The sequence below is a fragment of the Burkholderia sp. PAMC 26561 genome (assembly GCF_001557535.2).
In the GTDB taxonomy this organism is placed as follows: Bacteria; Pseudomonadota; Gammaproteobacteria; order Burkholderiales; family Burkholderiaceae; genus Caballeronia.
Window position 1 is genome coordinate 1,545,881 of the sequence record NZ_CP014307.1, and the last position, 57,671, is coordinate 1,603,551.

Annotated in this window: 47 protein-coding genes and 1 pseudogene (2 of these 48 running past the window's edge); 12 read left to right on the forward strand and 36 right to left on the reverse strand. The window is 61.0% G+C overall.

The window, feature by feature from the left end; all coding sequences use genetic code 11:
- From waaF to AXG89_RS22660, 6 genes are all read right to left on the reverse strand, one after another.
- On the reverse strand, positions 1-416 hold the start of the coding sequence (waaF, locus tag AXG89_RS22635) for a lipopolysaccharide heptosyltransferase II (protein ID WP_062172494.1). Its footprint begins 754 nt before the window's first position; only the first 416 of its 1,170 coding nucleotides appear in the window; it begins with the start codon at positions 414-416; its stop codon lies off the left edge, out of view.
- A complete protein-coding gene (locus tag AXG89_RS22640) occupies positions 413-1,027 on the reverse strand; it encodes a D-glycero-alpha-D-manno-heptose-1,7-bisphosphate 7-phosphatase (protein WP_062172495.1) in 615 nt (204 codons plus the stop codon). The genes waaF and AXG89_RS22640 overlap by 4 nt, the downstream gene beginning before the upstream one ends.
- A complete protein-coding gene (locus AXG89_RS22645) occupies positions 1,024-2,304 on the reverse strand; it encodes a glycosyltransferase family 4 protein (protein WP_062172496.1) in 1,281 nt (426 codons plus the stop codon). The genes AXG89_RS22640 and AXG89_RS22645 overlap by 4 nt, the downstream gene beginning before the upstream one ends.
- Before the next feature lie 198 nt (positions 2,305-2,502).
- Complete coding sequence (locus AXG89_RS22650) at positions 2,503-3,432, reverse strand: glycosyltransferase family 2 protein (RefSeq protein WP_062172497.1); 930 nt, start codon at positions 3,430-3,432, stop codon at positions 2,503-2,505.
- Positions 3,429-4,121, reverse strand: a complete 693-nt coding sequence (locus AXG89_RS22655; RefSeq protein WP_062172498.1) for a PIG-L deacetylase family protein — start codon at positions 4,119-4,121, stop codon at positions 3,429-3,431. Before AXG89_RS22655 ends, AXG89_RS22650 begins: the two co-directional genes overlap by 4 nt.
- Positions 4,122-4,243: 122 nt before the next feature.
- Complete coding sequence (locus AXG89_RS22660) at positions 4,244-4,699, reverse strand: hypothetical protein (protein ID WP_062172499.1); 456 nt, start codon at positions 4,697-4,699, stop codon at positions 4,244-4,246.
- A 783-nt stretch (positions 4,700-5,482) separates the two neighbouring features.
- Between AXG89_RS22660 and AXG89_RS22665 the strand changes: the two genes are divergently transcribed.
- Positions 5,483-9,586, forward strand: a complete 4,104-nt coding sequence (locus AXG89_RS22665; RefSeq protein ID WP_069638407.1) for a CheR family methyltransferase — start codon at positions 5,483-5,485, stop codon at positions 9,584-9,586.
- Positions 9,587-9,594: 8 nt separating this feature from the next.
- Here the strand turns inward: AXG89_RS22665 and AXG89_RS22670 are convergent, their stop codons facing one another.
- From AXG89_RS22670 to AXG89_RS22730, 14 genes and pseudogenes are all read right to left on the reverse strand, one after another.
- Positions 9,595-10,866 (reverse strand): c-type cytochrome, encoded by a 1,272-nt coding sequence (locus tag AXG89_RS22670; RefSeq protein ID WP_236873438.1) that lies wholly within the window; start codon positions 10,864-10,866, stop codon positions 9,595-9,597.
- Between the two features lie 5 nt (positions 10,867-10,871).
- Positions 10,872-11,267 carry a hypothetical protein gene (locus tag AXG89_RS22675; RefSeq protein WP_143325614.1) on the reverse strand — a complete coding sequence of 132 codons (396 nt, stop codon included), beginning with the start codon at positions 11,265-11,267 and terminating at the stop codon, positions 10,872-10,874.
- Between the two features lie 10 nt (positions 11,268-11,277).
- The gene (locus AXG89_RS22680) at positions 11,278-11,889 is read right to left on the reverse strand and encodes a cytochrome c oxidase subunit 3 (protein WP_062172501.1); all 612 of its coding nucleotides are present in this window, start codon (positions 11,887-11,889) and stop codon (positions 11,278-11,280) included.
- Positions 11,882-13,855, reverse strand: a complete 1,974-nt coding sequence (ctaD, locus tag AXG89_RS22685) for a cytochrome c oxidase subunit I (RefSeq protein ID WP_062172502.1) — start codon at positions 13,853-13,855, stop codon at positions 11,882-11,884. Before ctaD ends, AXG89_RS22680 begins: the two co-directional genes overlap by 8 nt.
- 21 nt (positions 13,856-13,876) lie before the next feature.
- The gene (gene coxB / locus AXG89_RS22690) at positions 13,877-14,863 is read right to left on the reverse strand and encodes a cytochrome c oxidase subunit II (RefSeq protein ID WP_062172503.1); all 987 of its coding nucleotides are present in this window, start codon (positions 14,861-14,863) and stop codon (positions 13,877-13,879) included.
- A 104-nt stretch (positions 14,864-14,967) separates the two neighbouring features.
- On the reverse strand, positions 14,968-16,071 hold the full coding sequence (locus AXG89_RS22695) for an acetate/propionate family kinase (RefSeq protein WP_062172504.1): 1,104 nt from the start codon (positions 16,069-16,071) through the stop codon (positions 14,968-14,970).
- A gap of 4 nt (positions 16,072-16,075) precedes the next feature.
- Positions 16,076-18,463 (reverse strand): phosphoketolase family protein, encoded by a 2,388-nt coding sequence (locus tag AXG89_RS22700; RefSeq protein ID WP_062172658.1) that lies wholly within the window; start codon positions 18,461-18,463, stop codon positions 16,076-16,078.
- Positions 18,464-18,634: 171 nt separating this feature from the next.
- Entirely contained in the window at positions 18,635-19,132 is a 498-nt protein-coding gene (locus tag AXG89_RS22705) for a hypothetical protein (RefSeq protein WP_062172505.1), read from the reverse strand.
- The gene (locus tag AXG89_RS22710; protein ID WP_062172506.1) at positions 19,132-20,457 is read right to left on the reverse strand and encodes a PQQ-dependent sugar dehydrogenase; all 1,326 of its coding nucleotides are present in this window, start codon (positions 20,455-20,457) and stop codon (positions 19,132-19,134) included. Before AXG89_RS22710 ends, AXG89_RS22705 begins: the two co-directional genes overlap by 1 nt.
- Before the next feature lie 4 nt (positions 20,458-20,461).
- A complete protein-coding gene (locus tag AXG89_RS42275; RefSeq protein WP_162916102.1) occupies positions 20,462-20,629 on the reverse strand; it encodes a hypothetical protein in 168 nt (55 codons plus the stop codon).
- 81 nt (positions 20,630-20,710) lie between these two features.
- Positions 20,711-21,064, reverse strand: a pseudogene (locus tag AXG89_RS22715) (DUF3175 domain-containing protein).
- 12 nt (positions 21,065-21,076) lie between these two features.
- Complete coding sequence (locus AXG89_RS22720) at positions 21,077-21,694, reverse strand: UdgX family uracil-DNA binding protein (protein WP_062172659.1); 618 nt, start codon at positions 21,692-21,694, stop codon at positions 21,077-21,079.
- A gap of 7 nt (positions 21,695-21,701) precedes the next feature.
- Positions 21,702-23,243, reverse strand: coding sequence for an FAD-dependent oxidoreductase (locus AXG89_RS22725; RefSeq protein ID WP_062172507.1), 1,542 nt, complete (start codon positions 23,241-23,243; stop codon positions 21,702-21,704).
- An 83-nt stretch (positions 23,244-23,326) separates the two neighbouring features.
- Complete coding sequence (locus AXG89_RS22730; protein ID WP_062172508.1) at positions 23,327-24,247, reverse strand: LysR substrate-binding domain-containing protein; 921 nt, start codon at positions 24,245-24,247, stop codon at positions 23,327-23,329.
- Positions 24,248-24,356: 109 nt separating this feature from the next.
- On the opposite strand from AXG89_RS22730, the gene AXG89_RS22735 reads away from it, so the two are divergent.
- A complete protein-coding gene (locus AXG89_RS22735; RefSeq protein ID WP_062172509.1) occupies positions 24,357-25,613 on the forward strand; it encodes an MFS transporter in 1,257 nt (418 codons plus the stop codon).
- A gap of 20 nt (positions 25,614-25,633) precedes the next feature.
- Here AXG89_RS22735 and AXG89_RS22740 read toward each other — a convergent pair whose 3' ends face one another.
- Positions 25,634-26,599: a hypothetical protein gene (locus tag AXG89_RS22740; protein ID WP_075359226.1), complete on the reverse strand. Its 966-nt coding sequence runs from the start codon at positions 26,597-26,599 to the stop codon at positions 25,634-25,636.
- 296 nt (positions 26,600-26,895) lie between these two features.
- Between AXG89_RS22740 and AXG89_RS22745 the strand changes: the two genes are divergently transcribed.
- Positions 26,896-27,753, forward strand: a complete 858-nt coding sequence (locus AXG89_RS22745; RefSeq protein WP_062172511.1) for an NAD-dependent protein deacetylase — start codon at positions 26,896-26,898, stop codon at positions 27,751-27,753.
- Here AXG89_RS22745 and AXG89_RS22750 read toward each other — a convergent pair whose 3' ends face one another.
- Both AXG89_RS22750 and AXG89_RS43115 read right to left on the reverse strand, forming a co-directional pair.
- Positions 27,754-28,605 (reverse strand): PA4780 family RIO1-like protein kinase, encoded by an 852-nt coding sequence (locus AXG89_RS22750; RefSeq protein ID WP_062172512.1) that lies wholly within the window; start codon positions 28,603-28,605, stop codon positions 27,754-27,756.
- Positions 28,606-29,452: 847 nt separating this feature from the next.
- Complete coding sequence (locus AXG89_RS43115; RefSeq protein ID WP_236873439.1) at positions 29,453-29,791, reverse strand: hypothetical protein; 339 nt, start codon at positions 29,789-29,791, stop codon at positions 29,453-29,455.
- Between AXG89_RS43115 and AXG89_RS22755 the strand changes: the two genes are divergently transcribed.
- Entirely contained in the window at positions 29,790-31,457 is a 1,668-nt protein-coding gene (locus AXG89_RS22755; RefSeq protein ID WP_236873440.1) for a hypothetical protein, read from the forward strand. The two genes, AXG89_RS43115 and AXG89_RS22755, sit on opposite strands and share 2 nt — an antisense overlap.
- A 327-nt stretch (positions 31,458-31,784) precedes the next feature.
- Here the strand turns inward: AXG89_RS22755 and AXG89_RS22760 are convergent, their stop codons facing one another.
- Positions 31,785-33,890, reverse strand: coding sequence for a phosphocholine-specific phospholipase C (locus tag AXG89_RS22760; protein WP_062172514.1), 2,106 nt, complete (start codon positions 33,888-33,890; stop codon positions 31,785-31,787).
- Between the two features lie 57 nt (positions 33,891-33,947).
- Positions 33,948-34,235 carry a hypothetical protein gene (locus AXG89_RS42280; RefSeq protein ID WP_143325613.1) on the reverse strand — a complete coding sequence of 96 codons (288 nt, stop codon included), beginning with the start codon at positions 34,233-34,235 and terminating at the stop codon, positions 33,948-33,950.
- Positions 34,236-34,516: 281 nt separating this feature from the next.
- Between AXG89_RS42280 and AXG89_RS22765 the strand changes: the two genes are divergently transcribed.
- Entirely contained in the window at positions 34,517-35,623 is a 1,107-nt protein-coding gene (locus tag AXG89_RS22765; protein WP_062172515.1) for a catalase family protein, read from the forward strand.
- 54 nt (positions 35,624-35,677) lie between these two features.
- On the opposite strand, the gene AXG89_RS22770 is transcribed toward AXG89_RS22765, so the two are convergent.
- Positions 35,678-36,040 (reverse strand): glyoxalase superfamily protein, encoded by a 363-nt coding sequence (locus tag AXG89_RS22770; protein ID WP_062172660.1) that lies wholly within the window; start codon positions 36,038-36,040, stop codon positions 35,678-35,680.
- A 277-nt stretch (positions 36,041-36,317) separates the two neighbouring features.
- Between AXG89_RS22770 and AXG89_RS22775 the strand changes: the two genes are divergently transcribed.
- Positions 36,318-36,755, forward strand: coding sequence for a hypothetical protein (locus AXG89_RS22775; RefSeq protein WP_062002806.1), 438 nt, complete (start codon positions 36,318-36,320; stop codon positions 36,753-36,755).
- A 204-nt stretch (positions 36,756-36,959) separates the two neighbouring features.
- Positions 36,960-38,786, forward strand: a complete 1,827-nt coding sequence (locus AXG89_RS22780) for an FUSC family protein (RefSeq protein WP_062172516.1) — start codon at positions 36,960-36,962, stop codon at positions 38,784-38,786.
- Positions 38,787-38,793: 7 nt separating this feature from the next.
- Here AXG89_RS22780 and cyoD read toward each other — a convergent pair whose 3' ends face one another.
- From cyoD to cyoA, 4 genes are all read right to left on the reverse strand, one after another.
- A complete protein-coding gene (cyoD, locus tag AXG89_RS22785) occupies positions 38,794-39,126 on the reverse strand; it encodes a cytochrome o ubiquinol oxidase subunit IV (protein WP_062172517.1) in 333 nt (110 codons plus the stop codon).
- On the reverse strand, positions 39,127-39,744 hold the full coding sequence (gene cyoC, locus AXG89_RS22790; RefSeq protein ID WP_062172518.1) for a cytochrome o ubiquinol oxidase subunit III: 618 nt from the start codon (positions 39,742-39,744) through the stop codon (positions 39,127-39,129).
- Positions 39,744-41,675 (reverse strand): cytochrome o ubiquinol oxidase subunit I, encoded by a 1,932-nt coding sequence (gene cyoB, locus AXG89_RS22795; protein WP_062172661.1) that lies wholly within the window; start codon positions 41,673-41,675, stop codon positions 39,744-39,746. Before cyoB ends, cyoC begins: the two co-directional genes overlap by 1 nt.
- 63 nt (positions 41,676-41,738) lie before the next feature.
- Positions 41,739-42,626 carry a ubiquinol oxidase subunit II gene (cyoA, locus tag AXG89_RS22800; RefSeq protein ID WP_062172519.1) on the reverse strand — a complete coding sequence of 296 codons (888 nt, stop codon included), beginning with the start codon at positions 42,624-42,626 and terminating at the stop codon, positions 41,739-41,741.
- 553 nt (positions 42,627-43,179) lie between these two features.
- On the opposite strand from cyoA, the gene AXG89_RS22805 reads away from it, so the two are divergent.
- The gene (locus AXG89_RS22805; RefSeq protein WP_062172662.1) at positions 43,180-44,715 is read left to right on the forward strand and encodes a complex I subunit 4 family protein; all 1,536 of its coding nucleotides are present in this window, start codon (positions 43,180-43,182) and stop codon (positions 44,713-44,715) included.
- Positions 44,716-44,721: 6 nt separating this feature from the next.
- On the opposite strand, the gene AXG89_RS22810 is transcribed toward AXG89_RS22805, so the two are convergent.
- The 4 genes from AXG89_RS22810 to AXG89_RS22825 form a co-directional block, all read right to left on the reverse strand.
- Positions 44,722-45,639: an aldo/keto reductase gene (locus tag AXG89_RS22810; RefSeq protein ID WP_082771529.1), complete on the reverse strand. Its 918-nt coding sequence runs from the start codon at positions 45,637-45,639 to the stop codon at positions 44,722-44,724.
- A gap of 4 nt (positions 45,640-45,643) precedes the next feature.
- A complete protein-coding gene (locus AXG89_RS22815; RefSeq protein WP_062172520.1) occupies positions 45,644-48,565 on the reverse strand; it encodes a sensor domain-containing phosphodiesterase in 2,922 nt (973 codons plus the stop codon).
- A 243-nt stretch (positions 48,566-48,808) separates the two neighbouring features.
- Complete coding sequence (locus AXG89_RS22820; protein WP_062002812.1) at positions 48,809-50,044, reverse strand: MFS transporter; 1,236 nt, start codon at positions 50,042-50,044, stop codon at positions 48,809-48,811.
- 121 nt (positions 50,045-50,165) lie between these two features.
- Positions 50,166-51,170 (reverse strand): GlxA family transcriptional regulator, encoded by a 1,005-nt coding sequence (locus AXG89_RS22825; RefSeq protein ID WP_062172521.1) that lies wholly within the window; start codon positions 51,168-51,170, stop codon positions 50,166-50,168.
- 122 nt (positions 51,171-51,292) lie between these two features.
- On the opposite strand from AXG89_RS22825, the gene AXG89_RS22830 reads away from it, so the two are divergent.
- From AXG89_RS22830 to AXG89_RS22845, 4 genes are all read left to right on the forward strand, one after another.
- Positions 51,293-51,976, forward strand: a complete 684-nt coding sequence (locus AXG89_RS22830) for a DJ-1/PfpI family protein (RefSeq protein WP_062172522.1) — start codon at positions 51,293-51,295, stop codon at positions 51,974-51,976.
- Between the two features lie 69 nt (positions 51,977-52,045).
- Entirely contained in the window at positions 52,046-52,348 is a 303-nt protein-coding gene (locus AXG89_RS22835; protein WP_062172523.1) for a DUF4148 domain-containing protein, read from the forward strand.
- Positions 52,349-52,395: 47 nt separating this feature from the next.
- Positions 52,396-52,680 carry a DUF4148 domain-containing protein gene (locus tag AXG89_RS22840; RefSeq protein ID WP_062172524.1) on the forward strand — a complete coding sequence of 95 codons (285 nt, stop codon included), beginning with the start codon at positions 52,396-52,398 and terminating at the stop codon, positions 52,678-52,680.
- Positions 52,681-52,786: 106 nt separating this feature from the next.
- The gene (locus AXG89_RS22845; protein WP_062172525.1) at positions 52,787-53,854 is read left to right on the forward strand and encodes a hypothetical protein; all 1,068 of its coding nucleotides are present in this window, start codon (positions 52,787-52,789) and stop codon (positions 53,852-53,854) included.
- A gap of 15 nt (positions 53,855-53,869) precedes the next feature.
- Here AXG89_RS22845 and AXG89_RS22850 read toward each other — a convergent pair whose 3' ends face one another.
- Both AXG89_RS22850 and AXG89_RS22855 read right to left on the reverse strand, forming a co-directional pair.
- Complete coding sequence (locus AXG89_RS22850; RefSeq protein ID WP_062172526.1) at positions 53,870-55,804, reverse strand: zinc ribbon domain-containing protein; 1,935 nt, start codon at positions 55,802-55,804, stop codon at positions 53,870-53,872.
- Positions 55,805-56,161: 357 nt separating this feature from the next.
- Positions 56,162-57,671 carry the 3' portion of a TonB-dependent receptor plug domain-containing protein gene (locus AXG89_RS22855; protein ID WP_062172527.1) on the reverse strand. It continues 1,199 nt past the right edge of the window, so only the last 1,510 of its 2,709 coding nucleotides appear in the window; its start codon lies off the right edge, out of view; it ends in the stop codon at positions 56,162-56,164.

Sequence of the window (57,671 nt, forward strand, 5' to 3'; positions counted from 1 at the left end):
CCTGCAAGGTGACACAACATGGCGGCAGGCATCGGGTTCTGGCTATATACGGTGAAGATCACGGCGGCGTCGAAACCTTCCGCCTGAAGATGCGAGCGCATGTCGAGGTCGGTCGCGGCATTAACTGTACGGTTGTTCTTGACCCAGGGCGCTTCATACTCGATCACGTTGTCCACGTCATCGATATAACGTGCCGCCTGCGCTCCCGATCGCGACGCCAGCAGCGTGATGTGCCGTCCCGGCGCCGACGTCCGTAACGCATGCAAAGCGGGCGTGGTCATCAGCACGTCGCCGAGGTTGTCGAGGCGAATGCACAGGATGCGCTTGATATTGTCGCCCCAGGGTTGCGCGGACCGTGTAGCCGGCGCGCGCGCGTGCGACTCGATGACGATATTGACCACGGGTGCCTGCTTCATTGGACAAGCTCCGAGGTTTGCGTGGCTTTTTCGATTACACGCGCAGCTTCGTGGAGATCGGGCGCCAGGCACAAAGGTTCTCTGTACGGTCCGCGACGCCACACCGTCTCATTGCCGTTATCGATGAGAATGGTGCGGCACCCCGAACGGTTTCCTGCTTCCACGTCGTCGAGAATGTCACCGATGAACCAACTTGACGCAAGCGCGATGTGATGATCGTCCGACGCGTTGAGCAACATGCCTGGCAGCGGCTTGCGACAGTCACACGAGCGGTTGTAGGGCGCGACCATGCCCTCCGGATGATGAACGCACCAGTAGACGCCGGACAATGTCGCGCCGCATTCCGACACGAGTTCGTGCAAACGGTCTTCAACGGCGTCCAGCGCTTCGACAGGAAACTTGCCCAGCGCCACGCCGCTCTGATTGCTGATCACATAGAGCGGAACCTCGAGGCGCGAGAAAACCTGCAAGGCCTCACGCGCACCAGGCGCGAGCTGCATTAGTTCAGGTTTGACGTTGTACGGAACGTCGACAAGCAAAGTCCCGTCCTTGTCGAGAAAGACGGCCCTGTCCGGGACCCTCGGCGCGGGAGCTATTGGCTGTGACTTCATGCCGACGCGCCCCCGACGGCGCGCAGGGTTGCGACTTCTCCCTCGTTTGCAGTAATGCCTGAAACGCGCGCATAAACGCTTGCTAGCGCGTCCGCAACACCGTCCCATGTGAACATCTCGCGTGCGCGTGCGAGACCCGCCTCGCCCATCGTTCGTGCAAGATCAGGACTACTTTTTAACAAGATCAGGGCATTTGCCAGTGCAGCCGGATCCTTCGGTGGAACCAGCAATCCGGTCTGACCGTCGGCGACCGAGTAACGAATGCCGCCAACGTCGGCGCCAATCACAGGCGTACTGCACGCCATGGCCTCGAGCGGTGTGATCCCGAACGGTTCGTACCACGGTGTTGTCACAAATACATCTGCCGCATTGTAGTAGAGACGCAAACGGGAGCGCGAACGCCGTCCGAGAAAATGAACACGATCGGCCACGCCACATTCCTGTGCGATTCCTCGCAGGCGGCCTATCTCCGGCGTGGCGATCTCGTTCGCCTCATCGGAATTGCCTCCGACTACATAGAGATGCGCCGCGTCACTCTGTTTGCCATTGCACAGACCAATCGCGCGCACCACGTTGTCGATCCCCTTTCGCGGGACCATCCGTCCAAGCTGCAGCACGATAAAGCGGTCTTGCGGCCACCCCAATTCGGCGCGGGCTGATTCTTTATCAGACGGATGAAATTCGTCGCTGTCGAAACCGCATGGCACCAGGTCGATCCGCGCCGGGTCCGCACCGTAAAGCGACACGAGATCGGACGTATCCTGCGGGCATTCGGCTATCACCGAATCCGAACGACGTACCAGCGCGTCTTCTATGTCGAATCGATCATCGGGAAAACCGTCATCCGAGCCTTGATGCAGACGCCTCACGCGGCCAAGCGCATGGAAGGTCGTGACGAGCGGTACGCCCAAGGCTTCCTTCACGCGAAGGCCAACGAGGCCCGACATGAAGAAGTTTGCATGTACGGCGTCGTAGCGCGTGGGTTCGTTTCGGAAGAACTGGATCACGAATCGCGAGAACTCCTCCATGAATGGCAGCAGTTGCTCCTTGGGCAGTTGCCTTGCTGGCCCCGCCGGTACATTGATGACCCGCGCTCCCTCGAACTTCGAGATCAGCGGCAACAACGACCTGTCGCAGCGTGTGAAGACATCGACTTGATGTCCCTTTCGGGCAAGTTGACGCGCCACATTCGCCACGTAGATATTTTGTCCGCCACTGTCGACGCCGCCGGCAATAGCGAGCGGCGACGCATGTTCGCTGATGAGTGCGATCTTCACGATGGTGTCCCTGGAGAAGGTCTTGGCTTGGAGCAGGTCGCGCCCGCTGAAGCTTGGGCGGCTGGACCAGACACAGCATTCGTTGTGCCACTCGTGAAGCGAACGAAAGAAGCGTTGGTTCGTTGCGATACCTACGCATTTATTTTGCGTGCGTTTCCCCTGCGTTTCATTTAGGGTGCGCGTCGTGTGGTGACTGCTTCAGGACCGGGCGTATGTGCGTTCGGCGAGATGCACCGCACCGCGCATGCGTGCGACGTCGTCAGGAATCGCGCGACGCCGCGCGAGCGCCCACGGCAATGCCGCGAACAAAGAGAAAGCGTCGCGGGGAAAAGTGCCTTCGCGGCGAATGATCTTGATGGCAACGCGCGTGGTGTTCCACGCTTCGCGCCATGGCAGACGCATCCACGCAACCCACGCCGCATTGCGGGCAAGCAAGCGCCGGCGCAAGCTGCTGTCGCGTATCGGTGAGGGATGATGGTGAAGAACAAGTTCGTCTGCGTACACGATCGCGAAGCCACTCGCGAGCACATCGAGCGCCACCAGCTCTTCTTCCCCGCCAATGAACAGGCGCGGTTCGTAACCCCCTATCTGCCGATAGAGCAACGTGCGGAAGACGCAGGCTCCCGCCATATATCCGATCAACGAAGGACCGGGAAGGCCGGCTGCGTCGAGCGGGCTGCGCGCCATGAGTTGACACGTGTCGTCGGTTTCGCCGGCGTCATTCACGAGAATACGGGCATTGAGCACGCCTACCCGCGGCGCGCTGTCCAGCAGTTGTACCGCCCGTTGCAGCGATCCGGCGTGCCACCACGTGTCGTCGTCGCAAAATGCTACGTACTCCGTGGTGACGCTGCTCACGCCGACATTGCGCCCCGCTGCGCCGAGATTCGTCTGCGCAATGATGAGCGTCACATCGGGGAAGCATTCGGCAATCTGCTGCGGGGTGCCGTCGGTCGAGCCGTTGTCGACGACCACCACGCGCGGCTGCTCCGGCAGCGCGCAAAGCCTGCTGAGCGTTTCGAGCACCTGCGCGCAGCGGTTGTAGGTGAGCACCACCACCGATATCCTTGCCCTTGCTTCCGTTTCGGGTACGGGCTCGAAATCAATATTAGGCGCATCGCTTTTCATTTGGCTAGTTCGAGCTTCCAGCAGCGTTCGGTACAAAAGACATCGTCGTAGCCCTCCGGTCCGAATGCTTTGAGCTGACTTGCGTACGCTCTGACCGCCTCGCGTTTTAGCGCCTGGTCGTGCTGGTTCGCGCGCCAATGTCCGGGCTCAGGCGTCGCACTGATCCCTCGTGCGGCAAGATCCGCGAGACGCGCCTGCAGCAGGCCCGACATGCGGCGGTAGAGGGCGTCTTCGTAAGCGAAGCACTTGAGCGCAGGGTTTGCATTCCACACATCGATGCATGCGCGGTGCACGAGTTCGTGATCCGAATGAAACAGGCCCAGGGGAACAAGAAGGGTGCGAGCAGCATGAAGACGCACTGCTTCGCCAAGCTTGCTCGCGATTGATTCGACGGTTGGAGCCGTCCCGTAAGGAGCATATTGCGCATCGAGAAAGTCGCCGCGCTCAGCGAGCGCACCCAGGACTTCCAGCGCGAAATCGTCTTCGCATGCGCGTTCGCGCATCGCCTCTGCTGCGTTAGTAAAGCCGCAGTGCTGGTCCCAGTCAGTTGTCACGTCTTCAGCAGGGCATCCAGAGAAGACGGTATGGACCACCGACCCCGGATGCGCCGCGATGAAAGCACCACAACTGAATACGGCGTCGTCAAAATGCGGGGACACGACCAACGGGTGCGAGATATTTTCTGGCATGGCGTTTTCGGGCTGACATGGTCCGACCAAAAACGCAAAACGCGGACCTGATGCCGGGATGCTCTCCCACGACTTCAGGTCCGCGTTCGACAGGACGTATCCCGTAGCGAAGACGCCAAGGTTTATTCGGCTGGCGAGAACGCCCTCACGCGTGTGCGAATCTCTTCGAGTTCGCCGGTCGTGTACGGACGCTGTTCGGCGTCGATTGCTCGCTGATAAGCCGCGCCGTCCGGCAGACGGTTTAGCAGCGCACGGATTTCGCCGGTCATCGTATGGTCTGCCGGTTCGAAGGAGTACAGGCGGAGTTTTTTCTCGCCGCGTTCATACATGAACCAGGTGCATGTCGCGAACACAACCACGCCCACGATTTCCTGGAGACCGAGGATGAACGTAGCAGGAAGGTCCCAGGCCTCCAACATGACGATCGCAAGCAACCCTGCAATGGCGAGCGTACCCGTTGCGGCAAGGCTGTCGCGCATGTCTGCGACGAGCCGTTGTTCGCGTCGGTTTAGTTCGAGGCGGCTCGGCGCCACAAGATGGGTCTGTGGGGAATGGTCGAAAAGAGGGAGTGATGCCATGGTGCGGGTTCCATCGAGTGAATCGGAGTTTCAACCTGCTTCCAGTGAATTAACGGGCACCCGACGGAAAAGTTGACGCCAAAAATTGGGCGCGGATCAAAAAGAAAAGTGGGGTCATGCAGGTTTTTCCGACCGTCCATACAACTGCCGGATTCCATGCATCGGGGCAACGCGGTCGCCCGGCAGATCATGCATTGCGCGCTGCATTCGGTGTTTGTGCCGGCTGAACCCACATAGGAGTTAAAATTGTCGATGGATCTGAAAACGTACCAGCGGGACAGCCCGGGTGGACCAAGGCAGCTTGACCGGAGGAGCGCCCGACGTAGAACCGTCGGTGCAGGCGCCGCCATTTGACACCGGCGACGAACTCGACGCGGGGCAGCCGCCAGACCTGACGGACACGACGGCAACTTAGGTACGAATCACCTTTGGAATCATGTGCTTCTGTCCCTAAAAAATGCTGTTTGAATATAATGGCCACCGTCCTTGCCTGATCGGGCAATACGCTTCCGGATGCAAGAAGGTAGTAAAAGAACGAGCATCGGGGCGTTTTCCTCCCGTGGTATTCGCATTGATGTGCCTGCCAGGATCATCGTTGCCGCGCGCGCGTTCAAGCAAGCGAACCGGCACCTATCGACCATTGAAGCGTCATGAACCGAGGCCCACGGAGTGAGTGAGACACCAACATCAACGGCGCCGCCACCTGGCGATGACGCGAGCCGTGAGAACGCAACCGGGGACGGTCCGGGAGCTGCGCACCGGTCGAGTACACTAAGCTTTCCGGTGGTCGGCATAGGCGCGTCCGCAGGCGGCGTCCAGGCGCTGCTGCGCTTTTTCGAAAATGCGCCGGCGGATATGGGCATGGCGTTCGTCGTCGTGTTGCATCTGTCGGCCAAGCACGTCAGCAGCGCGGACAAGGTCTTGCAGAACGTGACCCGCATGCGGGTGTTGCAGGTCAGCGGGCCGACTCCCATCGAACCAAACCACGTGTACGTCATCGCGCCGGGCAAGAGCCTGACCATGACGGACGGGCACCTGGACGCGAGCGATGCCGAGTCTCATACGGGCCGGCCGGTCAGCATCGACAGGATGTTCCGCAGTCTCGCGGAGGCACATGGCCAGCATGTCATGTGCATTGTCATGTCGGGTACCGGCAGCGACGGCGCGGTTGGGATCGCCACCGTCAAGGAGCGCGGCGGCGTGACGCTCGCGCAAGAACCGAACGACGCCGAATACGGTGAGATGCCGCAGAACGCAATTCAGACGGATCAAGTCGATCTGATTCTGCCGGTCGTCGAAATGCCGCAACGACTGCTGGATATCTGGAACAACGCCAAACGTATCGCGTTGCCGGACATCGATGCACCCGCGTTGACTCTGAACGACCGGGCCGACCGGCGTGGCGAGGCAGAGGTTGCGCTGCAGGACATCCTGTCCACGCTGCGCTCGCGTACCGGCCACGACTTCCGCTTCTACAAGCGCGCGACCATGTTGCGCCGTATCGAGCGTCGCCTGCAGGTGAACGGCGTGCCGGACCTGATCAAGTATCGCAACCTGCTACGGGAAAATCCGCGGGAAACGGGCGCGTTGCTGAAGGACATGCTGATCGGCGTGACGAGTTTCTTCCGCGATCGTGAAGCCTTCGAGTCGGTCGAGCGCGATGTGCTGCCCGCGCTGTTTCATGGCAAGAACGACGGCGATCAGGTCAGGGCGTGGGTTGCAGGATGTTCGTCGGGAGAAGAAGCGTATTCGCTCGCCATGCTGCTGACGGAGCAGCGGGAGTTGCTGCGCTCCACCGCAAACATCCAGGTGTTCGCCACGGATATCGATGAAAGCGCGGTCGCCCGTGCGCGTGCCGGCGTGTATCCGGAATCGATCATGTCGGACGTGCCGCCGTCTTCGTTGCGGCAGTTCTTCGTCAAGACGGGCGCGCACTACGAGGTCGTGAAAAGCATTCGCGAGAAGATCCTGTTCGCCATGCACAACGTGCTGCGCGATCCGCCGTTCTCGCGGCTCGACATGGTCTCGTGCCGCAACTTGCTGATCTATCTCGATCGCAGCGTGCAGCATCAGGTGCTCGAGATGTTTCACTATGCGCTTTATCCCAACGGGTATCTGTTCCTGGGCAGCTCCGAGTCCGCCGATTCGGTCGAAGACCTGTTTACGGTCGTGGACAAGAAGAACCGCGTGTATCGCGCGAAGGCTGCCAAGTTGCCGAACCGGCCTGCGCTTACTACGCCGAGCATGTCGAACCAGGGACGCTACACGAACGTCGAAGAAGAGGGGTATGCGCTGATTCCAGGGCGCCGCAATTTCTCGTTCAGCGCGTTGCACCAGCGCGTGCTGGAGCAATACGCGCCACCCAGCGTGATCGTGAATCGCGATTCGAAGATCGTGCATATGTCCGACAACGCCGGCCGTTTCCTGCGTTACGTCGGCGGCGAGCCTTCGAGCAACCTGATTGCCGTGGTCCTGCCCGAGTTGCGGCTCGATCTGCGCACTGCGCTGTTTCAGGCCGTGCAAACCGGCAACAGCGTGGAAGCGCGACGCGTGAAGCTGCAGCGCGATGGTCATCCGTCGTTTGTGAACATGACCGTGCGTCCGTTTCACGATGCCGCCGCCGACGCCGACTTCATCCTCGTGCTGTTCGACGAGGTGCAGGAAGCGATGACCGAAAACGCGGTGGCAGCGGAGCACCACGCGGGTCACGACACGGTGATGCAGCAGCTCGAACAGGAACTGCACCTGAGCAAGGAGCAGTTGCAGACGACTATCGAACAGTACGAAACATCGACGGAAGAATTGAAGGCGTCGAATGAAGAGCTGCAGGCCATCAACGAAGAGCTGAGATCGGCCACGGAAGAACTCGAGACCAGCAAGGAAGAACTGCAGTCTGTCAACGAGGAACTCATCACGGTCAATGCAGAACTGCAGGCCAAGATCGAGGAAATCGGCAAGGCCAACGACGACCTGCAGAACCTGATCACGTCCACGGACATTGCAACGGTCTTCGTGGATCGCGCGATGTGCATCAAGCGCTACACTCCTAGCGCGACCACCGTGTTCAACCTGATCGGCGCCGATGTGGGACGCTCGCTCTTCGACATCACGCACAAGCTGAAGTATCCCGAACTCGCCGATGACGTCAGCGCGACATTCCAGTCGCTGCGTCTGATCGAACGCGAAGTGGCGACCAACGACGGCCGCTGGTTCCTCGCGCGTTTGCTTCCTTACCGGACGGCGGACGATCGTATCGACGGCGCGGTGGTGAGCCTCGTTGAAACCACTGCGCGGCGCCGCGCTGAAGCGAGTGTGCGCGCCGGCGAAGAACGCCTGCGGCTGGCAGCCCAGACGACCAACGACTTTGCGATCATCGTGCAGGACCCCGATGGCCGTATCGTGAGCTGGAACGCCGGGGCCGAGCGCGTGTTCGGTTATTCGGAGCATGAGGCGGTGGGGCAGAACATCGATGTGATCTACACCTCCCGAGACAATGAGGACGGTGTGGCTGGCCGTGAGCGTGACATCGCCCAGCACGACGGCCGCGCCGACGACGAACGCTGGCATCTCGCGAAGGGCGGGCGCAAGGTCTATTGCAGCGGTGTGGTGACGCCGTTGAACGACCCGAAATTCACCGGGTACGCGAAGATCGTGCGCGACCTGACCGATCGCAAGACGCAAGAAGATGTGCGCCAGACGCAGCTTGCGGAAGAGCGCGCGGTGCGGGCGCAGGCCGAGGCCGCGAACCGGCTGAAGGACGATTTCCTGGCTGTGCTGTCGCACGAGTTGAAGCATCCGCTCAACCTGATTCATGTGAAAGCGGAAATGTTGCCGCGCATTCCGGAAGCGCGTGGCGTGGCGGCCATCCAGCTCGCGGCGGACGCTATTCAGCGGGCGGTGCTGGGACAGGCGAAGATCATCGACGACTTGCTGGACTTGTCGCGCGTGCGCACCGGCAAGCTCGCGCTCAATCTCGCGATGAGCGACGTGGCGCAGATGCTCGCGACCATCGCGGACGCCATTGAGTCCGAAGCGGCGTTGCGCGGCATAACGCTGTCATTCGATGGACTTGGCGCGCCGCTCTGGACCAAGGTCGACCCCGTACGCTTTGATCAGATCGTGTGGAACCTGCTCTCCAACGCGCTGAAGTTTACGCCGCGCGGCGGGACGGTTTCGGTGCGGCTGACACAGGAAGGTGACGAACTGCGCATCGATGTCGCCGATACTGGCCTCGGGGTCGACGCGCCGCTGTTGCCGCATATCTTCGAGATGTTCTCGCAGGGAATCGAAGCGCGGCGCAAGACGGGCGGCGGCATGGGTATCGGGCTCGCGCTCGTCAAGCAGCTCGTGGAAATGCACGCGGGCCGCGTACTCGCGCAGTCCGAAGGCGCCGGACGCGGTACTTTGATGCGTGTCTGGCTGCCAGTCGTCGATGGCAGGCCGGGAAGCGGCGACATGGCGCAGGAGCGCAACGGTTCGCTTGGCGGTGTACGCATACTGGTGGTCGACGACGACTCGGAAACCGCCAGCGCGTTCGCGGCGCTGCTGCAGCTCGAAGGTGCGGTGGTGGCGACTGCGCACAGCGGTAGCGAAGCGCTCACGTACCTCGATCATGAGTCCGTCGACCTGATGCTGTGCGACATCAGCATGCCCGGCATTGACGGTTACGAACTCATCGATCAAGTGCGGTCGAACGCGCGGCTCGCGAGCTTGCCCGCGATTGCGCTGACGGGATACACCAGCAGTGCGGAGGAAAATCGCACCCGGGCAAAGGGGTTCGATTTGCTGCTGACGAAACCCGTCTCGCTCGATGCATTGACCGCCGCTGCCGAGCAGGTGCTTTTATGGCGCGGCGCGCACGGTGGCGGCACGCACACCGGCCCATGACGCAACCGCTATTTGTGGATGTCGTCGCGCAGCAGAATGACATCGCGTGTGGTGACCGGCGACGCGTTGTTACCCCATGTCGTGCGGATGAACGTAAGCACTTGCGCGATCTCGGTGTTCGTCAACATGCCCGCATATGCGGGCATGTTTTTTCGCGGCGGCCCGTGCTGCGTGTCGGGCGAATTGCCGCCTTCGATCATCAGCCGGATCAGCGACGTGGTATCGGGGCCCAGCACGGCCGGGTTGCCCGCGAGCTTCGGATACTTTTGCGGCATGCCCTGCGCCTCGCCGCCGTGGCATTTAGCGCAATACGAGAGGTAGATCCCGGCGCCCGGCCGTTCGATGTTACCCGTGTGCGCCGCAGCCGTTGTTTGCTTCGCACCGAGCGATCGGGGCCTGTAGGCCCCTGAAGGTTGTTCTGCCGGCAGGCTCTTCAGATAATGCGCGATGGCATTCAGGTCATCGTCGTTCATGTACTGCATGCTGTCTTCAACGACCTGCACCATGCTGCCGAACGTAACCAGATCGCCGCCATGCCCTGACTTCAGGAACGCCGCGATCTCTGCTTCGTGCACGCGGCCGAGACCCGCGCCGGGGTCGCCGGTGAGGTTCGGTGCGAACCAGTGATCGTTGGTCCCGCCCGTCAGATATAACCGCGATGACTCCGTATAGCCGCGTTCCTCGTAAGCAGGACCGCGAGGCGTATGACACGCGCCGCAATGTCCCAGCGATTGCACGAGATACGCGCCACGGTTCCATTGCGCGTCGTGGTCCGTGCGAACGGCATAGAGTCCCGTCGGTGCAAAAGCGAAGTTCCAGAACGCAAGGGCCCAGCGTTGATTGAACGGGAACGGGAGGCGCGTGGGCGCTGCAGCCTTTGCGACAGGCTGAACGCCATGCAGGAAGTACGCGTAGAGGGCGTGCATGTCGTCGTCATCGATCTTCGAGAACGAGGGATACGGCATCGCCGGATAAAGATGCTTGCCGCCGCGCGCTACGCCTTCACGCAGAGTCCGCGCGAAATCGTCATAGGTGTACTCGCCGATTCCGTATTGTTTGTCGGGCGTGATGTTGCTGCTGACTATAGTTCCGAATGGCGACGCCATGCCGAGGCCGCCCGCGAACGGCGCGCCGCCTTTCGGTGCGGTATGGCAACCGGCGCAATCGCCTGCCTTCGCCAGATACTCGCCGCGCGCAATCAAGGCCTGATCGGCGGTCTGGCCGCACGCCTGTCTTGCAAACGAAAGCAGGCACGTGACGATGACGAGGGCGGATCTCATCGGGTTCACCATGGCTTGCACGGCGAGACGATCAGCGCTGCCATCGCCGTCACGATCAGGCCGAGCACGAACATCGGACTGGCGAGCATTGCGACGCGATAAACAAAGCGTGCGGCCCTGCGATCCGGATTCGGCTCCTTGCCCTCGCCGGTTGATCGCCACCCGCGCCACGCGGCGGCAAGGCCACCCAGCGCGACAGCCAGCGCAACCAGGCTCACCGCGCCGATGTACGCGTGCAAAGCGGGCATCTTCGGATGCGGCAACGGGTCTTGTGCGGGATAACACGACTGCGCGGCAAGCGCCTCGCAAACGCAAATCTGCACGATCCATGCGAGCGGTGCGCCGAGCAGCGCGTAGACCTGCTGCATGGCGTGGAGAAGGGGCAGTCGAGGTGCCGTCACGGCGTATCTCCTAGAGCACGTATGGGCTGATGTACAGCGTGGTGAAGATGAAGAGCCAGACGATATCGACGAAATGCCAGTACATCCCGCCGATGGTCAGCACGGTGTGACGCCGGTCATCGAAAAAACCGAGCGCGGTCCAGGTGAGCAGCACGGCAAGCACGATCAGACCGGCCACCACGTGCAACATATGAAAGCCCGTGATGGTGAAGTAAAGCGAGCCGTACAAATGCGATGCGGGTCCATAAGGATGGTCGTGCCACTCCTTCAACTGCACGTCCACGAAGAGCGCGCCCAGCACGATCGCGATGCTCATCCAGATCACCGCAAGACGACGCCGTTCACGTTTCACTGCGTGCTCGCACAACACCACAAACACGCTGCTGGTCAGCAGCACGGCAGTATTGAAGAGCGCCGGGCCCATCTTCGGCAGGCCGTCGGGTGGCCACTTGCCGCCACCTTGCGAGAACAGATACAGGTAACTGAAGATCAGGTAGCCGAACAACGCCGCTTCCGTGGCGATCAGCATCCACATGCCCCACCATCCGCCCGAATGCCTTCCTGACGTGCCGATGGGCAGCGGACGGTCGGCATTCACGGCGTCGTCGGTGATATCAGCCAAGTGCGCCTCCTTGCGGTTCGCGTTGCAGGAGCGCACGTTCGGGCCACATCCATGCCACGAGCGAAGCGGCGAAACCTGCCAGCATGACGAGTGCAAGCCACCAGATGTGCAGCAGCATGGCGGCGAACATCAGCGTGGAGGCGAGGCCCAGAAAGAAGGGCGCGTAGGAGTCGCCGGGCATCTTCAGGATGGCGTCGGGGCGGCCGTCGAGCGCGCGGGTCGCGAGCGCCTCGCGGCCGTGATCGAGGATCATGCCTTCGTCGAGTTGACTACGGCGTGCTGTCGGATTCTCCTGCCCCAGGCGGTCTTCCCATAAGGGGTGACCGCTCTCCACCACAGGTATGGTCGCGAAGTTGTAGGGCGGTGGCGGCGACGAGACCGACCACTCGAGCGTGGGCGCATCCCAAGGATTTTTTCCGGCCACAGGTCCGCGCTTATAGCTCCAGACAAGATCGCAGAGAAACATCAGCACGCCTGCCGCGAACACGAACGAGCCAATGGACGTCACCATGTTCACCGTGTTCCACCCCATGTCGCCGGAGTAGGTATAGATGCGGCGCGGCATGCCGAGAAGTCCTGCAATGTGCATCGGGAAGAAGCCGAGATTGAAGCCGATGAACATCACCCAGAACGTGATCTTGCCGAACCGTTCGCTCATCATCCGGCCGGTGAACTTGGGAAACCAGAACACCACGCCGCCGATCACCGGAAACACGTTGATGCCGAGCAGCACGTAATGCAGATGCGCGACGACGAAATAAGTATCGTTGAGTTGCCAGTCGAGCGGCACCGCTGCCGTCATCACGCCCGATACACCGCCGATCACGAACAGCAGCACAAAGCCGGCGAAGTAGAGGAACGGAACCTTGAACACGGGACGTCCAGTCCAGATCGTCGCGATCCACGCGAAGGTCGCGACCGCGCTCGGGATCGCGATGACCATGCTCGCGGAGCCGAAGAACGCGAGCGCCAGCGCCGGAATACCCGTTGCAAACATGTGATGGATCCACACGATAAAACCAACCACCATGGTTGCAACGGTCGACAACGCCACGGGCGTATAACCGACGAGCCGGCGACGGCAGAAGACGGGCAACGCATCGGAGACGATACCCATTGCGGGGAGCACGATTGCGTACACCCACGGATGCGCGAACATCCAGAACAGATGCTGCCAGAGCAAAGGGCGGCCGCCGTTGAGGACATCGAAGAAGTGCGTGCCGAACTGACGGTCGAGCCACAGCAGGAAAAACGCGAGGCTGACCGCGGGCACTGCCAGCAGGTTGCCGCCGGACGCAGTCAGCGTGCCCCATACGAGCACCGGCACGCGATCGATCGACATGCCCGGCGCACGCATGCGGATCAGCGTGACGACGAAATTCGCGGAACCCACCGTGGTCGATGCCCCGAGCAGCACCATGCCGAGCGCATAGATATCGATGTTCGGACCCGTGTTGTATTCGAGTCCTGACAGCGGCACATAGTTGAACCATCCGGCGTTCGGCGCTTGCCCGAACGGGAAACTCGAATAGAGAAAGATGCCCGCGAACAGGAATAACCAGTATGAAAGCGCATTCAGGCGCGGGAATGCCATGTCGCGCGCACCGAGGATCAGCGGCCACAGATAGTTCGAAAACCCCGAGAGCACGGGCAGGGCGTAGAGGAAGATCATCGTCACGCCGTGCATGGTGAAGAGCTGGCTGTACTGCTCGGGCGTGAGCACTGTTGCGTCGGGGCGGGCGAGTTGCACGCGCATGATCAATGCTTCCACGCCGCCCATCAGCAGGAAGATGAACGCCGTCACGAGATAGCGCAGGCCGATGCTTTTATGATCGACCGTCGATATCCATCCGCGCCAGCCCGGCGCCGTTTCCCATATCCCGGCGAGGCGTTTTTCGCGCGCGCTTCCCTCGGGCACGCGGCCGTATTCGGGGACACGCGCATCGGACGATGACAGTTCGCTCATGAAAGCGTCGCTCCTCTCTACCTATTTCAGTGTCGCGAGATACGCGGCGAGGTTCGCCGCTTCGTCGCGTCTCAACGCAATGCTCGGCATCAGCGAGTCAGGCTTGATGCGTTGCGCGCCCGTGATCCAGGCAAGCTGATTCCCTGCAGTATTCGTCAGCGTGCCCGCGGCTATGAGCCGGCGCGAGTCGAGATGGGTAAGGTCGGGCGCTTGCGCGCCTTGTGCGTCCGAGCCACGGATTGCATGACAGCCCGCGCATTTGTCGAGGAAGAGAGTCTTGCCGGCGGCGACGCTCAGATTGTTCGATGAAGCCGGCACCTGGGCTTGCCCCGCGCTCCACGCAGCAAAATCCGCGCGGCTTTCTGCGACGACTTCAAAAGCCATGTGTGCGTGCTGCGCGCCGCAAAACTGCGAACATTGCCCGCGATACACCCCGGGCGCATCGGCCTGGATCCATTGCTCGTTGGTCTGGCCGGGTATCGCCTGAGTCTTGCCCGCAAGTTTCGGAACCCAGAACGTATGGATCACGTCTGCGCTTTTCAGCTTGATGCGTACAGGTTCGCCGGCGGGAATGTGGATCTCGTTGGCGGTGACGAAACGCAGCGTCGGATCGGCGGCGTTGTCGTAGGCGACTTTCCACCACCAGTCGTAGGCGGTCACGGTGATCGTCAAAGCAGGAGTTTCTGCGGGCGATGCAACCCGGTTGAGCGTGACAAGTGCGTAGACCAGCATCGCGACGAGCACAGGCACGGAAAGCGCCACGCCGATCACGATCCATCGCAAGCCGCTGTTGCCCTGGACCAGTTGATCGAGCGGTGCGTCGGGACGGCGCCGGAAGATTGCGACAGCAAGCAAGCCGCCGACGATCACGCAGACCGCCACGCAAATTGCCGTGAAGATCCAGTCCAGTGTGAGGGTAGGCGCTGCAGCCGGCCCGGCCGCGTGAAGAAAATAGTTCAGCGGCGCGCTCTCGCCCGCGTGCGCTGACTCCGCCGCCGTCAACGGCATGTTGGTTTGCGGCTAGTGCGCGGTGAGGGGTGGCGGTGTGGCATCGATTGCTCCGGCTCGGTCGACACTGGATCGATCAAGCCGTGAGCAATCCACGTACCCTACTAAATACTTTCAGTCAGGAGCGTTCGGCAATGACGGGCGATCTGCCGCTCTTCCTGCGTCTCGATGACATCGAACTGGACGTCGAGGAACTCGAGTCCCTGGCAAATGCGTTCGCGTATGGCGTCGGCATGTTCGCCGATACCGCCCGTGAACACGACCCGGTCCAGGCCACCCATCAATGCCGCATACGCGCCGATTGTCTTGCGCACCGCCGTGCAAAAGATATCGATGGCAAGTTCCGCGTCCGCGTCGGTGCGTTTCAGAAGGGACTGCATGTCGTCGTTCGAGTCGGAAAGACCTTTGAGGCCGCTCTCCTTGTTGATCAGTTGTTCGAGTGCGTCGGCATCCATGCCGCCGGTTCGCATCAGATAGACGAACACACCGGGATCGAGATCGCCGGTGCGCGTCGCCATGGGGATACCGCCGGTAGGCGTCAGGCCCATGGTGGTATCGATTGAATGGCCGTTGTGGATCGCGCAAAGACTTGCACCGCTGCCCAGGTGCGCGACCACGAGCCGCTCGGGGAGATCGTTGCCGAGGCTCGCCACGATCGATTCGTACGACAACCCGTGAAAGCCGTAGCGCACCACGCCTTCGCCGGCGAAGTGCTTGGGCAAGCTCAGATGCGTGGCGCGTGCCGGCATGGTCTGGTGGAACGCGGTATCGAGACAGGCGTAGTGCGGCACGTCCCGGAAAATGTCCTGTGCCTGTTCGAGCAGCGCGAGCGATTGCGGCAAATGCAAAGGTGCGAACTGCACAGCATCGCGAAGGGTTTGCTTAACCTTGTCCGTGATAAGCGCGTGCGTTCTCAAATGCGGGCCGCCATGCACGATACGATGACCGACGCCCGCCAGCGGCTGGTCGAGATGCTCGTGCAAGGCGTCGGCCATGCGTTGCAGCGCGTCGTGCTGCGACTCCATCACATGACTTTGCTGAACGTTGATGGAGCCGTCCACCGAACGCATGGTCAACGACCCGTCGTCACGGCCAATGCCTTTTGCGCTTCCCGTCAGCCACGCTTTTTCGTCGCCGCTGTCGGGCGCATACACGCCGAACTTGAGCGACGACGACCCGCTGTTCAATACGAGGATGTCCTGTGCCATGGCATCAGCCTTTCCACGCCCAGTTGCGGATTTCATCGCGATCGATGCCTTCCGCGTGCGCGTAGCCAATGCTCTCGTTGATCTGGTCCTTCAGCCAGTTCTTCGTATGCGCACCGGTATCGCGCAGGCGCGGCACACGATCGATTACATCGATACACAACGAAAAGCGATCCACCTGGTTGATGATGGCGAGCTCGAACGGCGTATTGATGTTGCCGCGTTCACGATACCCGTGCACGTGCATGTTCTCGTGATTCGTGCGGTTGTACGTGAGCTTGTGGACCAGCGTCGGATACGAGTGAAAGTTGAAGATGACGGGTTTTTCGCGCGAAAAGATGGAATCGAAATCACGATTCGACAAGCCGTGCGGATGATCGGTATCGGGCATCAGGCGGAACAGGTCGACCACGTTGACAAAGCGGATCTTGAGATCGGGAAACCGCTCCTTCAGGATTTCGACGGCGGCCAATGACTCCATGGTCGCGATGTCGCCGGCGCACGCCATTACCACGTCAGGTTCACTGTTCTGATCCGTCGATGCCCAGTCCCAGATGCCAATGCCCTTCGCGCAATGCGCGAGCGCTGCTTCCGTGTCGAGGTATTGCAAGTGCGGTTGCTTGTCCGCGACGATCACGTTCACGTAGTCGCGCGAACGCAGGCAATGGTCCATCACACTCAGCAGACAGTTCGCATCGGGCGGCAAATAGATGCGCACGACTTCGGGACTCTTGTTCGTGACGACATCGAGGAAACCCGGGTCCTGGTGTGTGAAACCGTTGTGATCCTGACGCCATACCAGCGACGTGATCAGCAGGTTCACCGAAGGCACGGGTGCGCGCCAGTCGAGCTCCAGCTTCGATTTCTCGAGCCACTTCGCGTGCTGGTTGAACATCGAATCGATCACATGCACGAACGCTTCGTAGGTCGCGAAAAGACCGTGACGTCCCGTCAGGACATACCCTTCGAACCAGCCTTCGAGCGTATGTTCGCTGAGCATTTCCATCACGCGGCCGTCGGTCGCCAAAGCGCCGCCGTCGCTGTCCTCAGGCTTGTACTCGGCAATCCAGCGCTTGCCCGATGCTTCGTACACGCCGTCGAGCTTGTTGCTCGCGGTTTCATCGGGGCCGAACAGCTTGAACGAATTCATGTTGCGCTTGATGACATCACGCAGCCATGTGGCAAGCACCGCCGTTGGCGATTGGTACGTGCCGCCAGGGGCCTTGACCTTGTAGGCATAGTCGCGGATGTCCGGCAGGTCGAGTGAACGGCGCAGACGTCCGCCGTTTGCATGCGGATTCGCGCTGATGCGACGCTCGCCCTTCGGCGCCATCTCGCGCAGCTCTTCTATCAGGGTGCCGTTTTCATCGAAGAGCTCTTCGGGCTTGTAGCTGCGCATCCACGCTTCCACCAGCTTCAGACTCTTTGCGTTGGTCGCCGGATCGAGCACGGGCACCTGATGCGCGCGCCAGAAATCCTCGACCTTGTGACCATCGACTTCCTTCGGACCGGTCCAGCCCTTGGGCGAACGCAAGACGATCATTGGCCAGCGCGGGCGCGTGGTGTCGCCCGTCGAACGTGCATGCGCCTGAATCGCGCGAATCTCGCCGATGCACGTCTCAAGCGTCTGCGCCATCAGTTCGTGCATGGTCGCGGGGTCCGAGCCTGAGACAAAATGCGGCTTGTATCCGTAACCCGTCATCAGCGCTTCGAGCTCTTCCTGCGGGATGCGCGCGAGGATGGTCGGGTTCGCGATCTTGTAGCCGTTCAGATGCAGGATCGGCAGTACCGCGCCGTCAACGACGGGATTCAGGAATTTGTTCGAATGCCATGACGTTGCAAGCGGTCCGGTTTCAGCTTCGCCGTCGCCGACCATCACAGCCACGATCAGATCCGGGTTATCGAAAGCCGCGCCGAAGCCATGCGAAAGGCTATAGCCCAGCTCGCCGCCTTCGTGGATCGATCCGGGCGTTTCGGGCGTGCAATGCGACCCGATTCCCCCCGGTGACGAAAACAACCTGAACAGGCGCAGCATGCCGGTTTCATCGGCGCTGCGATCCGGATAGACCTCGGAGTAATACCCTTCCAGATACGAGTTCGACAACGTCGCCGGTGCGCCATGACCCGGACCCGAGACGAACATTACGTTCAGGTCATCCTTGATGATCAGCCGGTTCAAATGGACCCACGTGAAGGACTGGCCCGGGTCGGAGCCCCAGTGCCCAAGAAGTCGCCGTTTGATGTGTTCGGTTTGCAGCGGTTCGCGCAGCAACGGGTTGGCACGCAAATAAATCATGCCTACCGACAAGTAATTGCACGCGCGCCAATATGCATCGATCTTGCGTAATTCATCGGGGGAAAGGCGCGGGGAAGTGAAGGTTGCCTGTGTGTCCATGTCGTGTCCGTTGGTATCCATTGAAAGGAAGTTGCGGTGTCACTCTGGTTCGGCCGAGTCGTGCCTGGGCCGGGTCACTGATGCGGGTCGCTATCGATCTGGCACTTGCTATTGTGCCGCGTGTAGGGAGATTGCGTTGTAATTCCACCATGACATGAGTCAAGGACATTGCTATGACTTGCGGGCGCGGCCCGGTGGAGTGGCGTGAAAGAGGGGATTGAAACCGGGGGATGGTGCTGACTTTCGTGCGGTTTTCGCGGCTTTTTTGGCTCCGGCGCTGCCTTTGCGGCCGGCGCCTGCAAGCTGACTCATGAGTTCGTCGTCCGGTTCATCCTCGGGTTCGGTTTCGGGTGATTCCTCAGGTTCTTCTTTAGCATCTCGCGCTGGGACGCTGCGGCCCCCGACGTGCTCGACCACCGCGAAGAACTCCTTCGATGGATTGCGGATCGCGCGCCCGGGCATCATCGTGATGGCGACAACTTCGTGCAGCGATCTTCCATCCACGCTCTTGCGTTCAGGCGCTGAATGCCAGTCGATCGCGCTGTTCGCAAAGCCCGCGATAACGCGTTCGAGAACGGCTGGCGACAGCACGCCGCCATCGTACAGGCTGATCAGCGTGGCTTCGGCCACGGCGAACAAACCATTTCCTGATGCAGCGCGCCGTGCCATCAGTTCCCGGCCGCGCTCTGCGCCGGCGTGACACGCCAGACGGAGTTGCCGACGTCATCGGCGACGAGCAAGGCGCCCGAGTGGTCGAGCGTGACGCCGACGGGGCGGCCGCGCGCATCGCCATCGGGCGATAGAAATCCGGTCAGGATATCTTCAGGCGCTCCCGATGGTTTGCCTTCTGAAAAAGGTACAAAAATGACTTTGTAACCGCTGCGAGGCTTGCGGTTCCACGAGCCATGCTGTCCTATGAACGCCCCATTCCAGTACTTTTGCGGAAACAGCGTTGCATCGTAAAACGTGAGACCGAGCGACGCCGTGTGCGACCCTAGCGCGTAATCCGGAGGAATGGCTTTTGCGACCATTTCCGGGTTTTGCGGTTTCACGCGGGTATCGACATGCTGGCCATAGTAGCTATACGGGAAGCCATAAAAGGCCCCGTCTTTCACCGACGTCATGTAGTCGGGCACCAGGTCGTTACCCAATTCGTCGCGCTCGTTGACCACGGTCCAGAGCGCGCCGCTTTCGGGATTCCACGACATGCCGTTGGGATTGCGCAAGCCCGATGCAAATATCCGCGACTTGCCTGTGGCCCGGTCGATTTCCACGATGGCCGCGCGGCCTTCTTCCGCCTCGATGCCGTTTTCGCCCGCATTGCTGTTCGAGCCGACGGTGGCATAGAGTAGTTTGCCGTCACGGCTTGCAATGAGGTTCTTGGTCCAGTGATGATCGATAGGACCGCCCGGCAGGTCGGTCAGCTTTTCACCCGGTCCGCTGATCGATGTATCGCCCGTGTGGTACTTGAAGTGCAAAACGGCGTCCGTGTTCGCAACGTAGAGATCGTCGCCGACCAGCACCATGCCGAACGGCGAGTGCAGCTTGTCGATGAAGACGCTTCGCATGTCGGCCACGCCGTCGCCCTTCGTATCGCGCAAGAGGATGATGCGGTCCGGGCTTGCAACGCCTGCTCCCGCGCGTTTTTGAAACTGCTTTGTGATCCACCCCTTGATGCCCGTGTCAGGATCGTGTTGCGCAGGCGTGTTGCTTTCTGCCACAAGCACATCGCCGTTGGGCAAGGTGGTAAGCCAGCGCGGATGGTCGAGCCCTCTTGCAAATGCGTTCACCGCGAATCCGTTGGCCGCTGTAGGCATGGTGCCTTCGGGCCACGGATTGGCAGGCGCCACGTTGAGCGTGGGAAGGAGCGTAGTGTGAGGCGGCGGCAGCGTAGGGGACGGGCCGAAGCCGATCGATCCATCGGATGCGGCATTGGCGCACCCGGCCAGCACACCAGTAAGCATTGCGATGCCGCAAAACGAAGCGCGAAGCATGTAATTACGCACCGCCGATCCCTTCCGTGACCTTGCCCGTGCCGTCGCACGTCGCGCATGTCTGCCCGTCCTTCTTGCCCGAACCGCTGCAAGCCGGGCAGATGTTTTCGCCGGTGCCCGGTGTGCCGGGGGCGGCTTCATCGCCGGGATTGAGATCGGTGTTCTCAGGCATGACATCTCCTTGGTGATTCATACAGTCGCAGCCGGCGGCTTTGCGGGTGCCGGTTACGTACGAGACAGCAAGTAACGTTCCTCAAGGCTTGCGGCCGAACGCTTCGCGGAGTTTCTTCTTCGCGTTGTCGAGTACGGTTCGGCGCGACTTCGGCAAATTGCGCCCCGCGCGATTGATATAGAAATTCAGCATCGACATGGCCGACTGGAACGGCGTGCCCTTGCGCCGGTTGCTGCGCGTGGACGACTTCTTCAGCGAGTCCGCAATCTCCTGCGCATTGCCCTCCTTGAAGATGTCCCTCTTGATGTCCATCGCGTCGCTGGTTTCCATCACGTGATGCGACTAGCGTTTCGGACCCGATGGTTTCGGTTTTGCACGAGCATGTTTCTGGCGCGTCGTGTTGCGTTTGCCTGCGGTTTTCAAAGCGGTTGCCATGCTGTGTCCTCCTTATTTGCTGTGCTCGCCGATCAGCCGATGCGCATGTTTCAACGCGTCCACGATCGCGCGAAATGCGGCTTCGCGCGTCCCGGCATCGGGCGCCCGAAGCGCATACGATGGATGAAACGTCGCAATCACCAGACGTCCGTCGTGCTCGATTGCTTGGCCCATCGATGCCTGAAGTTTTACGGTCGATTTCTGCAGGACCGACTTCAACGCGGTTGCGCCCAACGCAACGATCACCTTTGGATCATGTTCCGCAAGCTCGCGTTCGATCCAGTAATGACATGCATCGACTTCGCGTTGCGCCGGTGTTTTATGCAGCCGGCGCTTGCCTCGTGGTTCCCATTTGAAATGCTTCACCGCGTTGGTCACGTAGACCTGCGAGCGTTGTACGCCGGCCTCCTGAAGCGCGTTGTCGAGCAGGGCGCCGGCCGGTCCCACGAATGGCTTGCCCTGCAGGTCCTCCTGATCGCCGGGCTGTTCGCCGACCATCATCAACGGTGCATGATGCGGACCGATGCCCGGCACTGCTTGCGTTGCGGCTTCCCACAGCGTGCATCGGCGGCACTGGTCGAGCCGCTCCGGGTGCTGATCCGGAAACATGCCGATAGGCTTGGTTGCCATGATCGTCTCAGCTTTGGTTACCTGCAACGCTGCGGGCTTCATCGAGCGTGAGGGTTGCACGCATCGCTTCTGCGAGCTTTGCCGTCGGCGCTTCCCGATCGCACGCAACAATTGCCGCGACGTTGCCGTCCTTTATCAGATAAGCGATGAAAGCCTGCGAGTTGAGATCGCCGTCGATCAGGACATCGTCATGCTCGCTTGCGTGGCCGAGGTATTCGAAGCGCTTGCCGAAATGATAGGTCCAGAAATAAGGCACGCCGGTGTAGTGCTCGTCGCCACCGGCCATGTTCAGCGCGGCAACGCGTGCATGTTGCTGAGCGACGCGCCAGTGTTCTATGCGCAGGTCCGCATCGGAACGTGGCACCGGAAACTGCGCGACGTCTCCGGCGGCGTACAGTCCGGGCGCGGCGCGCATGGCGCTGTCGACCTTGATGCCGCCGTCATGCGCGAGCGCAATGCCTTGCAGGAAGTCGGTCGCCGGCCTTACGCCTGTTCCTGCGATCACCACATCCGCCGGAATCGTCTCGCCGCCGTCAAGCTCGACAGCGTGAACGGCGTCGCCGCCAATCAACGCCTTCACCTTCGATTCCATCCGGAACTCGACGCCGTTCTTCTCGTGCAGCCGCTTGAACATCAGGCCGAGTTCATCGCCGAATTGCGTAGCGAGCGGGATCTTGCCGGGCGCGACCACGGTCACGTCGAGACCGCGTTTTTTAAGCGATGACGCCACCTCCAGCCCGATAAAACTCGCCCCCACGATGACCGCTTTTTTCGCGTCCTTGAGCGATGCGTCGAGCGTTGCAGCGTCGTCGCGTGAACGCAGCAAATGCACGCGGCTCAAGTTCGCGCCGGGAACGTCCATGGGTTTGGGAGTACCACCCGTGCAGATCAGCGCCGCGTCGTAATGCAGCGTGAGTTCGTTGGGCAGGTCGATGCGTTTATCGGCGGCATCGAGTTTGATGACCTGAGCTTCAATGCGCTCGATGCGCCGCTTCGTGGCGAAACCTTCGGGCAGTAGCGACGGAACTTCGCCGGGCGGCATATCGCCGGAGGCAACGAATTTGCTTAACGCCGTGCGGTCGTACGGCTCGCCGGACTCTGGCCCGATCAATACGATACGTCCGTGAAAGCCGCCTTCACGTAGCGCGGTGCATGCAGCAGCACCGGCCGCGCCCGCGCCGATGATCGCAAACATGCGTGTATCGGCGGATGGAAAATTCGCGGGCGGTTCTTCGGCTTGCGACGAAACCAGCACGTTGCCGTTTTCCACCGACACTGGGTAGCGTTTCAAGCCGATCAGCGCGGGCGGCTCGATCACGCGGCCATCGTCGATTGCGAACGTGCCCTTGTGCCAAGGACACACGATGCGCCCGTTGCACACGGCGCCTTCCTCGAGCGGCGCGCCGGCGTGCGGGCAGTCCGCCGAAAACGCGTGGACGTCGTCACCTTGCCGCACGAGGAGGATTGGGGTATCGGACAGCGTCACCCGTATGCCGTGGTCCTCGGGAATGTCGTCCAGCCGTGCTGCTTGCTGCATCGGTCCTGCCATGTCGCGCTCCCGTCTGTCGTTCACGACGATTCAGCAAAAAGCGGGCCGTCGGGACAAGGCGAAGGCGAAGGCGCGAAGGGTGATCAGGCCGCCATGCGCTCGAACGATGCCGCCCCGCCGCGCACGGAATCGAGAATGATCGATGCAAGCCGTTCGACAGGCGGCGCAGATTTGAACGACGCCCGCATGAGCGACAACGGCAATGACGGCAAATCGGGCAGCCCTGCGGCGTGTGCATCGAGCGCGCAAACCGACCTTGGCAAGCCGTATTGCGTCCGCACTGTCAGCCCGAGTCCCGCAGCGGCAGCGGCCCACAAACCGGACAGGCTCGGACTCGTGAACGCGACGCGCCAGCGGATGTTCATGCGATCGAGTTCCGCCGTCGCCGCGCTAAAAAAGAGGCACGCGCGATCGAACGCGACCAGCGGCAGCGGTTCATCGGCGGCCGGATTCCAGGGCAGGGTGGATGAACCGATCCAGCACATCCGCGGCTCGGCGATCAGCTCATGCTGGACGCCGGGCCGGGTTTCCCGCGCGGCCGATGACGCGTCGCCCCAAACCAGCGCGAGGTCGAGTTCGTTCGAATCGATACGCTCGAACAGTTCCGTATTGCGCGCCACGCGCGCTTCAATACGGACCTTCGGATGCGCGCGAGAAAACCGGCCGAGCACGTCGGGCAGCATGATCTCGCCGAAGTCCTCCTGCAGCCCGAGCCTGATCCATCCCTCCAGATCGGGGCCGCGCACGGCGACGGCCGCTTCGTCGTTGAGATCGACGAGGCGGCGCGCAAAGCGCAGCATGGTCTCGCCGGCGTCGGTCAACGCAAGGTTGCGGCCCGCCTTCTTGAACAACGGCGCGCCAGCCTGCTCTTCCAGCTTCCTGATCTGGGCACTGACGGCCGAAGTCGAACGCCCAATCCGATCCGCCGCCTTCGCAAAGCTCCCAAGCTCCATGCCGACCACGAATGTGCGCAGCGACGCGATTTCGAAATTGGTTTGCGGCATGTCGAACCGTCCTGTTTTGTCGAAGTGTTGGTTCGATATTACTTGATATTCAGGACCATCGTGGTGCGTCACACTGTGTGCATCGAAACTGAACGGATGCCATACAGCGATGCAAACTCAATGCGCAATTCCCTTGGCGGCAGGGGTGGGACGTGGTCTTGGCGCCTCCCATCGCTGGAAGGTGCTCGGCGTTGGCGTGGCGGCGAACGTCAGTTTTTCGGCGGCGATCGCGGGCATTCCGACCACGGCCGTCTGGTTGCGCGCGGATTATCACCTCGGCAACTCGGCGCTTGGACTGGCGCTCGGCGCGATGGGCCTGGGCGTGGCGATCTCCGAACTGCCATGGGGCGTGGCGACTGACCGGTGGGGCGACCGTCCGATCCTTCTCACCGGCCTGGCGACCGTGGCGGCTGCGTTCCTCGCGATGATGCTGTTCGTGGTGCCATCGGCGGCGTCGGTGCCTTCGTTGCTGTGGCTGGTGTTATCGATGTGCGGCGTCGGTCTGCTCGGCGGCAGCGTCAACGGATCGAGCGGACGCGCGATCATGCGCTGGTTTCAGGAAGGCGAACGCGGCCTCGCGATGAGCATCCGCCAGACCGCCGTGCCGCTCGGCGGCGGCCTCGGCGCGCTGATCCTGCCGTGGCTTGCATCCACAGGCGGCTTCCGGCTCGTCTATGGTGTGCTGGCGGCCATGTGCACGGCCGCAGGGTGGCTTGCATGGCGCTGGCTTCATGAGCCACCTGAAACACCCGCGCCCGCAGTGTCCGCATCGAACGTTGCGGTTGCTGCAGCCGTCAGCCCGCTGCGTGACGCGATGATCTGGCGCGTGGTGCTGGGCATCGGCATCCTGTGCATTCCGCAATTTGCCGTGCTCACGTTCGCCACGGTTTTCCTGCACGACTTCGCGCATGTCGGCCTGCCCGGCATCACGGCCACGATGGTCGCCGTCCAGCTCGGCGCAATGATCATGCGCGTCTGGAGCGGCCGGTTCACCGATAAACACGGCAACCGCCGCGCTTATACAAAAGTGTCGACGCTGATCGCGGTTGGTGCGTTCATCGTGCTCGCGGTAGGGACGGGGTATGGGTTATCCGAAGGCTGGCTGATTGGGTTTATCGTGTTCGCGGGGATTTGCGTATCGGCGTGGCATGGCGTGGCTTATACCGAACTCGCCACGCTCAGCGGGAAAGACCGTGCGGGAACCGCGCTTGGGATGACGAATACTGCCGTGTACGTGGGTTTGTTCGTCACGCCCTTGTCGATCCCGCATCTGCTCGCGGCGGGATCGTGGGGGGTGGTCTGGCTGGTCGCGGCTGCCTGTGCGCTGGTCGCGTATCCGTTGTTTCCAAAGCCGGGCAAAAGCTGAAACCCGTATGCGTTTGACCGCTAGAACCTCACGCCTATGCCCGCTTCGATCAAATCGGTATCGCGGTCGTAGCGCGTGATGACACGGTTCCATGTAAGCCGTGTGAGCCAGTATTTTCCCAGCCGATAACTCGCCGACATCGATATCAATCCGGAAACGCGGCCATCGCCCGTACGATTCCCGGGAAGGTTGTCGTTTTGCGTGACAGCGATGTATGGACCGGCGCCGACCGCGAGCGTAAAGCGGTCGTCGAAGAACCCGCGCGTCGCCCACAGTTGCAATGCAACGCCGTCGCGGCGGGGTTGCGTGTTGCTGGCCTCATGGATGTAAGACACGGTCCCGTCGACATAGCGCGCGAGCCCCCGCCGGTACTCCACGCTCTGCGCAAACGAGCTCTGCGAGTCGTAGCTGTTCAGTATCGATCTGCCGAGCAGGATGGTCAGCTCGTTGCCGGTGACGCGGGAGGTTCTCGGTGTCGGCGTCTGCCGCGGACCGGGTTCGCCGTTTGCATCGAGCTGATAACCCACGCCGAAGAGCAGCGCGGTCGTATCGGGACCGCCGAACGCCTGCACGTGATTCACTTGCATCTGCGCGATCCACCTGCGGTCGAAGTAATAAGCCGCCCGCGCGCTCCACACCACGCCCCAGCCATGCGTATTCGAATACGTTCCGCCTGCGCCCGCGGCGGTGGTATCGAAGTACCTGTAAGGTCCCGCTCCCGCCGATAACTCCACCCGGTCGCGCCACAGCGGCAGGCGGCCCCAGAGTTGAATGGTCTGTCCATCGCGATGATGGTCGGGAATGTGTCCTTCGTTGATCCACGAGAAACTCCATGCCGCATGGCGCCCGAGTCCTTCGCGATAACTCCCTTCCCACGAGTAGGAATTCTCGCCTCGGCTGATCAGCGGGCCGGCAACGATATTCAGTTCCTGGGCATGAGTTGAAACCGAAAACGTCAGCGCCGCAGATAATGCGCCGGTCAATATCGACGTGCAAAACGATCCACCGAGTCTGTTTCGGTTAGCGAGCCTGGACGCGGACACTATTCACTTATCGGGTTGTGTTTTGTTAAGGGACTGTTCGCTATCGGGCAAAAAGATGCTGCGAACGAAAGGTTGGCAACCGCTTGTCTTCTGCAGTCAAGCCAAGGCTAACGCAAAGAAAGGCCGCCGTGGTGAGCTCGCTTTTTGCGGGTAACGTACCCTTTCGGGCGCACGGAAAATGAAACACCGTCGGCTCGCCGCCCAAGCAAACAATACGCATTGCCGTTACTATTTCAGCAATGAATACTCCCTTCCCAAGCGCATCTTCCGCGCTCTCCAATCCGCTTCTGGAGTTTGTCGAACGGTATCCGCAACTGTTCGTTCTGACCGGTGCCGGTATTAGTACGGAATCCGGAATACCTTGCTATCGCGACAAGGAAGGTCAGCGCACGGGTCGCGCGCCCATCCTGCTGAAGGATTTTCTCGGCTCCGAGTTCGCGCGCAAGCGCTACTGGGCGCGCAGCATGATCGGCTGGCCGATGCTCGCGGGCGCCGCGCCCAATGCGGCGCATCTGGCGGTAGCGCGGCTGGAACGGCTGGGTGTTTTCGAACGGCTCGTCACGCAAAATGTCGACGGACTTCATACGAGCGCGGGCAACACGCACGTGATCGAACTGCATGGCAACATTGGCCGGGTGCGCTGCATGACATGTGGTGACGAGACGCCGCGGGCGGCGCTACAGCAGCGGCTCATTGCGGATAACCCGGGCTTCGTTGGATTGGCAGCATTGCCGGTGGCGGACGGCGATGCGCAACTGGAAGGCTACGATTTCAACGCGGTCCAGGTGCCGCCTTGCACGCGCTGCGGCGGGATGTTGAAGCCTGACGTCGTGTTTTTCGGCGAGGGCGTGCCGCGCACGCGCGTGGATGCGGCTGCGGCCGCGCTCGATCAGGCCGATGCCATGCTCGTGCTCGGCTCGTCGCTGATGGTGTATTCGGGTTTTCGGTTTTGCGAATGGGCGGCGCGTGCCGGCAAGCCCATCGCGGCGGTCAATTTGGGGCACACCCGGGCGGATGCGCTCCTGCAGTTCAAGGTCGAAGCCCAATGTGGGCCGGTGCTGTCCGGCCTGGCCGATGCGCTCGAAGGCAACCGGTAATCAGTTGCCCTGTTCCTGCTCGCGCCGGATGCGCGCTTCTTCTTCAAGCCGGATGTCCTCGATCTCCTGCATCACGGCTTCGAGATCGACCGGGGTTGTATCGGCTTCGACGTGGCCTGTGAGCTTCGTATCCACGGTGAGCAGTCCCGCTTCGTAGAGCGTCCACATTTCCTTGCCGTAGTTCGACTTGAGCAATTCCGGCGCGAACTGGCCGAAGTAGGTCGCGAGGTTTTCCACGTCACGCTGCAGCATGGCGGACGCTTCGTTGTTCCCGGCGGCGTCGACGGCCTGCGGCAAGTCGATGATCACCGGACCGTCCGATGCAAGCAGGATGTTGTACTCGGACAAGTCGCCGTGAATCATGCCCGCACACAGCATGCGCACCACTTCACGCAGCAGCGCGGCGTGCAATTCGAGCGCGCGGTCGTGACTCATGTCCACGTCGTTCAGTCGCGGCGCGACGTCGCCTTGCGCGTCCACCACGAGTTCCATCAGCAACACGCCGTCGGTGCATATGTACGGCTGCGGTACACGAACGCCGGCATTCGCCAGCCGGAACAGCGCATCGACTTCTGCGTTCTGCCACGCCTCTTCCTGCATTTGCCGGCCGTAGCGCGTGCCTTTTTCCATCGCACGCGCTTGCCGGCTGTTCTTCACCGTGCGTCCCTCGCGATACGACGCCGCCTGACGGAAGCTGCGCTGCTTCGCGTCCTTATAGACCTTCGCGCAACGGGTGGAATCGCCGCTTCGTACCACATATACGGTCGCTTCCTTGCCGCTCATCAACTGGCCGATGACCTCGTCGATCAGCCCTTCTTCCAGCAATGGCAGCAGTCTTTTTGGTGTTTTCATGAGGCCGCCGCACAGGAAAGGACTTCGCGGGAATCGCGAAGAGGGCGGAAGGCAGGGAGGCAGGAAATTGGAATCATGGCGGATTATAAAGGCAACGCGGACAAGCACGGGCAGAACGGGCGGCGTCCGGCAAGGGCTCCGGTTTGCGGAAAACGCGTTTTGACTCGGTGAGGCTGGAGCGAATCTTCGGACATGCGTTGAAAAGAGCCTGATCGGTTCAATGGCAGACATCGAGGCTATCAGTAAAACCAACGCTCAAGTTCTGAATAAGCCGTCCGTTAATCAGGATTGGCAGTATGCAAAGTTTCGGACGAGATTTTTACGAGGACTTTGAGCCATGGGTTTATATCCGGGCGGTGGACGCGTAGACGTAGCGAATTGAAAGCGCTGTTTGTAGTGCGGAGCCAGCGGGCCAACGCACGGCACTGTAACGGCAGAAACGGTTCACTTCTGAAACACCCTGTTATTATCATATAGTATGAATATTCAGCGCATTGATATTGGAGAGGTTGACCATTCCGTTTAAGTCGCGTGGCATTTGATCTAAATAATCTGATGATTATGTAATTACCGATTTTTATGTCGCGTTACAAATTGTTACGTCGATATTACTGGTTTAAAACGTTTCGTCTATGTAACATCATTTCGGATTTCAGCGTGCGTGGCGGTTGCAATTAAGCAATTCCGTTTTGCGATACGCCATCGCTGCGAGCCTTTTCTCCAAATTCAATCCTTCGCCGAGTTCCCTTGTTGGGCGCTTGGGGGCACTGCTGTGCCCGATCCCGGCTTCACCGCTACGACCAGGCGATCATCGAATGAAAACGAACGCGCTACTCAGCTATTCAATTTATTCAGTTCTGCTGTCGTTGGCCGCATGCGGCGGCGGAGGAGGCGGCGGTTCCAGCAACGCCGCCAGCGGTGGCGGCGCGGCTGCCGCTGCAAGCGGGAACGGTTCAGTCACCGCTTCCGGCACGTCCGCACCGGCTTCGGGTGACCCGGCAAGCGGCACTGCAGGGACAACCGGCAACGCGGGTGTAGTCGCCGGCGCGACCCCCGCAGTGGTCTCGCCATCGGTGGTGTCGAACGCGGCCTTGGTAATGACGTGCGCGGCGCCGGTCACGAGCGTGGCGTCATCGGGCGGCGGATTGATCGCAGTCGACACCCCCAGCGCCGATGGCACACGCATGTTCGCATCCGGTTCGACCTTCCAGCTCGCGATCGCGGCAAACCCTCCGGGTGCCGACACGCTTGCATGGACCGTCAACGATGCGCTCGGCAAGACCGTGGCGAGCGGCAACTTCGCGGCGCCATCGGGCGGCAGTACGACGACGCTCAATTGCACGTCGACACTGGCGGGTTACTTCGCGGTATCGGCGACGCTTGCAAAAGCGGGTGGCAGCGTCCCGACGGCAGGCACGCGCCCGACCGGTTTCGCAACCTTCGGTGTTCTGCCCGATGTCACTCCAAGCCTGCCGGCGCCCACCTATGCGCATCAGGAGCAGCACCGGTTCGGCATGCAGGGTTTCAACGGCTGGACAGCGATGCTGGGCGCGCTCGGAATCAGCTCGACAATCGATGACCGCCAGTTGTCCAGCACGGAGCCGAATGGCCCCAACAGCTTCGCCGCGGCGGCCACGACGACCGATACCGGTTATTCAAGCGGCCAGATCATGCGGCTCGTGCGCCTGGACGGCATCCCGGCATGGGCCAGCCCGACCGGCGCGTTCATCGACAGCGCGTACTTGCCGAAGGATCAGGCAGGGTATCAGTCTTATCTGAACCAGGTTGGTTCGGAAACCGAAGCAATGCGCAGAAAGTACTTCCCGGCGATGACCAGCAACTACTATCAGGTCACGTGGGAGCCGGACCAGACGTGGCTGGGGTCGAGCGCGGATTTCGTGACGCTTTACAAGCTTGCATACACGGGACTTCATGCGACGGACCCCAACGCGGTCGTGATGGGACCGACAGGCGCGTTTCCATCGCTGACCACGAATCGGCTCAAAGCCATGGCGCCGCTCGGTCTTGCGCAGTATCTGGACGGCATCGCGACCCACGGGTATTACGATGCCGGCACATCGCCGTCGCATCCGCCGGAGCGTCTTGCCACCGATCCCGATCCGGCCAATGCCGCCAATGCGCTGATGAACGAAATGCGTAACTTGCGTCAGGAGATGCAGGCGGATTATCGGCCGGGCATAAAGCTGTTTGCCACTGAAACGGGTATCAGCTACGACCTCGGGACGTCGTACGGACCTGACTATCCGACATCGAACGTGCTGTTTGCGCAGGGCGCGATTGTCGCGCGCACCCACATCATCCTGCTGGGTGAAGGCGCGGATCAGACCTATGTGTTCTACGGTGCGGACTATCCGGGGGAGACCGGTTACGGCACGTTCTTCGATTTATCGAACGCACAGGGATCGTTTGGCGCTAGCAACGTCAGTCCAAAGCCCGCGGCGCTGGCGGTCGCGGCGATGACACGCGTGCTCGACGGGACGATCACGCTCGGTCCCGTGAGCGGTACGCCTTCGGGCGTCTACGCCTATGCGTTCGAGCAGCGCGGGACGGGCAATGCGGTGACGGCCTTGTGGACCCACAACAATGCGGTCTGGAGTGCAAGCGGCGGCTTTAGCCAAACCTATAGCGTGGGCTATACGCTCGCGGTCGATGCCCCGGGCACGAGCGGTACGGTTCAGGTGCTGGACTGGATGGGCAATGCTTCGAGCGTTGCCTATGGCAACGGTGTGGTTTCATTGAATTTGACCGAAGCACCGTTGTACGTGGTGTCGAAGAACGCCGGCGTGGCCAAGGCGAACGCGACGTTGCCCGTGGGTTACACCGGCGCGTGACGGAGCAGGCGTAACGCGTGTGGTGAATCGCCATATGCGCAAGGCGTCGGAGATCGGGCGACCGCGGGCGTAATGCCTCAAAGCGGGTTAGCGTCTATCGCTGTGCTCGCCTATGTCCGTCTGTTGCTTTAAATCCCAGATTACCCGACGGTCACGCCGGGCGCCCATTTTCAGATGAGCGCGCGGAAAAGTGCGTTAGCGTGAGGTGTCTCAACAACGAGATTCGACTAAGTTAAAAGCGCGGCATCGCAAGCAAGTGACGCACTCGCCAAAACAATCCCGGAAGCGCCACAACAAAAACTCCTTGCAGCGCCCCCGGCGACCCCCTTAACTCCCCAGCGCAGGATCCGTCATGCTGCTCTTGCCGGTCTCCACATGCCCGGCAAATCGCCGCACGAACGAGCTGTCCGTATCGATGGTAATCGTCACGTCATACCACCCGAACGCTTCACGCAGATCCAGATAAACCGTCTCCGTCCCGCCGCCGCGAATCGGCTGCTTGATCGTGGCGCCGGTTTCATAAGCGCTGGTGATCGTAAAGTTGCATTTCCCGGTTCCGAGATTCTTCAGGCGCAGTTGAAGGTTGCCATTCGCGACATCGTAGCCTTCGACCACTTCGGCGATCGCCTGATTGTCACTCCACCAATGCTGCTCCACAGCCTTGCCGGCAAAGCGCCGCAAGAAACCATTGGGACCGTGGATCACGTAGTCGTATGCGTTGGAAGCCGCCAGCGGCAAATCATCACGCAGACGCTTTCCGGCTTCGACCGTATAGCAGCTTGGCGCTGTCGTGCTGTTCGCGGTGAAAACCAAAAACGTCGCGCCCACGCTGCCCGTGTTGATGAAATCGAACGTGACGCCGTTGGTGGTGCCTGCATGCGCGTGAACGAACAACTCATAAGGCAGCGCACGCGCCTGACGTACACCGGCTTCCTGTTTCGGTACGGCCTGGATGGCGGGCGGCACCGGAACATAGTCGGGATGACGAATTTTCTGAACCGGGGCGTAACCGCTTGTATCGGGCAACGTCGGCAGGGTTGCGTTCGGGTTCTTGAAGTTGAACGCGGATGTCAGGTCACCGCAGATCGCCCGGCGCCATGGCGTGATGTTCGATTCGATGACATTCGGACGCGAACCAAAACGCTTCTCGATGAATTGAATCACGGACGTATGATCGAAGACCTCCGAGCACACGAAACCGCCTTTTGACCACGGCGAAACGACCAGCATCGGCACCCGCGTCCCCAGGCCGTATGCACCGCTCTGGTAGGTCGAGCTGCCCGGGAAGATCTCGTTGACGATACTGACCGTGGACTTGCCGTCGGACGCAGACGCGGGCGGAAACGGCGGCACGACGTGATCGAAGAAACCATCGTTCTCGTCATAGTTGATCAGCAAGACCGTCTTGCTCCAGACCGCCGGATTCGACGTGAGAATCTGCAGCACCTGGTCGACGTACCACGCGCCGTAGTTCGCCGGCCAGTTCGGATGCTCCGAGAACGCTTCGGGCGCAACGATCCACGAAACCTGCGGCAACGCGTTGTTCTGGACATCGCGCTTGAGGATATCGAAGTATCCGTCGCCTGCTTGGGCGTTCGTGCCCGTACGCGCCTTCTGATACAGCGCGCTACCCGGCTGCGCGTTGCGATACTGGTTCAGGTAAAGCAGTGCGTTGTCGCCATAGTTGCCAATGTACGGGTCGTTGGTCCAGCCCCACGAACCGTTGGCGTCGAGTCCCGTGCCCGCGTCCTGATAGATCTTCCACGAGATGTTTGCCTTCTCCAGCACCTCCGGATACGACCCCCAGCTATAGCCGACTTCCGCATTGTCGATGACCGGTCCGCCGCCGTTGCCGTCGTTGCCGACCCAGCCGGTCCACATGTAATAGCGATTCGGATCGGTCGATGAATTGATCGAGCAGTGGTATGCATCGCAGATCGTGAAGGCATCGGCGAGCTGGTAGTGAAATGGAATGTCCTCGCGCGTCAGATACGCCATGGTCGTCGTGCCCTTGTAGGGCACCCATTGGTCGTAGCGGCCGTCGTTGTAGGCGCCTTTGCCCGACTTCCAGTCATGCGGCAAGTCCTGGATGAACTGGTTGCCGAGATCCGGCGCGCTGGGACGGAAGGGCAGCACTTCGCCAAGGCCTGCAGCCAGCGGCTGATTGAACACCGGCTTGCCGTTGGGCAGCGTGACGGCGCGTGTATCGCCGAACCCGCGTACGCCTTGCAGCGTGCCGAAGTAATGATCGAATGAACGATTTTCCTGCATCAGCACGACGATGTGCTCGACGTCCTGGATGCTGCCGTGCACATTGTTGGCGGGGATGGCGAGTGCGTTGCGAATGCCTGCGGGCACGACGCCCATTGCAGTGGCGGAACCGGCGGCCTGAACAGCGGCCCTGAGGAAGTCACGTCGGCTTTTTAAGGTCATGGGTTTTTATCAGTCGGGGTGGGGGAGAGAGTGGAGATTGCAGGTCGTACATCGAAATCACTCCGCCTCGTGAATCACGGGAGGCAGCAGGGGGTCGGACGCAGGCGAGGCGGGGGATTCTTTCGGCGGGCCAAGGCTCGACACAGCCGTGGAAGGCTGCGTCTGCTGCAATGCCCAATTCTGGATGTCCGATGAACTTGCCGGGAGCGGCGCGGCAGTATCGGTTTGCGGTAAGGAGGATGGAGCGGCCGACGATGGCGCATCGTGATCGCCACAGGCGACGAGCATCGGGCAACCAAGCATCGCGCACAGCATCCAGGCGACGGTGACGGATCTCTTGAACACAAGCGTCCTCTGGACGGAAGGCAAACGTTGTCATGCGCGAACGCTTTGCGAGGGCATTGCACGGCATGACACCAAATGAACTAGCGAGAGGATAGAAATTACACGTGTAGGAATTATTAAATAAAGGAAATAATCGATTGCCGTAACGACAACGTAATGTAGTCGTCGGCTTAAGGAAGGGTTGGGGCGTCGTCATGCTGCACGTCCCGGGAACAGCGATTGCGCGAGCCTTCTGCATTAATTGACTAGTTAGTCCCGAGAAATCTACCGGAACGCCCCACATGTCGACGCCACTCAGCATCCGCCCTTTGCTGTTCGATTCCACTTTCGAGCAAATCCCCGCCGACGAAGCCGAGACAACGCAGGACCTCGTCAAGACGCTGCGAGGCATCATTGAAGCCACTTCCGCCGACTATGGTCATGCCGTGCGCAGCGTCCACGCAAAAAGTCACGGCTTGCTGCAAGGCGAGCTGACCGTGCCGGAAGGTTTGCCGCTCGAGCTCGCACAAGGCGCGTTTGCCAAGCCCGGAACGTTCCCTGTCGTCATGCGGTTTTCGACTAACCCCGGCGATATCCTCGATGACAAGGTTTCCACGCCGCGTGGCCTCGCGTTGAAAATCATCGGCGTGCAAGGAGAGCGTTTGCCCGGCGCCGAAGGCCAGGTGACGCAGGACTTCGTGATGCAGAACGCGCTTGCGTTTACCGCCGCGACGCCGAAGGCGTTTCTCACCACGCTCAAGGCGCTGGCGAAGACAACCGATAAAGCGCCTGGCCTTAAGCAGGCGTTATCGGCGGTATTGCGCGGCACCGAGTCCGCTGTCGAGGCACTGGGCGGCGAGAGCGGCACGCTGAAGAGCCTCGGCGGGCACCCGAAAACAAACCTGCTTGGCGAGACCTACTCCACGGTCGTGCCGGTCCTGTATGGCTCGTACTACGGGAAGGTTGCGATCGTGCCGGTATCGCCGGAACTCGTCGCGCTGAAAGATGCGCCCGTGGATCTCGACGACAAACCCAATGGCCTGCGCGAAGCGGTCAATGAATTTTTCGCGACCACCGGCGGCGAGTGGGAAGTGCGGGTGCAACTCGCGACCGACATAGAGAAGATGCCGGTTGAAGATGCATCGAAGAAATGGTCGGAGGAAGAAAGTCCGTTCGTCACGGTCGCGCGCATCCGGGTGGTCTCTCAGCCGGCATGGACCGATGCCCGTTCGGTAGCGGTCGATGACGGCCTCGCCTTCAGCCCGTGGCATGGCCTGAGTGCGCATCGGCCAATTGGCGGGGTGCAGCGCTCGCGCAAACCCGCCTATGAAATGTCCTCGGGATTCCGGGGCCAGTTCAACGGCTGCCCCATGCACGAGCCTGAGTCACTGGACCGCTTGCCCGACTGATCATCGGCGGTTGAAATCCAACGCCCGGTCCGCGGAATGCGAACCGGGCGTTTCTTATTCAGCGCGTTCGCAAAAACTGATGCGATTGCCGAACGGATCGGACACTGAGAGCACGCGACCCCATGGCATGGTCTCGACGCCCGGCCGCGCATGCCGGTAGTTCTTTTGCGTCAACTCGGCATGCCATTCATCGATACCTTTCGTGGGGACGAACAGTGCGGAGCCCGGCGTGGCATCGCCGAAATGTTCGCTCAGATGCAGCGTCATTGCATCGCGCGAAATCTGTGCGTAAAGCGGTGCGTCTTCCGAAAACCGGTGTTCCCATTCCCATTTGAAGCCAAGGAAATCGACGTAAAACTCCCTGGCTTTATCGATGGAAAAAATTCGGAAGATAGGGATGGCGGGCGACAGTTTCAAAGCGAGCTCCAACGCGTTTCAGGACACTCGATCTTGCCGCATACGCACGCCCTTGCCCACCCGCGCGAACCGTCGAACGTTTGCTCACCAAGGCCGGTACGTGGGGGCGCATATATATGAAGAATTCATTAAAGCTTCTCCCTTACATGCCGTAAAAACGTTGTCAGCGGCAGCTTGCAAACGCCGCGACAACTCCGCACCGGGGCCTTGGTTAGACACAGGCGAACGCGGACGTGACCATAAAACAATGCTGCGGGCAGAGAGCACGGGAGAACATATGGCAATCGACACGGCGCAGCAGGTCATGCAGCTTGGCGACTATGCGAAGCGGCTCAGCGCGGCGCGCGATCGGAGCTACGCACTCGCACGCGAGGTCGAGCGCTCGCGAGGCGTGCTGGACTTCATGGCGCACGATCCGGCGAGTGACCCGGCTTTATGCGAATACGCGACAAAGGCGCTCGAGCTGCTGTGCGAAAACCTCGTGCGTTTATGCGCGCTGACCGACGAGGCGTCGGCGAACGCCGAAGCGCTTGCAAGTCTGCCTCTGAAGTATTTTTCAAACGAGACGGGCACCGCTGGCGAACTGGATGCCGCGGTGGCGTCGCTTGTCGAGGCCACGACCACGGCGGAAACCGAACTCGTCGAACTTGCACAGGTAGTGGCAGAAGCGTGCGAGGCGGTCGACGAGATGCGCCGGCCAGAACAAATCGGGTAAACCCCAAAGATCGTAATTTTGACGCGGTAGTATTCGGGTATACGCGAAACGCTTTGCGTTTTCGTGCGCGTCCCGTGGCAAGACGTTCGCCGGCGATCCCGGCTGACTCTCTTGCCCGACGCAAACAGGAGAGTCCGCCGCGGCGGACTCGTCGTATCGGAAGCGGTCACAAGCCGTTACCGGCACTTGCCCCGGGTATTACACATGTCCATCGCTTCCATTGCGCAGGTTTTTTATCGTGCGCATCGCTTCCAGCCCGCTGCCGGCGCGTCTTGTGCCGCTGTTGCTCCCGTTCCCTCATCACGCCTGCTGTGCCTCCTGCTTGGCTCCGATCCCGGACTGTTGCGCTTTCATACCGCGTTGCGCAGCGCGCTTGCGTGTTTGCTGACCGGGTTCGTGACGATCGGCTGGACCGTCGCGACGCATCGGCCGCCGACGCTCGCGGCATTCGCATTGTTGTTCGCGATGATCGCACCGCTGTTTCTGCGCGATGCCGGATGGCGCGGCTGGTTGCGTTCCCTTGCAGCAATCTACGGCGCGGGATGCGCGAGTTTCGTGGCCGCCACTGCGCTTGCCCCTTGGCCGCTTGCCGCCGATGCCGCCTTTCTCGCCGTGCTCTTCACCGGCATGCTGGTACAGGCGTGCGGGCCGCGCGCGCTCGGTAGTGCAATGACCGCTGTCGTCGCGTTCTATCTCGGGCTTTATCTGCATCCGACGTTTGCGCATGCGTGCATGACGCTGGCGTTATCGACCGCAGGCGTCGCCATTGTCGTGCTCACCGGGCGCGTACTCGTACCCACGCATCCGCGCGCCACCCTGCAGCGCGCACTGAGCACGGTTGCGCAGCGCGCGGCGCTCGTTCTCGCTGACCGTCGCGCGGATGAAGCGCAGGCGATCGCCCATTTATCGTCCCTCAACGAAGCGGCGCTCGCCGTCGAAGAGCAACTCGATCTGCTCGATTTCGCCGGCGCACAGCGGCTGCGCGCGAGGTTGATCGAGGTGGAAATCGACGCCGCCCTGCATGCACGGGAAGGCGCGCTGCTCGAACAAACCGATGAACGCTTGCGAATCGCGCTAAGGCGTCTTGCGCGTGCGGGCCAGGATGCGGGAAGTTCGACCACGCGCGCAGCGGCATCGAAGAAATCCATTGCCTCGTGGCGCGGGCTTCTTTCATGGCTGCCAGCAAGCCGGGCCACGACGGCGGCGTTGATCGCCATGCTGATCGGACATTCGGTTTCGCCTGAACGCTGGTTCTGGGCGGTCATCACTACCTTCGTCGTTTTCCTCGGCACACGTTCGCGCGGCGACACGATCCGCAAGACTGGGGAGCGCGTAGGCGGCACGCTGGCCGGCGTTGCGGTCAGCGCGATGCTGGTCGAACTGCTTCATGGCATGCCGGTGTTGATCGTCATCGCGATGATCTTGTGTGTCTTCGGCTGGGCGTACTTCATCCTGACCTCCTACGGGCAAGGTGTGTTTTTCATCACTGTGCTGGTGGGGCTGATCTATGGCGAATTGGGATTCGCGATCGGCCCACTGGTCGAAATGCGCGTGGAGGAAGTGTTCGTTGGCTGCGTGGTGGCCGTGGCGGTGGCCGTACTGATGATGCCGCTGCGGACGTCGCATCACATCGATGCAAAAGTGGAGAGCGTGCTCGCCGCGCTCAATGAGATCACGCGTCTAACCGAAACATCATTTGATGCGCACGCAAGCATCGCGTCCATGCGCACGCTCGACCGTCGCTGGCACGAATTGCAAGCGGCGTTGCGCCCCTTGCGCACGCAGCGTGTGTTTGCATGGAATACGCAGATGGAGCTTGCTATCGGACCACTCTTTGCATGCGTGCAGACCGCGCGGGAACTGACCGGGCTTACAGCGCGCGGCGCAAGTCACGTCGCTGCGATCGATAAAATTCGCGCCCGTCTGGCGGGTGCGATGTCGTTGTTTGCATTGCGTTCGGGGCGTGCCGCTGCGTCTTCAATGAATCACGAGACCCGTTCCAGCGAACTCACAACGGCACGTCAAACCTGACGCGTGATCAACGCGACATCATGTTCATGCTGACGTTGTGCATGATCCAGATCGACCCGCCGATCAGGATCACCGCCGTCATCACGGTGAATCCGAACGCCATCACGTTCCATGATTGTTCCGACGATGCATTCAGGTGCAGGAAATAAACCAGATGCACGACCACCTGGATCAGCGCTAGCGCGGCGATCAGCAAGATGGCCGTGCTGGTCTCCATGCCGTGCCCCATCACGATGAAAAACGACGCCGCCGTCAGGATCACCGACAGCGCGAAACCAATCAGATAAGAGCGCACGCTGCCGTGCGCCTCGCCACCACTATGCACATTTGAGTTCGACATTCAGGCCACGCTCGCGAGATAGACAAACGTAAAGACGCAGATCCATACTACGTCCAGGAAGTGCCAGAAAAGGCTCAGGCATGTCAGGCGGCGCAGCATGGTTTCGCTGAGCTGCCCCTTGAAGATCACCTGGCCCGCAAGCACGACCATCCAGATCAGACCCAGGGTCACGTGCAAACCGTGCGTGCCGACCAGCGTAAAGAACGACGAGAGGAACGCGCTGCGATCCGGCCCGTTGCCCTCGGCTACAAGATGCGAGAACTCGCGAATCTCGAGCACGATAAATGACAGCCCCAGCAAGAACGTCACCGCAAGCCAGAACAACAACGCTCCGCGATTCTGCTTTTGCGCGCCGATCATGCCAAAGCCGAAGGTGATGCTGCTCACCAGAAGGATTGCCGTTTCGATCGCAACACCCTTGATCTCGAAGAGATCCTTCGCGCTCGCGCCGCCAGCGAACTGATGGCTCATCACCGCGAACACCGCAAAGAGGGCTGCGAAAATCACGCAGTCGGTCATCAAATACAGCCAGAAGCCGAACACGCTATGCGACTCGGGATGATGGTGCGCCGAGGGATCCTCGTCGGCGAGATGCACCGTATTTACTTTTTGAAGCATTACTTCACCTCCTGCGCAAGCGCCGCATGGCCGCGGCCTTCTTCAATCCGGCGAACCGTTTCCGCCGGGATGAAGTAACCACCGTCCTCAATGCTCGAATGCACGATCACGCTCAGCACGATCCCGATCAGGCCGACGATCGCAAGCCACCAGATATGCCAGACGCCGGCGAAGCCGAGCATCAGGCTGAACACGCCGATAAACACACCCGCAGCCGTGTTGGAGGGCATATGGATATCGTCGAAATGCACCGGCGTTGCCAGCTCGCCCGATTCCTTGCGATGCATGAATTCATCAAGTCCGTGAACGTGCGGGATGACCGCGAAGTTATACGGCGCCGGCGGCGAACTGGTCGCCCATTCGAGCGTGCGCCCATCCCACGGATCGCCGCTCAGGTCGCGATTCTCCGGCAGGTTGCGGTCGCGAATGCTGACGTAGAGCTGAGCCAGTTGATGCGCAATCCCGATCGCGATCAGCACCGCGCCCACCTCGGCGAGCAGCAGCCACGGATGCCATTGCGGGTTGTCGTAGTGATTCAGGCGGCGCGTCATGCCCATGAACCCGAGCACGTAAAGCGGCAGGAACGCCACGTAGAAACCGACCAGCCAGAACCAGAACGCGCGTTTGCCGAGCTTCTCGTTGAGCTTGAAACCAAAGGCCTTCGGGAACCAGTAATTGAAGCCCGCGAGGTACCCGAACAACACGCCGCCGATGATCACGTTATGAAAGTGCGCGATCAAAAAGAGGCTGTTGTGCAGCACGAAGTCCGCGCCTGGAATGGCCATCATCACGCCCGTCATGCCGCCTATGGTGAACGTGATCATGAAGCCGATGGTCCACAGTACCGCCGGTTTGTATTCGAGCCGGCCCTTGTAGATGGTGAAAAGCCAGTTGAATACCTTCACGCCCGTTGGAATCGCGATGATCATGGTCATGATGCCGAAGAACGAATTCACGTTGGCGCCTGAACCCATCGTGAAGAAGTGGTGCAGCCACACCACGAACGAGAGGAACATGATCGAGCAGGTCGCGTAGACCATGGTCTTGTAGCCGAACAACGCCTTCTTCGCGTGAGTCGCAATCACCTCCGAGAAGATGCCGAAGGCGGGCAGGATCAGGATGTACACCTCCGGATGTCCCCATGCCCAGATCAGGTTGAGGTAAAGCATGGGGTTGCCGCCAGCCGTGTTCGTGAAGAAGTGCATGCCGAGATAGCGGTCGAGGCCGAGCAACGCAAGCGTGACCGTCAGGATGGGGAACGACGCCATGATCAGCACGTTCGTGCAGAGCGCCGTCCATGTGAAGACGGGAATCTTCATCCAGCTCATGCCGGGCGCGCGCATCTTCACGATGGTGACGAAGAAGTTGACGCCGGTCAGCAGCGTGCCGACGCCTGAAAGCTGCAGGCTCCACAAGTAATAATCCACCCCGACGCCCGGGCTGAATTGCAGTTCGGATAACGGCGGATAAGCGAGCCATCCGGTTTGCGCGAACTCGCCGATCACGAGCGACATATTGATGAGCACCACGCTCACCGCGGTCATCCAGAAGCTCAGTGAGTTGATGAACGGGAAAGCGACATCACGCGCGCCGATCTGGAGCGGCACCACGATATTCATCAGGCCGACCATGAAGGTCATGGCCATGAAGAAAATCATGATCACGCCATGCGCCGTGAAGATCTGGTCGTAATGATGAGGCGGCAGATAACCGGGTGAGTGATAAGCGAGCGCGAGTTGCGTGCGCATCATGATGGCGTCGGCGAAACCGCGCAAAAGCATGATGAACGCAATGACGATATACATCACGCCGATTTTCTTGTGATCGACGCTCGTCAGCCATTCATTCCACAGATAACCCCACTTCTTGTAATAGGTCACCGGGACCAGCACGGCCAGCGCCGCGATAACCATCATGACGCCCGCGCCCATGATGATGGGCTGGTCGAACGGAATCGCCGCCCATGTCAGCTTGCCGAATAGGATTCCCACGTCTTACCCCTTCGTGTCGCATCGCGGGTCGGTCGTGCTGCGGACGTTCCCGTTGTTGTACTTTGCGATGATGTTGTTGAACAAAACCGGACCGACATGCGAGTAATAGGCGACCGGATTCTTTTCGCTTGGCGCGGCGAGGGCGCCGTACACGTCGGCGTCGAGTGGCGTTGGCGATGCCTTCACCTTGCGAACCCAGGATTCAAAGTCGGCATTCGATGTCGCAATGGCGCGGAATTTCATATCCGAAAATCCTCTGCCGCTGAAGTTCGCGGATTCGCCCGCGTAGTCACCGGCTTCATTTGCCATTAAATGCAGTTGGGTCTGCATGCCCGCCATCGCGTAAATCTGGCCGCCCAATTGCGGGATAAAGAACGAATTCATTACTGAGTCAGATGTGATCCGGAAATTAACCGGTGTGCCAACTGGAAACTCAAGTTGATTAACTGAGGCAATACCCAGATCCGGATAAATGAACAGCCATTTCCAGTCGAGCGCCACGACTTCCACGTTAATCGGCTTGATTTGAGATTGAAGTGGTTTATATGGATCGAGAGCGTGAGTGCTGTTCCACGTCAATATGGCCAGATACGCAATGATCAGGGTCGGCACCGTCCAGACCACTACTTCGATCTTGTTGGAATGCGCCCACTTCGGCAGGTATGCCGCCGTCTTGTTCGATGCCCGATACCGCCAGGCGAACCACGCCGTCAGCGCAATCACCGGCACGACCACGATGAGCATCGCAATGGTCGAATCCACGATCAGCGACTTCTCGGCTACGCCAACACTGCCTTTGGGATTCAAAACGTCGAGATCGCAGCCAGACACGAGAAACGAAGCAAGGGCAGGAAGATAATTACAGATTGGTTTTAAACGTTTTACATTCATCTATATAAACCCCGAAGGTCGGATCTCCAGTCTCCGCCATTATTTTTATTATTCCGGACCGAAGGGTAACGTTTCGGAATCGATACGATTAGTGCCAATTTCCGCAAAAATGAATTGCCCTCGAAAAACTGCGGCGCGGTGTCGCAGCTTTATTGACATCCAAGTTTTGGTGAATTTCGTATGGATTGTTTATCACGAAATATTACGCGTTGAAATTAGCGTTAATTGACTGCGGCATAGTGTCGCATCAAATAGAAAGACCGAATGGACGGTTATTCACTTTGTTTCATTTCCATTACTTTTGACCCATAAATGTATTAAGGGTTTTTACCTAGTGCATCAATGATTTAGTCCGAAGGCGGCATCTGGGAGGGCGTCCGGGATGACGGGGTCAATGCCGAATCTGAAAGGAATCTGAAAGATTAAATGGAGATGCGCGCACTTTTTAACGTCTCTATGATTGCGCCGCCGATTGCAGCGCGGGGTCATGCCACGGGCGCAGCGGTTCTGCAATGTGTCCAGTTACCGCAGTTTCCCAAGGTCGATCAAGAAGATGCACTCCATACCGCTGCTCAGTCTCGCAATCTGGATTCCCATGGCCTTCGGCGTGGCGATCCTGGCGATCGGCTCAGACGCCAATCCCATGCCTGCCCGCTGGCTTGCACTTGCCGGCGCTGCGCTGAGCTTTGCCATTACCTTGCCGTTGATCGCCGCGTTCAACAAGCATTCTTCCTCCATGCAGTTCGTCGAGCGGATCAACTGGCTGCCCGATTTCGACATTTCCTACCATCTCGGCGTCGATGGCATCTCCATGTGGCTGACGGTGCTCACCGCATTCACCACGCTGATCGTGGTGCTTGCATCGTGGTCTGCGATCAGGACACGGTGCAGCCAGTACCTCGCGTCGTTCATGTTCTTGTCCGGGCTGATGGTGGGTGTGTTCACGTCGCTCGACGGCATGCTGTTCTTCATATTCTTCGAAGCAACGCTGATCCCGATGTACCTGTTGATCGGTTCGTGGGGCGGCAAGGACCGCGCGATGGCGGCGTTCAGGTTCTTCTTCTTTTCCCTCGGCGGCTCGCTCATGTTGCTGATGGCGATGCTGTACCTGTTTCATCGCTCGCATACATTCGATCTTGCGGCATGGCAGGCGTTGCCCCTGGGCTTCACGACGCAGGTCTTGCTGTTCATCGCATTTTTTGCCGCGTTCGCCGTCAAGGTGCCGATGTGGCCCATCCACACATGGTTGCCGCAAGTGCATCTCGAAGCGCCTACGGGCGCGTCCGTGGTGCTCGGCATGCTCAAGCTCGGCGCTTATGGGTTCATCCGGTTTTCATTGCCGGTCACGCCCGACGCCGCGCATTTCTTTGCGCCGACCATCATCGTGTTGTCGCTGATTGCGGTGATCTATGCGAGTCTCGTCGCGCTGGCGCAGACCGACATGAGCCGGCTGCTCGCATATTCCGCGATCGCGCACATGGGTCTCGTCACGCTCGGCATCTTCCTGTTCAACCAGATCGGTCTCGACGGCGCGATCGTGCAAATGATCTCGTACGGTTTTGTTTCGGGCGCGATGTTTCTGGGTATCGGCATGTTGTGGGAGCGCATGCACACGCGTTCCATACATGCTTACGGCGGGGTCGCCAATGTGATGCCGCGCTTCGCCGTTTTCATGATGCTGTTTTCGATGGCCAACGTCGGCTTGCCGGGCACGTCGGGATTTGTCGGCGAGTTCATGGTGATCATGGGCGCGATCAAGTTCAACTTCTGGATTGGTGCACTCGCCTGCACCACGCTCGTGCTGAGCGCGTCGTACACGCTATGGATGTACAAGCGCACGATCTATGGACCGCTTGGGAACGATCGCGTTGCGAAGTTGCCTGACCTCGGCACGCGCGAGTTCGTGACGCTCGGTGCGCTGGCGATCCTCGTGCTGGCAGTTGGCGTTTTCCCGAAACCGCTTACCGACGTGATCGAGCCGGCGGCGGATAATCTGCTCAAGCAGGTATCGGAGTCGAAGCAGCCGGCGGATGAGCAAGTGCTTCCGGTTGCAAGGGCGGTGGCGGATAAGGCGCGTGAACCGGGGTAGGCTTGATCAAGCGGCCAGTTCCGCGATCCGCCTTCTTATCCCTTCATCCGGATAACTACCGAACCCCGCGCGCACGTTGTCACGCATATATTCGGGCCGGCCGGTCCCGGGAATCACGCACGTCACTGCCGGATGCGCGAGCACGAACTTGAGGAGCAGTTGCGCCCACGTCGTGCATCCGATCTCCTTGCTCCACTCGGGCACGGGTTTGTCTTTCAGCCGCCCAAGCAGACCGCCGCCGCCAAAAGGCTGGTTGACGATCACACCAATGCCCCGTTCCTTCGCCAGCGGCAGCAAGGTCTCCTCGGCCGCGCGGTCATCGGCGGCGTAGTTGATCTGCACGAAATCGATCTTCTCCGAGCGCATCACTGCTTCCACTTCACCGAAGGCACTCGACGTGTAATGCGTCACACCAATATAACGAATCCGTCCACGCGCTTTCCAGTCGCGCAGCGTGGCGAGTTGCGTCTGCCAGTCGAGCAGGTTGTGGATCTGCATCAGGTCGATGCGCGGCTGTTGCCAGAGACGCAAGGAGTTCTCCATCTGCGCGATGCCGGCATCGCGTCCCTCGGTCCAGACCTTGGTTGCAACGAACGCGCGCTTGTGTCCGTCGATGCGTGTCAGCACCGACCCCGCGACGGCTTCCGAAGAGCCATACATGGGCGATGAATCGATGACCGAGCCGCCGTTATCGAAGAGAATCTGCAGCACGTCCGCGAGCCGGGCCTGGGCTGCAGGGTCGTTGCCCACATCGAAGGTGCGCCATGTGCCGCAGCCGACCACGGGCAACATTTCTCCCGTCGATGGAATCGCGCGCTTGTTCATCGTGGATGTCTGTGCGTAGGCCTGGCGGGCCGCGAAGGGCAGCAATGTGCCACTCGCGGCGAGCAACAAGAACTGTCGGCGCAGCGCATCGACTGGCATACGGTCAGGGTTCCTGGGCCAGCACCTGCAGGCGCGGCGCGAGCGTGGTGAGCAGGAGGTCTTCCAATGGCATGGGACGGGCGAAGTAATAACCCTGCGCCTGCGCCGCGCCCATCTCGCACAGCACGGCAAGCGTCGCCGCGTCTTCCACGCCTTCCGCGACCACGGTCAGGTCGAGCGACTCCGCCATCCGCACGATGGCACGCACGATTGCCCGGCTGCGCGGACTCGTAGTCAGCTCGAAGATGAACGACCGGTCGATCTTCAAGCCGCTAAAGCGATACTGATGCACATAACTCAGCGATGAAAACCCGGCGCCGAAGTCATCGAGCACGACCGACATGCCGTGATCGGCGAGACGCTGCATGGAACGGCGTGCGAGATCGGGTTCGGCAACGAGCGCGCCTTCCGTCAGTTCAAGGCAAATGCGCGAGGGCGCCACGCCATGACGCGCGAGCAGCGCGAGGACATCGTCGGCAAATTCGGCCCGCGTCATGCTGTAGCTCGAACAGTTCACGTGGACCGGCGGCCAGTCAGCATGCTCGGGCTGCGCGAGGATGATCGCCACGCGCGTGAGCATGTAGAGGTCGAGCCGCCCGATCAGGCGCAGACCCTCTACGGCCGGCAGGAATTCGCCGGGCGCGATGACGCTGCCGTCGGGCTGGCGCCATCGGATCAATGCTTCGAGCGCAACGAGTTGACCCGACCTCGCGCAGACGATGGGCTGGAAGTAGGGTACGAGTTCGTCGTCGCGTTTGAGCGCATTGCGCAGCGCGCCCTCGCGTTCGACCTGGTCCGATACCTCCCGCCGAAGCTCATGGTTGAAGACCACGAAGCTGTCGCGTCCACCGTTCTTCACGCGATACATGGCGGTATCGGCGTCGCGAAGCAGGTCGGCGGGTTCCTTGTGAAACTGCTCGTCCGGGCTCACGATGCCAATGCTGCACGATGAAAAAACCACATGGTCATCAATGTGAAACGGCAAGTCGAACGCGGCGAGAATCCTCTCGGCAATATCCACCGCGGTCTCAAGCGATGCACCCGGCGACAGCACCGCGAACTCGTCGCCGCCGAGCCGCGCGAGCAGGTCGGTGTCGCGCAGGCAGCCGCGCAGACGGCTCGCGGCCTGCACCAGCAGCAGGTCGCCGAAATGATGGCCGAGGCTGTCGTTCACGACCTTGAACCGGTCAAGGTCGATAAACATCACCGCCAGTTGCTCGCCGTCGCGATGATGATCGCGCCATGCCTGCTGCAACCGGTGCAGCATGTGACTGCGGTTGGGAAGTCCAGTCAGCGCATCGTGCGAATTCTCGTGTTGCAGGCGCGCGTTGGCGTCGTCGAGTTCGCGGGTGCGGTTCTGCACGCGCTCCTCGAGTTCGAGGTTAGCCGCGTGCAGCGCTTCGGCCGCGCTGCGCCGCGACAGCGCGGTATCGATATGGCGCGATACGAAGGTCAGCAACTCCTGGTCGCGCTTCGAATAGCGCACGCGAGACGAATAACTTTGCACCGCGAGCACACCGCGCACCTGGTCGCCGTCGAACAGCGGAATGCCGAGCCAGGAACGCAGTTTGATGCTTTCGCCCGCACTTTCAATCTCGCCCGTGTCCACGAGCCATTCGGCTTCGGCAAGATCGACCAGACATGGACGGCGTTCGCGAATCACGTATTCGGTGAGGCCGCGCCGGCCGCGTCGCGGAGCCGGAATGGTGTTCACGAGTTCGTCGACGTAATAGGGGAACGACACGTTCTCCGAAGCAATATCGACCAGCGCGACGTAGAAGTTTCGTGCATACAGCAACTCGCCAACGATCCCGTGCAGGCTGCGGAAAAACTCCAGCATGTCGCCATGCCGGCTCGACAACTCGGCGATCTGGAACAACGCGCCCTGCAAATGCTCGGCGCGTTTTCGTTCCGCGATTTCAAGGCGCAGCGCGCGGTTCACTTCGGACAGTTCGGCCGTCCGCCGCGACACGGTCTCCTCGAGATCCGCGCGATGCAGGATCCGGTCGAGCGCCATGGCCACGTGCCGCGCAACCACCAGGAAGAGCGCGCGATCCTCCACGCTATAGACTCGCGCGACGTGGTAGACCTGCATCGCGATCATGCCGAACACTTCGTCGGATGCGTTCTTGAGCGGCGCGCCCATCCAGAATTCCGGACGGTCGCCCACGCAGAAGAAGCGTCCTTCGGTTTCGGCCGTGGCAATGCCGGCGGCATCGATCAGGAGCGGCTGGCCCGTGGTCAGAACCTGGCCGGTGAGCGACAGGCACGACGGATCGAGCGTGTCGTAGGCGGCGGGATCGAGCGCGCAGGTATCGATGACATCGACGTAATACGGGTACGTGATCTCGTTGTTCGAGGGGTCGTAGAGCGCGAGATAAAAGTTTTCTGCATCGATCAGCGTTGCAAGTTGCCGATGCACGCCGAGCAGGAATTCGGAACGATCGCGCACCGAACTCGCGAGATACGCGATCTCGTAGAGCACGCGCTGCGTGGTCTGGGCGCGCGCGAGAGCATCGGTTTGCAATGCCTCGCCGAGACTTCGCGCGAAGTCGGCCAGTGTGCGGTTCGCCGCTTCGGCAGCCGGTGCGAGCAGCCAGCCAAGAATGTTTTCGCCGCTGCCGGTTGGCCAGAGACACAGGCGATAAGTTGTGCAGTAGGCGTGAAACTCGTCGACGGAAAGAACGGCGGGCCAAGCATTGTCGAGCGATCCCTGCGCCGCGAGGTGCATGCCGGCGCCGGGCTGATACCAGGCCCAGCAGGGTGTATCGGCGAGCGTGGCGGCGTTGCGCAACAGCGAATCGATGCACGTATCCATCGTTGCACGCATGGGCGCATCGGGCGCAGGGCGTGCGACGGCCGCGACGGATGCATCGCCGCTTTCATCCGCCACGAGCGTGGCCAGCTTGTCGGAATGGACGTTCATCGGCGCTGCGAGCCGGCGGCGTTAGCCGGCTCTTGACTCACTTTTGTTCGATGTCGACGTAAATAACCGGCTCGCAAGGTGTCTGAGCAAGCACCCCTTAAATTGCCGGACTTAGGTGTATTTACGGCAAATGCGGCATTCGGCTTGAGGGACTCCGTAAGGAATCGTTGCGGGCCTGTTATTCGGCCAGCGTCAAGAGCCGCATTATGCGACGTGCAAAAGGAGTTGGATACGGCCGGAGACTTATTCGGCGTATGCGCCCGCTGTGCGCGGGCCGGGCAGCAGCGAGCGCCGCTCCACCGCAACAGAAACGCCCAGCAGCACGATGCCGCCGCACGCGAGGATCGCGCCCGTCCAGCCGGTGGCTTCGAGGCCGAAACCGAGCGCAACGACCACGCCGCCGGCCCACGCGCCAAGCGCATTGGCGATGTTGAAGGCCGAATGGTTGAGCGCGGCGGCCACGGTCTGCGCGTCGCCGGCCACATCCATCAGGCGCGTCTGCACGGCGGGGACAACCGCAATGCCGAGTCCCATGGCGAAGAGATTGAGCGTCGCGGTCCATTCGTTAGCCGATGTGTACGCGAACGCCGCCAGCGCCGCCGCGTTCCAGATCAGCATGCCGAAGATGGTCCAGAGGCGCGATTTGTCGGCGAGCACGCCGCCGATCAGGCTGCCGGCCGTCATGCCGACGCCCAGCGCGCCAAGCAGCAGGGGCACCCGCCACGGCGCGACATGCGTCACGTTGAGCAGCGTGGGCGTGATGTAGGTGTAGACGGCGAACAGTCCGCCAAAGCCCACTGCGATCACCGAAAGCGTCAGCCAGACCTGCGCGCGACGGAACACGCCAAGTTCGCGCCGGGGCGTGGCGCCGCCTGCATGAATGGGCGGGAGGAACACGCGCACGCCGATCATCGTGAGAATGCCGAGCGTGCCGACGAGCAGGAAATCCGCGCGCCAGCCAAGCCATTGGCCGAGCCACGTCGCGAGCGGCACGCCGAAAATATTCGCAATGGTCAATCCAAGCATCACACGTCCGACGGCCCGCGCACGGCGGTCGGGCGGCACGAGAGACGCCGCCGTCAACGCGGCCACGCCGAAATACGCGCCGTGCGGCACGCCCGAAATAAAGCGCGCGACCAGCAGCAGCGTGTAATTCGGTGCGAGCGCGCTTAGCAGGTTGCCGAACGCGAACATCAGCATCAGGCCGATCAGCATGGCGCGGCGCGGGATCTTGGCAAAAAAGATGGTGATGAGCGGCGCGCCGATCACCACCCCGAGCGCATACGCGCTGATGATGTGGCCCATGGTGGGCAGGGATGTATCGAGGCCGTGCGCGATGATCGGCAGTATGGTCATCGAAGCGAATTCGCCCGTGCCAATTGCCAGGCCGCCGACAGCAAGCGCAACTTCGGCCGGACCGGCGCCATATGGGGCGATGACACGGCCCAGCGGATCGTTCGGGATATCGATAATGGACATGGGGCGGGAAATATGGGTTAAAGCGTGCGCAATGCAGCATTATCCCCACTTTTCAAGGCGATGGCACGGCGCAACCCGCGGAATTTCGGCTTTGTATAGTTTGTTGCACCGCCGCGTTGCTTTATGACTGCGTCCCCGAATCCGGATCTCCGCCGTAAGCCGAAAATCTCTCGCGGTATGCCTGCGGCGATACGCCTGTCGAGCGCAAGAAGCTGCGCCGCATGGTTTCCTCGGATCCAAACCCGCAGCGCGCCGCGACCCGTTTGATGGGGAATGCGGTGTCGCCGAGCAGGCGCCGTGCTGCTTCAAGACGCAACTGGTCGATCGCGCGCGCGGGCGTCACGCCGGTTTGCGCCCTGTAGTGCCGCACGAAACTGCGCTCGCTCATGCCGGCGCGTTCGGCGAGCGTCGCGATCGATAAATCCGACGCCATGTTTTCCGCGATCCACGCATGCAATTCGCCAAAACGGTCACCGGCTGTTTGCAGCGACAACGTCGCGCTGAATTGCGCCTGGCCGCCGGGACGCTTGAGAAACACCACGAGTTCGCGGGCGACATCGAGTGCGAGTGCGCGGCCGAGGTCATCCTCGACTAGCGCAAGCGCGAGATCGATGCCCGCTGTCACGCCCGCCGACGTCCACACCGCGCCGTCGCGGATGAAGATCGGCGCAGCGTCCACGAGCACGTCCGGGTAGCGTTCGCCAAGCAGTTCGCAATGCGCCCAGTGCGTGACGGCGCGGCGTCTGTCGAGCAGACCCGCGGCGGCGAGCAGGAACGCGCCCGTACATACCGACGCCACTCGCCGCACTTGCGACGCGCGTTCCTTTACCCATGCGACCTGCGCCGCATCTTTCGATGCCGCATGCACGCCCCGGCCGCCCGCGATGATCAACGTATCGGTCGGTTCGTCTGCCGCCGGCAACGGATGCGCAACGAGCCCAAGTCCGGCAGTGCTGTGGACCTCACCCGAAATCGCGGCGATGACCCGTGGCACGTAAGGCGCGCTGAATCCCGCCGCAATCGAGAGTTCGTTCGCCGATGCAAAAACCTGCAGCGGGCCTGAGACATCGAGTAACTGGACGTCGGGAAATGCGTAAATATCAATACGGCGAGGCGTGCGATTCATCTATGGCCTGGAAAACTAAGTTGGCGTGAAACGAGGGTTAATTGACTATTACGCCAAATCGTAGCGGGGTATCGTCAAGGCGTCCAGTTCGATCGTCCACCTTTTTCGTAGGGCTTTTCACCATGACTCTGCATATCGGCTTCCTTGTTTTCCCCGGGGTCCAGCAACTGGATCTGACCGGTCCCCACGATGTCTTTGCATCCGTTTCCGGCACGCAGGTCCATCTGATCAACAAGACGCTCGAGCCCGTGAAATCGAGCAGCGGACTGTGGCTCACGCCCTCCATCACCTATGCCGACTGCCCGCAGCTCGGCGTGATCTGCGTGCCGGGTGGCATTGGTGTTGGCGAACTGATGGAAGACGAGCCCGCGCTCGACTTCATCAAGCGGCAGGCTGCGAACGCGCGTTTCGTGACGTCGGTCTGCACGGGCGCACTGGTTCTCGGCGCAGCCGGATTGCTGCGCGGGCGCCGTGCAACCACGCACTGGGCGCTTCATCATTTGCTCAATCAGTTCGGCGCGATTCCTGTCAAGGCGCGCGTGGTGCAGGACGGGAATCTGATGACCGGAGGGGGCGTGACGGCGGGCATCGATTTTGCGCTGACGCTATTGACCGATTTGATTGGTGAGACCGAGGCGCAAGCCATCCAGCTTCAACTGGAATACGCGCCCGCGCCGCCCTTCGATTCCGGTACGCCCGACACCGCGCCGAAGGCAGTATTCGACCTTGTGTGGAATCGTGGTGAAGCAGGGCGCGCAATTCGCACGGAGATCGTCAAGCGTGCGGCTGCGCGATTGAATCCATAACGCCTCGACGGCCGGTATCGATAATTTCCGGCTTCACGACGGCGTGCTTTCCACTGGGAGACCGCCGTCATGTCACGCGTCCGGATTGCATCGATCACACTGCTTGCGTCACTGGGAATCATCGTGGGCGCCACGCCCGATTCTTTCGCCCAGAGCGCGGACGCCGCATCGGCTGCGCAGCCGATGTCGAAACAGGCCCAGAAAGCGCAACGCAAGGCCGACAGGAAAGCGGTGCGCGCGAAGAACTCGGCGGAGCTGGGCGAACTGGAGAAGAACGGCTATAACCCGGGTTCGGATCACAACGAATACCCCGAGGATCTGCAAAAAGCGCAGAGCAAGGTCAACGCCGAACATGGCCAGACCGGCCAGTAGGTCGGGCACGCGCAATGCGCTTTGATGGTTATAGCCCGGAGGCCACCATGTCGAAATTTCATCTTGTAAGTACGAGTTTTGTAGCCATGACGCTGACTATTGCAACGGTCGCGTCGGCCCAGGCACAAACTGCGCAGCCCAACAATGCGCCGGTGACGCGGGCGTCAGAGAAGGCGGATTTGAAGAACCTCGAAGCGCACGGCTACCAGCCAACAGCGAACGATCCCAGCTATCCGAACGATATCCAGCGTGCAGAGAAGGCTACGTACGGCTCCGGTGCGACGGGCTCTACTAGCTCAAGCAAGAAAATGTCGCCGTCCACGCCGCAGTAATCCGCAGCGTTTCTGCAGAGGAATTGCGGGTCGGGGAATGAAAGTTGCAGCGGCAGCGGTTCGCCGGGCGGCGCTGTGCTGCCCGCACTACCGTGGCCCAAGCTGAATGAGAAGAAAAGCCCTTCTGTCCGCTATGTTGTGCGTCTGCATTACCGCTGGAGGCTGTTCCGCCATCGGTCCGAAACGGCTCAAGGCCGATCAGGTCGATTACGCGAGAGCCCTTGGTGAAGCGAAAAAACGCGAAATACTTGCGGCCCTCGTGGGCATCCGCTTCGCTGATTCGCCAGCATTCCTGAGCGTCAGCCAGATCATCGCCGCATACACCTTCGATGCCACCGCCGGTTCCACCTTCAGCGCCGGCGATACCACGCAGAACTTTGCCGCCGCAACGGGCAGCGTGTCTTACTCGAACCATCCCACGTTCACCTTCACACCGACGACCGGCCAGGCTTTCGCCACCGCATACATTCGTCCGCTCGCGCCTGGGCTCGTGCTGCCGCTGGCTGAAAGCGCAATTCCCATCGACTTGTTGCTGCGTATAACCGCGCAATCCATTGGCGGTTTGCAGAATGCAAACGCGATGGGCGGCCCGAACGCGAACGGCAGCGTCGGTTTCTTTGAACTTATCCAGGCGTTCCGGCGGCTTCAGCTCGCCGGTCAGTTGAACGTGGAAACGCGCGATGAAGACCACGTGAGCCGCGTGTACATCACGCTCGGCGCGACCACGAGCGGCGAGAACGAGGAGACGTCGAAGGATCTGATGCTCGTGCGCCGGCTGCTGAAATTATCGCCGAAGACCAAAACGTATGAAGTCGTCTACGGGCAATCGGCCCTGCGCGGCGAACGCATTCCAATGGTCACGCGCTCCGTGCTCGGCATCCTCACCGACCTGGGCGCCCAAGTCGATGTGCCGAAGGAACTCGTGGAGCATGGCTCGACGAAGCCGACCATCGGCTTGATCGGTGTGGAGACGCGGCCGACGATCGTGGTTCATGTCGGCAAGAAACCGCCGGAGGATGCATACATCGATATCCAGTACGGGCCTTCGCAATACTGGATCGACCGGGGGGATTTCGATTCGAAGTACGCGTTCACCGTGGTGCAGATGCTGATGGCTCTCGCGGAATCCAATCAGGACGCCAAGACGCCGATCGTGACGATCCCGGCGAATTAGCGTCCCTGTGAAGCGTCAATGTGCATCGCCGCGGCCAGGTGGGCGGATGGGTACGCCACCGCCGAACACGCGTGACTCCGGTTCCGCCGGCTCCGGACTTTTCGCGGGCGCCGCTACCACGATGGGTTCGCGTGTTTCGACGATCGGGCGCGTTTCGCGTGCGTCATGAATCACGTGTGATTCGTGAGTTGCGCGCACGGGTGGCGATGCGAACAGATGCGGTGCGCTGTTGCCGCTTGACTGCGATGACGGCGCGATATAGGTGTTCTGTAGCGCTGCGCTCGGCGTGACAACCCGCGGGGCCGCGGACACCGCAACAGCCTCGCGGATCGGCGCCGTATGCACTGGCGGGTGCGCTGCATTCTCCGCGGCCTGAAGCGCGGCGGCGGCATCGGCGGCTTTCTTCGCCTGTGCTGCCTTGAAATTCACACGCTTGAGCAGGACGCGCGAGTCCGGATAGCTGGCGTCGATCGTTGTCGCTTCCTTCGCGTAACGGCGTGCGCAGCGCCATGACGACGCAGCGTCGCAGGCGCGGGCGTGTTGCATGGCGGTATCGCGTGCGCTTTCACGCTGCGTGAGTTCTTCGCGGATGCGTTTTGCTTCGACATCGTTGGCCATTGACGAAGGCACTTCTGCAAGATTCTTGCGCGCGGCGCTCAGGTCGTTCGTAAGCAGCGCCAGACGCGCGATGTACAGCGTCTCGCCGGGACTGCCGGCAGGCGGACGTTCGGCGGTCATGGCGGGCGAGATGGGCGCCGTCGACATGCGCGGCAGCCCGTTCTCAGTCAGCGCGGAGGGTTCCGGCGCGTGGCTCGCGATAGGGACATCGGCAGTAGCCGTCGGGTTGGGGACGGGCGGCGCGGGACGGACCGGTGCTGCGGCCGCGATCACAGCAGGTGTTTTGGCTGGCGCCTGGCTGACTGTTGGCGTGATTGTGGTGGTGTTTGCGGTGACCACGGGTGCAGGGACGACGGCCTTGGCAACTGCTGCCGATTTGCTTTGAAGAGCCGCCGGGCTTGGCGCGACGACGGTCTCAGGCTTGCTCGCCAACGTGGTTTCCTCAGGCACCGATACCGGTGCCGGCGCCGGATGGATCGTTGTTTCAGCCAATGCGAGCAGCTTGCTGTAAGTGTCCGAGACTGTGTCGTTGAACGCGTGAGCCTGCGCTTCCGCCACTGCCAGCGCGCTGATTGCCATTGCAGAGACAGAGGGGCTTGTATCGAGCGTCGGCTCCGGCGATGCAATCGCAACGACAGGCGGCGCAACGGGCTTGGGTGCTATTACCGTAGGCTGTGTGACGGTCGCCGGTTTGTCCACGGCGGCTTGCTTCACAACCACAGGCGCAACTGGCTGGCTTGCCGGCTTCGACGGCACGATCGCAGGCGCGACCTGGGGCGGCGCGACCGTCGCTTGCGCAACCGTCGATACAACCGCTTGAGGCGCTGGCGTGACCGCTTGAACGGCCGGCGCACTCGCCGCCGCAAGCACCGTTGCGCTCGCCGCAGCGGCAACGTCCGCATTGTCCTCAGGCGCAACAGGCACGATCGGGGCGACCACCGCCTTGCGTGTCGCGGGCTCGGGCAACGCCGCGAGCCGCTGCACAACGGGCGATCTCAGCGCCGGTGCATAGGCCAGCCCCAGCGCCATCGCAAGCATCCCGGCGCTTGCCAGATAGAACGCGACGCGCTTCAACACGCGTTTTCTTTCACGCGCGATGTTCATCGCGGTATCGAGTTCGTCGGGGACGCTCGGGTAGGGAACGAGCATGCGGCCGGGCATCAGCACGACGTTGTTGCCGTAGTCGACCGAATTGGGCGCACCCACTGTACGCAGTGCGCGTGACTGGTTCGTGCCGCAATGCGGGCATTCAGGTTCGCCGTGGGTCAGCGCATTGCCGCAATGATGGCAGGCCGCATACAGGACTGGCGCGCGAAAAGATAACAGGCTCATGCCGAAGCCCTCTGGGCAGGTGTCTATGCCGGCTCGATAGCGATCAGGCGAGCCGGATTGTTCATATAAGAATAGTGCAATTAGTTCAGAAGTTAGTACCTCGGTATGTTTTGTAGGCCGCATTGATGCGCATCGGCGACACTTTCATGGGGCGGCATCAACGGCTGTGTGGGCTTGCGCACATAACCTGGCCGATAGTGACGCTCACGTGGCGGATAACGGCGACTACTTCGGCATCCGAATGGTCTGGGCTGGCGGCGATGAAAACCAGTACCCGTAAACGCACTGTCCGGGACACGAAAAACTTCCGTGCCCCGGACAGATCCGGCCATGACGCCGGAGAAACACTCAAGCAACTTACTTGAACCGGTACGTCGCCCCGATCTGGAAGAAGCGGCCCACGTCGGTGTACAGCGACTGGTCGTAGCCGGTCAGGTCTGCACCCGAGGTCCATTCGGCATCGAACGGCGGCTTTTTGTCGAACAGGTTGTTGATGCCCGCATAGATCGTCCAGTTCTTGAAGCCGCGATAGCTCGTGAACAGGTTGAACTGGCTATACGACGCCACCGACAACGGCGTGTCCCCGTTGATATCCGCAATCGCGTTCGTGTACGGACCCGTGTATTGCCAGGTGAGCGTGGTCGTGAACTTGTGGTAATCCCAGGTCAGGTCCGTGTTGCCCTTCCAGCGCGGATTCGATGCGCCGAACGGCTGGTTAAGCGCCAGGTTGTTGCCGGCAAAATCTGCCGTTGCAGCGCCCGGGCTGTGGAGCTTGAAGTGCCACACGTAGGCCCAGTCACCGGACAGCGTGAACGAACCGACCGGCGTGCCGACCGTCTTGCGCCAGTTGAAGTCGAAGCCATCGGTATCGAGCGAGCCCAGGTTGATGAACTGCGACGTGATGTAGCGCAGCGTGCCGTCCGGGTTGCGAATCACCTGGCTCGGGTCGTTGGCTGCAAGTTCCGCGACCGGATCTTCCGTGCCGATCACACCGTCGATGCGCACCTTGTAGAAGCCTGCGCCGATATCCGACGTAGCATCCGGCGACAACTGAAAGCCGATGTTGTAGTTCTTCGTGTGCTCAGGCTGAAGGTTCGGGTTGCCGTTCGTGAACTCGGTCGTGAAGGCTTTGGTCGGACCACGCGGATCGTACGGGTCGGTCAGGTTCTGGTGACCCGTGTATGAAGCCTGCGAGTTTTCGACCAGCGTCGGTGCACGGAATCCGCGGCTGAACGACGCGAAGGTCGTGAATGCCTGCACAGGCTGATAGCGCAATGCGAAGCTCGGTGAGAACGCGCCGCCGAAGTCGCTGTAGTGGTCATAGCGGCCCGACTGCGTGAACGTCAATGCGCGGATGATCGGAATCTCGACCTGGTAGAACACGGCCGCCACGTTGCGCGAACCGTCCACCGTCTGGATCTGCGCCGGCGAGACGATACCCAGCGACGAATACGTGCGCGGGTTGATGATCGAGCTTTCGTGACGGAACTCGGTACCGAGACCCAGGCCAACGTTGCCTGTGGGCAGCGTGAACAGGTTCGATGTCGAGGTCTTCGCGCTGACCGTATCGAGCTTCGTGATGGCCTGCTGGTAGTCGTCATGGAACACGCCGTCCAGACCGTTCGGCGTGGAACCCGGGTTCAGGAAGTTGTACCCGCCGTTTTGCAGCACGTTCTGCCAGCCCGCCACATCCAGCGAGTTGTAGAAGTGGCTGTCCACCGTGCTTTGCGAATGGCCTGCATCGACTGACCAGTCCCAGTCGCCCAGCTTCGGCGTGGTGAACGATCCCTTGATCCCGGTCGACGCCTTCCAGAACGTCGAGACCGTGTCCACGCCCACGCCCGCGGTCGGGAAGGTGTAGTTGATC

Coding starts and splice junctions, on each gene's coding strand:
- AXG89_RS22640 (WP_062172495.1), bottom strand. CDS start 1,027: ATGAAGTCACAGCCAATAGCTCCCGCGCCGAGGGTCCCGGACAGGGCC.
- AXG89_RS22650 (WP_062172497.1), bottom strand. CDS start 3,432: ATGAAAAGCGATGCGCCTAATATTGATTTCGAGCCCGTACCCGAAACG.
- AXG89_RS22655 (WP_062172498.1), bottom strand. CDS start 4,121: ATGCCAGAAAATATCTCGCACCCGTTGGTCGTGTCCCCGCATTTTGAC.
- AXG89_RS22660 (WP_062172499.1), bottom strand. CDS start 4,699: ATGGCATCACTCCCTCTTTTCGACCATTCCCCACAGACCCATCTTGTG.
- AXG89_RS22670 (WP_236873438.1), bottom strand. CDS start 10,866: ATGAGATCCGCCCTCGTCATCGTCACGTGCCTGCTTTCGTTTGCAAGA.
- ctaD (WP_062172502.1), bottom strand. CDS start 13,855: ATGAGCGAACTGTCATCGTCCGATGCGCGTGTCCCCGAATACGGCCGC.
- coxB (WP_062172503.1), bottom strand. CDS start 14,863: ATGCCGTTGACGGCGGCGGAGTCAGCGCACGCGGGCGAGAGCGCGCCG.
- AXG89_RS22695 (WP_062172504.1), bottom strand. CDS start 16,071: ATGGCACAGGACATCCTCGTATTGAACAGCGGGTCGTCGTCGCTCAAG.
- AXG89_RS22700 (WP_062172658.1), bottom strand. CDS start 18,463: ATGGACACACAGGCAACCTTCACTTCCCCGCGCCTTTCCCCCGATGAA.
- AXG89_RS22705 (WP_062172505.1), bottom strand. CDS start 19,132: ATGGCACGGCGCGCTGCATCAGGAAATGGTTTGTTCGCCGTGGCCGAA.
- AXG89_RS22710 (WP_062172506.1), bottom strand. CDS start 20,457: ATGCTTCGCGCTTCGTTTTGCGGCATCGCAATGCTTACTGGTGTGCTG.
- AXG89_RS42275 (WP_162916102.1), bottom strand. CDS start 20,629: ATGCCTGAGAACACCGATCTCAATCCCGGCGATGAAGCCGCCCCCGGC.
- AXG89_RS22720 (WP_062172659.1), bottom strand. CDS start 21,694: ATGGCAACCAAGCCTATCGGCATGTTTCCGGATCAGCACCCGGAGCGG.
- AXG89_RS22725 (WP_062172507.1), bottom strand. CDS start 23,243: ATGGCAGGACCGATGCAGCAAGCAGCACGGCTGGACGACATTCCCGAG.
- AXG89_RS22730 (WP_062172508.1), bottom strand. CDS start 24,247: ATGCCGCAAACCAATTTCGAAATCGCGTCGCTGCGCACATTCGTGGTC.
- AXG89_RS22735 (WP_062172509.1), top strand. CDS start 24,357: ATGCAAACTCAATGCGCAATTCCCTTGGCGGCAGGGGTGGGACGTGGT.
- AXG89_RS22745 (WP_062172511.1), top strand. CDS start 26,896: ATGAATACTCCCTTCCCAAGCGCATCTTCCGCGCTCTCCAATCCGCTT.
- AXG89_RS22750 (WP_062172512.1), bottom strand. CDS start 28,605: ATGAAAACACCAAAAAGACTGCTGCCATTGCTGGAAGAAGGGCTGATC.
- AXG89_RS22755 (WP_236873440.1), top strand. CDS start 29,790: ATGTTCGCATCCGGTTCGACCTTCCAGCTCGCGATCGCGGCAAACCCT.
- AXG89_RS43115 (WP_236873439.1), bottom strand. CDS start 29,791: ATGCGTGTGCCATCGGCGCTGGGGGTGTCGACTGCGATCAATCCGCCG.
- AXG89_RS22760 (WP_062172514.1), bottom strand. CDS start 33,890: ATGACCTTAAAAAGCCGACGTGACTTCCTCAGGGCCGCTGTTCAGGCC.
- AXG89_RS22765 (WP_062172515.1), top strand. CDS start 34,517: ATGTCGACGCCACTCAGCATCCGCCCTTTGCTGTTCGATTCCACTTTC.
- AXG89_RS22775 (WP_062002806.1), top strand. CDS start 36,318: ATGGCAATCGACACGGCGCAGCAGGTCATGCAGCTTGGCGACTATGCG.
- AXG89_RS22780 (WP_062172516.1), top strand. CDS start 36,960: ATGTCCATCGCTTCCATTGCGCAGGTTTTTTATCGTGCGCATCGCTTC.
- cyoD (WP_062172517.1), bottom strand. CDS start 39,126: ATGTCGAACTCAAATGTGCATAGTGGTGGCGAGGCGCACGGCAGCGTG.
- cyoC (WP_062172518.1), bottom strand. CDS start 39,744: ATGCTTCAAAAAGTAAATACGGTGCATCTCGCCGACGAGGATCCCTCG.
- cyoB (WP_062172661.1), bottom strand. CDS start 41,675: ATGGGCGCGGGCGTCATGATGGTTATCGCGGCGCTGGCCGTGCTGGTC.
- cyoA (WP_062172519.1), bottom strand. CDS start 42,626: ATGAATGTAAAACGTTTAAAACCAATCTGTAATTATCTTCCTGCCCTT.
- AXG89_RS22805 (WP_062172662.1), top strand. CDS start 43,180: ATGCACTCCATACCGCTGCTCAGTCTCGCAATCTGGATTCCCATGGCC.
- AXG89_RS22810 (WP_082771529.1), bottom strand. CDS start 45,639: ATGCCAGTCGATGCGCTGCGCCGACAGTTCTTGTTGCTCGCCGCGAGT.
- AXG89_RS22815 (WP_062172520.1), bottom strand. CDS start 48,565: ATGAACGTCCATTCCGACAAGCTGGCCACGCTCGTGGCGGATGAAAGC.
- AXG89_RS22820 (WP_062002812.1), bottom strand. CDS start 50,044: ATGTCCATTATCGATATCCCGAACGATCCGCTGGGCCGTGTCATCGCC.
- AXG89_RS22825 (WP_062172521.1), bottom strand. CDS start 51,170: ATGAATCGCACGCCTCGCCGTATTGATATTTACGCATTTCCCGACGTC.
- AXG89_RS22830 (WP_062172522.1), top strand. CDS start 51,293: ATGACTCTGCATATCGGCTTCCTTGTTTTCCCCGGGGTCCAGCAACTG.
- AXG89_RS22835 (WP_062172523.1), top strand. CDS start 52,046: ATGTCACGCGTCCGGATTGCATCGATCACACTGCTTGCGTCACTGGGA.
- AXG89_RS22840 (WP_062172524.1), top strand. CDS start 52,396: ATGTCGAAATTTCATCTTGTAAGTACGAGTTTTGTAGCCATGACGCTG.
- AXG89_RS22845 (WP_062172525.1), top strand. CDS start 52,787: ATGAGAAGAAAAGCCCTTCTGTCCGCTATGTTGTGCGTCTGCATTACC.
- AXG89_RS22850 (WP_062172526.1), bottom strand. CDS start 55,804: ATGAGCCTGTTATCTTTTCGCGCGCCAGTCCTGTATGCGGCCTGCCAT.